This window comes from Arthrobacter sp. MDT2-16 (assembly GCF_054510925.1).
Map to the genome: position 1 here is coordinate 173,015 of NZ_JBTNDP010000007.1, position 55,966 is coordinate 228,980.

Genomic DNA, 55,966 nt, shown 5'->3' on the forward strand with positions numbered 1-55,966 from the left:
GCCACGACCTCCTGCACGAGATCGACGGCATCGTGGTGAAGGTGGACAGCTTCGCGCTGCAGCGCGCCCTCGGCCACACCTCCCGCGTGCCGCGGTGGTCCGTGGCCTACAAGTATCCGCCCGAGGAGGTGAACACGAGGCTGCTGGACATCATCGTCAGCGTCGGCAGGACCGGTCGCGTCACACCGTTCGGCCAGATGGAGCCGGTCAAGGTCGCCGGTTCGACGGTCGGCCTGGCCACGCTCCACAACCAGGAGGTCGTCAAGGCCAAGGGCGTGATGATCGGCGACATCGTGGTGCTGCGGAAGGCCGGCGACGTCATCCCCGAGATCGTGGGCCCGGTCATGGCACTGCGCGATCCGGAGAAGGTGCGCGCGTTCGTGATGCCCACCGAGTGCCCGTCCTGCGGGACGCCGCTGCAGCCGGCGAAGGAGGGCGACGTCGACATCCGTTGTCCCAACGCCCGCTCCTGCCCCTCGCAGCTGCGTGAGCGCGTGTTCCACCTCGCCGGTCGGGGCGCGTTCGACATCGAGGCCCTCGGGTACGAGGCGGCGATCGCCCTCACGCAGCCCGCCGAACCCTCCGTGCCGCCGATCACCACCGAGGCGGAGATCTTCGACCTGACCCCCGAGAAGCTGGCGGATGTCCGGATCGAGCGGGACAAGAAGGTCAAGGGCGTGGTGACCGGCCGGGAACTCGTGCCCTACTTCTACTCCAAGGGGACGGCGAAGAAGCCGTCCGAGCCGAGCGCCACCACCCGCAAGCTGTTCACCGAGCTGGAGAAGGCCAAGAAGCAGCCGCTGTGGCGCGTGCTCGTGGCGCTGTCCATCCGTCACGTGGGACCCACCGCGTCGCGCGCCCTGGCCACGGCCTTCGGGTCCATGGACCGCATCCGCGCCGCGAGCGAGAAGGAGCTCGCCGACGTGGACGGCGTGGGCCCCACCATCGCCGTGGCCCTCACGGAGTGGTTCGCGGAGGACTGGCACCGCGAGATCGTGGACCGGTGGGCCGCCGCGGGCGTGCGGATGCAGGACGAAGTGGACGCCAGCACGCCGCGCACGCTCGAGGGCCTGACCGTCGTCGTCACCGGATCACTGGAGCACTACAACCGGGACGAGGCGAAGGAGGCGATCATCACCCGGGGAGGAAAGGCGGCAGGGTCGGTGTCGAAGAACACCAGCTATGTGGTGGCGGGTGAGAACGCGGGCACCAAGCTCGAGAAGGCCGAGGCGCTCGGCATCCCCGTGCTGGACGAGGAGGGCTTCACCGCGCTGCTCGCCAACGGTCCGGCCCCCGCAGCGGAGGGCGAGGACGAGGTCGGCGAGGACGAGGAGCTCACCCGGGAGCCGGAGGCAGGAGCCGGCGCGGGACCGGAGGTCCTGCCGGACGTCGTGCCGGACGGCGGGGCCACCGTATGACGCACGCGGCGTCGCCCGCCGTGCTCCTGCATGTGGCGCGCCATGCAGCGGCTGCCGGCGCCGACGTCCTGGCCCGGCGCGATCCGGCCGCCCTCGATGCCACGAGCAAGAGCTCGGACAGCGACTGGGTGACGGCGTACGACGTCGCCGCCGAGCGGTCCGTGCGCAGCGTCATCACCGACTCGAGGCCGCACGACATCATCACGGGGGAGGAGTTCGGCACCACGGTGCCGACCGGCAGGCACGACGGCGCCCGCATCCGCTGGTCCGTCGACCCCCTCGACGGCACCACCAACTTCATGCGGGACATCGTCTACTACGCGACCTCGGTGGCGGCGGCCGACGAGGACGGCACCTGGCTCGCCGGCGTCGTGCACGCCCCCACGCTCGGGCGCGTCTACTGGGCCAGCCGCGGTGGGGGCGCCTGGCTGAGCGAGCAGGGCAGGGTACGGCGGCTGGCCGGGCCCGATGCCGGGCGGGGGCGGCTGCTGGCGACCGGTTTCTCCTACGATGCCGCCACGCGGTCGGCGCAGGTCGGTGAACTCGGGGCCCTGCTCGACGGATTCGGTGACCTGCGATCCCTCGGTTCCGCGGCGCTCGATCTCTGCATGGTCGCGGACGGCTCCTTCGACGCCTTCGTGGAGCGCGGGCTGCACGAGCACGACGTCGCGGCCGGGGCCCTGATCGCCGAGGAGGCTGGCGTCGTCGTCAGCAGGCCGCGGCTGCGCTCCGTGCTCGACGGCGGCCCCACGGAGGTCGAGCGCCTCCCAGCCATCACGGTGGCAGGTCCCGCCGACCTCGTCGGCTCCCTTACCGGCTCCCTCGCCGGGAGCGCGCCGGACGTGTCGATCGAGAGGCAGTCATGACGACGCCGTCCTGGCAGAAGATCCTGTCCACGCTGGCCGGCGAGCGCTCCCGCGAGCTGTACGCGCGGGCCGTCCTCGGGCAGCCGCTGGACGCGTCTCCGAAGGAGCTGCAGCGCCTGGTCGACGCCGGGCTGCTCACGGCGGACCGTCCCGTCGACGGTCAGCTGTTCAAGGACGTCCTCGCCGCGGCCGGGTCCGGCACGCCGAAGGGCGTGGACCGGTTCTTCCGGGAGGGGCGGATCGACGGATTGCCGCGGGCTGGGCAGGATCGCACCGACCTGCTGGCGCACCTCGCGGAGCGGCTGCTGCCCGCCGACGAGGAGCTCGGCGAGCCCGAGGTCAACCGCCTGCTCGCCACCGTCACCCGCGACATCCCGACCCTGCGCCGGGCACTCGTGGATGCCGGGTACCTGGAGCGCTACCCGGACGGGACGGGTTACCGGCGGGTCGTCGGGACGTCCTGAGCGACCGCCGGGGCCTCTGGCGCGAGGACCGTCGGCACGCATGCCGTGAGTGGAGCTGCCGCCGGTCGTGGTGCCCTGGGTCCGGCGCCGTCAGTCGAGGTGCCGGAACCGCGGCCAGAGCTCCGACCACGGCCGGGTGCGCTCGCACACGAGGACCGGTTGCCCCTGTTCCTCGTTGTCGACGTCGAGACCGTTGTCCAGGCGCGTCACCTCCTCGCAGGACGCGAACAGGCTCCTCGCCAGCTCGGCCTGCTCGCCCACCACGACCACGGTCCGTGCGTCCTCCGGCGGGGCGGAGAGGTGGTACAGCTCGTTGTGCCCGCTGTGCACCGCCGGCAGGCCGAGGTCCGGCCCGTACCGGTGCAGGGCGCCGGCCTCGCCGTAGTTGGTGGCGATCAGCGTGGCGTCGGAGGGGTCCGGGAGGTCCCGTACGACGTCGGCGACCTGGTCGGCGTAGGCAGGCCACCCCACCTGGTCGCGGGCCAGCTGGTTGATGCCGGGGATCGGGGTCTGCCCCAGGACGCCTACCGGGATGACGGGCAGCGTGATGACGGCGCAGGCAACGGCATTGACCGCTACCGTGGTCCGCGCCGCCCGGCGTCGTCCCGGGGAGTGCATGATGGCTGCGGCGGGTACGCATCCGACGGCGAAGAGCACGATGACGAGTCCCGCCGGATAGTAGATCTGCCCTCCGGCCGCGAAGGCGAGGACCAGGAGCACCACGAAGGCTGCGGCGATGCAGCGCGCAGGTCTCCAGTCGGTGCGGCGCAGCAGGTGCCACCAGCCGAGGCACCAGACGAGGGCCAGCGGCGGGCCGACGGTCAGGAACAGGAACCACCACATGTCCACCCGGGTGTCCGCCGCGTTGTTCTCGTTCAGGGCGGCCCCCATGGCCAGCTGCGGCCAGCCGTACGCGGCCTGGTACACCAGGTTGGGCGCCGCCACGATCAGGGTGAGGGCACCGCCGAGCCAGGGCCAGGGCGTGGACAGCACCCGGCGGGGGCCGGTGACGACCAGCCCGGCCAGCAGGGAGACCAGCAGCCCCGCGATCAGCAGCTTGTTGTAGGTGGCGAGGCCGGCGATGGTCCCGGCGGCCAGCCACCATCCCGGCGCGTCCCTCAGCAGCGCCCGGACCACGCACAGGACGACGGCGGGCCAGAACACGAGGTCCACCGACGCGGTCAGCATGACGTGGCCGAAGAGCAGGGGGACCACACCGAAGCCGAATCCCCACGCGCACAGGCCCTGCGCGTACGCTGCGCCGCCGAACTCCCTGGTGATCAGGACCACCACCACGAGTGCCAGGACGGTCGAGAGGGTGGCGGGGATCCGGACGGCCCATACCTCGTCCGCGACGAGACCGAAGGACCGCACCAGCCACGGGGTCAGGGGCGGCTGGTCGAGGTACCCCCAGGCGGGAGGGAGCATCCGGAAGTACAGCTCGTCCCGGTGGTAACCGTAGCTCCCCGACACGAGCGTGAGCAGCAGGCAGAGCACCACCGCGGGCACGGCCACCGTGCGGGTCGCGAAGGGCGGCAGGGGCCGCGGCGTCACCCGGGACGACGTTGTGCGCATCCTCCTGTCACCGATCATCGGTGCCGCTCACGTCCGGTCCGGCGGGTGAGTGGCACATGATCCCCTTCGTCGCGGTCCGGCCGGCGTCACGGCCGGGTCGGTGCCGGGTCCCTCCCGCGGCATGGGTGCGCGGAGGAGGACCAGGGCGGGCTCGGCAGGGCCGCTTGCAGTGTTGCATCCCGGGCAGCACGGCACCAGAGGCCGCGCACCGTGCTCGTGACCTGCCGCCTCCGGGGAAGGCCTGCCGCCCTGCGCCGATGCCGTACGCGGCCGAGGGAGCGGCCGAGGGAGCGGACGTGGGACCGCAGATCGCAGGGGGATGGCGGAGGCACCCTCCCCGCGCGAGAATCGTGGGAGCGGACGCCGACTCTCCGGCGCCGGCGGGCGGAGGTGGAGGAGGCACCGTGACGGCGGACAGGGATCGGGACACGGGCACCACGGGGCGCGGCCGGCTGCTTCCCCGGCCGGCGCGCCTGCTCGTGGGCGTCGCGGTCGCCGTCTTCGCCGCCTCGCTCGGCTTCGTCCTCCTCTATACGACGTCACTCCCACCGGCCCTGTGCATCCTGATCGCGTTCGTGCTCGGTGGAGCGCAGCTCTACGCCCTGCGCCGCAGCCTCTTCCGCGGCGGCCGGCGGGACCCCACCGGCCCGTGACCATCCCGTGACCGTGCCCGGCCGCTGCGTGACAAGATGGGCCGGTGACCACGAATGCCCTCTCCGACGCCCGCACCACCATCCGGCCCATCCAGCCGGGGGACTACGACGACGTCCGCCGCATCACGCGCGCGGCCTATCTGGAGGCCGGGTACTTCACCGACGAGGGGCACCCCTACATGGCGGTGCTGTCGGACATCGAGCACCGCGTCGAGCACGCCGAGGTCTGGGTGGCCGAGCGGAACGGCGCCGTGGTCGGGTCGGTCGCGCTGACCTTCGCCGGCCAGCGGTACACGGACATCGCCGTCGAGGGAGAGCTCGAGTTCCGGATGCTGGCGGTGGACCCGGCCGTGCAGCGCGGCGGGGTGGGCCGGGCCATGGTGGAGCGCATCGTCGAGCACGCCCGCACGCTCCCCGGCATCGAGGCGGTGAGCCTGACCAGCGGCTCGGACATGGTCCGCGCGCACCGCCTCTACGAGTCGATGGGTTTCGTGCGCGTCCCCGAGCGCGACTGGGAGGTCCCGAACGAGGACATCCTGCTCTGGGTCTTCCGCCTGGAGCTCTGACCGGCGGATCCGGCGGACGCGACCGCCGTCGTCGGGCCCGCCCGATGCCGGGTGCGCCCCTGGCCGCCACTAGACTGGAGGCCAGATACCCACCTCCGACTTCCAGGGGAGATCCATGGCTGAGATCAACCGGGACGACGTCGCGCACCTCGCGCGGCTCGCCCACATCGACATGACCGACGAGGAGCTCGACCGCATGGCCGGGGAGCTCGCCGTGATCGTCGACTCCATCAAGAGCGTGAGCGAGGTGGCGGGCGACGACGTCCCCGCGACTAGCCACCCCATTCCGCTGAGCAACGTGTTCCGCGAGGACGTGGTGGGGGAGACGCTCAGCAACGAGGAGGCGCTCCTCGGCGCACCCGACAACGCCGACGGCCGCTTCAAGGTCCCTGCAATCCTGGACGGGGAGTAACCCATGACAGACCTGATCCATCTCTCCGCCGACGCCCTGGCGCGGAAGCTCGCCTCGAAGGAGGTCTCCGCCGTCGAGGCCACGCAGGCCCACCTCGACCGCATCGACGCCGTCGACGGCGCCATCAACGCGTTCCTGCACGTCAATACCCGTGAGGCGCTGCTCGTCGCCGCCGGGGTCGACAAGGCCCGGGCCGACGGCGACACCCTCCACCCGCTGGCCGGCGTGCCCATCGCCGTCAAGGACCTCATCGTCACGAAGGGCCAGCCCACCACGGCCGGCTCGAAGATCCTCGAGGGCTGGCAGAGCCCGTACGACGCCACCGTGGTCCGCAGGCTCCGGGCCGCGCGGATGCCGATTCTCGGCAAGACCAACCTCGACGAGTTCGCCATGGGCTCCTCGACCGAGCACTCGGCGTTCGGTCCCACCCGCAACCCGTGGGACCTGGACCGGATCCCCGGCGGCTCCGGTGGCGGTTCCGCCGCCGCCGTCGCCGCCTTCGAGGCGCCCCTGGCCCTCGGCACCGACACGGGCGGCTCCATCCGCCAGCCGGGCGCCGTCACCGGGACCGTCGGCGTCAAGCCCACCTACGGCGGCGTCTCGCGCTACGGCGCGATCGCGATGGCGTCCTCGCTGGACCAGATCGGCCCCGTCTCCCGGACCGTGCTGGACAGCGCGCTCCTGCACGAGGTCATCGGCGGCCACGACCCGCACGACTCGACGTCGCTCACCGACCCCGTCGGCGCGCTCGTCGAGGCCGCGCGCCTGGGCCAGGTCGAGGGCATGCGCATCGGCGTCATCAAGGAACTGCAGGGCGAGGGCTACCAGGCCGGCGTCCTGACCCGCTTCTCCGAGTCCCTCGAGCTCCTGCGCTCGGCGGGCGCGGAGATCGTGGAGGTCTCCTGCCCCAACTTCCGGTACGCCCTCGGTGCGTACTACCTGATCATGCCGTCGGAGGCCTCCAGCAACCTCGCCAAGTACGACGGCGTCCGGTTCGGCCTGCGCGTGGTGCCCGACGGAGCCCCGACGATCGAGCGCGTCATGGGTGCCACCCGCGCCGCCGGCTTCGGCGACGAGGTCAAGCGCCGCATCATCCTCGGTACCTACGCGCTGAGCGCCGGCTACTACGACGCCTACTACGGCTCCGCGCAGAAGGTCCGCACGCTCATCCAGCGCGACTTCGCCGCGGCGTTCGAGCAGGCCGACGTGCTCATCTCTCCCACTGCGCCGACCACGGCGTTCAAGCTCGGGGAGAAGCTCGACGACCCCCTGGCGATGTACCTGAACGACGTCGCCACCATCCCGGCGAACCTGGCCGGCGTCCCCGGCCTGTCGCTGCCGGGTGGCCTCGCGGACGAGGACGGGCTGCCGGTCGGCATCCAGCTCCTCGCACCCGCCCGCCAGGACGCACGCCTCTACCGTGTCGGTGCCGTCCTCGAATCACTGCTCGAAGAGACGTGGGGCGGCCCTCTGCTGGCCAAGGCCCCGGAGATCACACAGATCGCAGGTGGGAAGTAATGACTGCTGTAACCGATGAGATCCTGACCTTCGACGAGGCCATGGAGAAGTACGATCCCGTGCTCGGGTTCGAGGTCCACTTGGAGCTCAACACGAGGACCAAGATGTTCTCCTCCGCGCCCAACGCGTTCGGCGACGTGCCGAACACGAACGTCACGCCGGTGGACCTCGGGCTGCCCGGTGTGCTGCCCGTGGTCAACGGTGTGGCCGTGGAGTCCGCGATCAAGATCGGCCTCGCGCTGAACTGCAGGATCGCCGAGAAGTGCTACTTCGCCCGGAAGAACTACTTCTACCCGGACACCCCGAAGAACTTCCAGACCTCGCAGTTCGAGGACCCGATCGCGTACGACGGCTCCATCGACATCGAGCTCGCCGACGGCACGGTCTTCACCGTCGAGATCGAGCGCGCCCACATGGAGGAGGACGCCGGCAAGCTCACCCACATGGGTGGGTCCACGGGCCGCATCCAGGGCGCCGAGTTCTCCCTCGTGGACTACAACCGCGCAGGCGTGCCCCTCATCGAGATCGTCACCAAGCCGATCGTCGGCGCCGGATCGCGTGCCCCCGAGCTCGCGAAGGCGTACGTCGCGGCGATCCGCGAGATCGTGAAGAACCTCGGCGTGTCCGACGCCCGCATGGAGCGCGGCAATGTGCGCTGCGACGCCAACGTCTCCCTCAAGCCCAAGGGCCAGGAGAAGTTCGGTACCCGGACCGAGACCAAGAACGTGAACTCGCTGCGCGCCGTCGAGCACGCGGTCCGGTACGAGATCCAGCGCCACGCCGCCGTTCTCGACTCCGGGACGCCGATCCTGCAGGAGACGCGCCACTGGCACGAGGACACGCGCTCGACGACGTCGGGGCGGCCCAAGTCCGACGCCGACGACTACCGCTACTTCCCGGAGCCGGACCTCGTGCCGGTCGTCACCAACGAGGCGTGGATCGAGAAGCTCCGCGCCGAGCTGCCCGAACCGCCCGCCGAGCGCCGCAAGCGCCTGCAGGCCGACTGGGGCTACTCCGACGCCGAGTTCCGCGACGTCGTCAACGCCGGTGTCATGTCCTCGATCGAGGACACCGTCGCCGCGGGCGTGAGCGCCGCCGTCGCCCGCAAGTGGTGGATGGGCGAGATCTCCCGCCGCGCCAAGCTGGCCGACGTCGAGCCCGCCGAACTCGGTGTCACGCCCGAGCTGATCGTGGAGCTCAACGCGCTCATCGAGTCCGGCAAGATCAACGACAAGCTCTCCCGCGACGTGCTCGACGGCGTCCTCGCCGGGGAGGGCACACCGGCCGAGGTCGTGGAGAAGCGCGGCCTCGCGGTCGTGTCCGACGACGGACCCCTGCTCGAGGCGATCGACGGCGCACTCGCGGCGCAGCCCGACGTCGCCGACAAGATCCGCGGCGGCAAGGTTCAGGCCGTCGGCGCCATCGTGGGCGGCGTCATGAAGGCCACGCGCGGACAGGCCGATGCCGGCCGCGTGCGCGAGCTGATCCTGCAGCGCCTGGGCGTCGAGGGGTAGCCTGCCGACATTCCGGTGCGTCGTCGGCGCCGGGGGAGCCGGTGGGGACATCCACCCCCCCCGTTCCCGCGGCGTCGGCGTCCGCAGTTCCAGGAGGTCCCATGGCGGTGACACCGCAGGCCGAGATCGACATCACGCCGTCGCTGGTCCGGTCCCTGCTCATCGCCCAGGCACCGGACCTGGCGCATCTTCCGCTGCGCCCCGCCGGCAGTGGATGGGACAACACCCTCTTCCGGCTGGGGGAGGAGCTCGTGGTGCGCCTGCCCCGGCGGGCGGTGGCCGACGAGCTGATGGCGGCGGAGCAGCACTGGCTCCCGGGGCTCACCGCGTCCCTGGGAGTTCCCACGTCGGCGCCCGTGCGCGCCGGCACACCCGGCCCGCACTACCCATGGCACTGGTCCGTCTGCCGATGGATCGACGGGGTCGGCGGCATCACCGTCCCGCGGGCCGGGCGTTGCTCCGCGGCCGTCCCGCTGGCGCGGTTCCTCGTGGACTTCCAGCGCCCCGCTCCGCCCGACGCCCCGGTCAGTCCCGTGGGCCGCGGCGGTCCGCTGGCAGCGCGCGACGACGTCGTCCGGACGCGGCTCGCGTCGCTCCCGGCGATACCCGGTGTCCCTGCCGCGCTGCTGCCGGAGGTCTGGGAGACGGCCCTCGCGGCACCGGTCTGGTCGGGGGCGCCGCTCTGGCTGCACGGGGACCTGCACCCGGCCAACGTGGTCCTCGGGCCGGACGGCGCGCTGGCCGGCGTCGTCGACTTCGGGGACCTGTGCTCCGGGGATCCTGCGACCGATCTCGCCGCGGCCTGGCTGCAGTTCGACGCCGCAGGCCGGTCCGTGTTCCGGGCCGGACTCGAGGCCCTCCGCGCCACCGACGCCGCGACGTGGGACCGGGCGCGCGGCTGGGCGCTGAGCATGGGCAGCGCCCTGGTGGCGGCGTCGGACGATTCCCCGGAGTTCCTCGCCCTCGGGGTGGAGATCCTGATCGAGGTCCTGACCGACTGAGGGGAGGTCCGCCCGCGGGGCCGCTGGTAGTGTTGCCCCGGGCAATATCCCGCCCGGCACTCGTACCGCCCAGGCCCGGCCCATCCCGCCGGTGTCGGCGGCATGGAAGGAACTGTCCAGTGAAGGCGCTGTACAAATCCGGGGCTCGTCCCGGTTTCGAACTCGTGGACCGGCCCGAACCCGACGCAGGGTGGGGCGAGGTCAAGATCCGGGTCATGACCACCGGCATCTGCGGCACGGACCTCCACATCGAGAGCTGGGACTCCTGGGCGCAGGGCATGATCAAGGCGCCCCTCATCCCCGGCCACGAGTTCTACGGCGAGGTCGTCGCCCTCGGGGACGGGGTCCGCGACGTGCGTGTCGGCGACCGCGTCTCCGGCGAGGGCCACATCGTCTGCGGTATCTGCCGCAACTGCCGCGCCGGCCGCCGCCAGATGTGTATCCACACCTCGAGCGTCGGGGTGCAGCGCGACGGGGCGTTCGCCGAGTTCGTCGTCGTCCCCGAGACCAACGTCTGGGTGCACGACGCCACCATCACGCCTGAACTGGGCGCCGTCTTCGACCCGTTCGGCAACGCCGTGCACACCGCCCTGAGCTTCCCGCTCGTCGGTGAGGACGTGCTGATCACGGGCGCGGGTCCCATCGGACTCATGGCCGTCGCGGTCGCCCGCCACGCCGGTGCCCGCAAGATCGCCATCACCGACGTCTCGGCGCCCCGTCTCGAGCTCGCCCGCGGCGTCGGCGCCGACATCGCCGTCGACGTCAGCCGCATGCGCATCGCCGACGCCCAGCACGAGCTCGGGATGAAGGAGGGCTTCGACATCGGGATGGAGATGTCCGGCCACGCCACCGCCCTGCCCGAGATGATCGACAACATGAACCACGGCGGGAAGATCGCCCTGCTCGGCCTGCCCTCCGGCCCCATCTCCATCGACTGGGGCAAGGTGGTCACGCACATGCTGACGCTCAAGGGCATCTACGGTCGTGAGATGTTCGAGACCTGGTACGCCATGAGCGCCATGCTGCAGTCCAACAGGACGCTGCGCGAGGCGGTCGCGTCCGTGGTCACCGACTGCCTGCCGGCGAGCCAGTGGCAGCAGGGCTTCACAACGGCGCGCGACGGCGCCAGCGGCAAAGTGGTCCTCGACTGGACCACCCTCTAGGAAGCAGGAACCCCATGTACTCAGCAGTCCGCGACCAGCTCGCCGGTGAGCTCGATGCCATCCGCAGCGCAGGCCTCTTCAAGCACGAGCGGCGCATCTCCTCGCCGCAGTCCAGCTCCATCACCGCCGGAGCCCTCGGTGCCGAGGATGCACGGGTGCTCAACTTCTGCGCCAACAACTACCTGGGCCTCGCCGACCACCCGGACATCATCGCCGCCGCCAAGACCGCGCTCGACGAGCGGGGGTTCGGCATGGCGTCGGTACGCTTCATCTGCGGCACCCAGGACCTGCACCTCGAGCTCGAGCGGCGTGTCTCGCGGTTCCTCGGCACGGAGGACACCATCCTGTTCTCCTCCTGCTTCGACGCGAACGGGGGCGTCTTCGAATCGCTCCTCGGCGCGGAGGACGCCGTGATCTCGGACGCCCTGAACCACGCGTCGATCATCGACGGCATCCGCCTCTCCAAGGCCCAGCGCTTCCGCTACGCCAACCGCGACATGGCCGACCTCGAGGCGAAGCTGCAGGAGGCCTCCGGTGCGCGGCGCCGCCTGATCGTCACCGACGGCGTCTTCTCCATGGACGGCTACCTCGCGCCGCTCGAGGCCATCTGTGATCTCGCCGAGCGGTACGACGCCATGGTCATGGTCGACGACTCCCACGCCGTCGGCTTCATGGGCGCCACCGGCGCCGGGACGCCCGAGCACGCCGGTGTCGCCGACCGCGTGGACATCTTCACGGGAACCTTCGGCAAGGCCCTCGGCGGGGCGTCCGGCGGGTACGTGGCCGCCCGGGCCGAGATCGTGGCCCTGCTGCGCCAGCGGGCACGGCCCTACCTGTTCTCGAACTCCCTCGCCCCCTCGATCGTCGCGGCGACCATGACCGCGCTGGACCTGGTCGAGAGCAGCGGTGAGCTCCGCGGGACCCTCACCCGAAACGCCGCACAGTTCCGCCGGCGCATGACGGAGGAGGGCTTCGAGCTCCTCGAGGGCGAGCACGCGATCATCCCGGTCATGTTCGGCGACGCCGTGCTCGCCGCGCGCACCGCCGACGCGATGCTCGCCCACGGTGTCTTCGTCACCGCGTTCAGCTACCCCGTGGTCCCGAAGGGCGCAGCGCGGATCCGCGTCCAACTCTCCGCCGCCCACACGGACGACGACGTCGAGGCCTGCGTGCAGGCGTTCGTCGCCGCCCGTGCCGAGGTGGACGCCGGCGCTCCGGGAGCGGACGGCGGGCAGGCGTCCGACGCCGGTTCGCCCGGTGCGCACGTGGGCGGCGCGTGATCCGGTACCGCCTCGCGGGTTCCTGCAGGTCCTAGGGGCGCACGTCCCCGTCGACATACATCCAGCGCCCTTCCACCCGGACGAATCGGCTGCGCTCCTGCAGCAGCCCCGAGCGCCCGGCTCTCCGGAACGACGCCCGGTACTCCACCACGCCGGCGTCGTCGGAGTCGCCGCCGAGGGCCGTGTCGACGATCTGCAGGCGCCGCCACTCGACGTCCCCGTCGAGATCGACGGTATCCGGACGTGTCAATGGGTCCCACGAGTCGAGCAGGTACCTCCAGCCCGAGAGCGAACGCCGAGAACCGTGAGCGCATCAGTGCCAGCGCCGTCGACGCTGCCCCTCCCCGGTGGAGCGGCCCGCAGCATTCCCCATACGGCAGGACGGTGCCGCAGGGGCAGTCGTCGGGCGTCATGCGATCGCCTTTCCTGACCGGGAGGGGTCGATCGCTCAGGAGACCTCGTCGGAGACGCGGATGACGACCTTGCCGGTCGCACCGTTCTCGACGGCGTCGTGAGCGGCGCCGGTCTCCTCGAGCGGGAACCAGGAGAGGGGGAGTCCGGCAGCCTCCCCGACAGGCAATGCCCCGCTGCCCAGCGCCGCCGTGATGTCCTCCGCCGCAGCGACGAGCGCATCCCGACCCACCGTGTAGAGCAGCAGGCCCTGCCAGCGGACGTTCTTCGCGAAACTCGCGACCACGGGGGCGGTGAAGTCGTCACCATTGTTGTTCGCGTAGTAGGCGATGGAGCCGTGGTTGGCGATCACCTCGACGTCGAGCGCCGCGTTCTGCCCGGGGGACACCTCCACGACATGGTCGACGCCGCCTGGAGCGACCTCGCGGATGTGCCGGGCGAGGGAATCGTCGGGGTAGCGGAGAACGTGGTGGGCCCCCGCGGCGAGACCGAGCTCGGCCTTCGCGTCGCTGCTGACCGTTGCGATGACGGTGGCGCCTGCCCAGGCGGCGAGTTGGATCGCCGCGTGGCCGACGGCTCCGGCGCCGCCCTGGACGAGAACGGTGCGTCCCTCGAGGGCGCCGGTAGCGAGTCGCGACGGCCCCTGCTCGTGGACGGTCAGGGCGCGGTGCGCCGTCATCGCCGGTACACCCAGGCTGGCTGCCACATCGAGATCGACGCCGTCCGGCAGGCGGACAGCCCGTCCGGCGGGAATCACGGTGAACTCCTGGGCGGTCCCCGTCGGGCGGCCGTGAGCAGCCAGGTAGATCCATACCCGGTCGCCCACCTGCGGCTCGGTGACGCCCTCGCCGACCGCGTCGACGACCCCGGCACCGTCCTGGTTGGGGACTACCTCGGGGAACGGGAGATCGCCGTCAGCGCGGGCCTTCCAATCCGTGGGATTCACGCCGGAGGTGACGATGCGGACTCGCACTTCGCCCGGACCGGGCGTCGCGACGTCGCGGTCGACGAGAGAGAGAACGGAGGAGGGACCGGTGGAGGAGTAGACGATTGCTTTCACGACTAGCCGGAACTGCCGATGCCCGGACGGTATTCCCCGGGCCCGGGATCCGCCCGATCGACGGGGAGAGCACACCGGACGCCCCCTGCATGGGGGAGGCCCACCCTAGGATGACGGGATGAGCTCCCTCGAGTGCGACGTCCTGATCATCGGCGGCGGGATCGCCGGCCTCTCGCTGGCGTCCGCGCTGGCCCCGTTCTCGAGCGTGGTCCTCGTCGAGGCGGAGCCCACGCTCGGGTACCACACCTCGTCGCGCTCGGCCCGCCAGCTCATCCCGAGCTACGGGCCCGAGCCGGTCCTGGACCTGACCCGGCGCACCCTCGACCTGCTCTCCGGCGTGGAATCCTCCACCGGGCTGCCGCTCACCGTGCCGCGGTCCTTCCTGCTCATCGGGTCGGAGGCCGACGTCGCGGGCAACACCAGTCCGGCGATGCGTCCCGTGTCCCACGCCGAGGCCCTCGAGCTGTGCCCGCAGCTGCGGCCCGGCTCGTTCGAGGCGGCCGCCATCGACACGGCCTGCGTGGGCACCGACACCGACCTCCTCCTCGAGTACCACCGCAGGAGCGCGAGCGACGACGGCGTCATCATCCTCACGGGCGCGCCCGTGACGGCCGCACGCTACGACGGCGCTGGCTGGAGCGTCCGCGCCGGGTACCGCAGCATCAGCGCCGAGGTGGTGGTGGACGGGGCCGGCGCCTGGGCCGACAGCGTCGCGGACCTGTGCGGGGTCGCCCCCCAGGGTCTGGTCCCGCTGCGGCGGACGGCGGCGATCGTCGCCGCCGAGAACGCGCCCCCGGTCGGCACGCCCATGGTGGCCGCCGCGGACGAGTCGTTCTACTACCGGCCCGACGCCCGGGGCGTGCTCATCTCGCCGAGCGAGGCCGAGCCCGACGAACCGGGCGACGCCCAGCCGCACCCGGGCGACGTCGAGCGGCTCATCGACCACCTGGCCACCGTCACCACCCTGGGCATCACGACCGTCCACCGATCCTGGACGGGCCTGCGGACCCAGCGGGCCTCCGGGCTGCCGGTGGTCGGATTCGACCCCGGCCACCCCGGCTTCTTCTGGCTCGCCGGACAGGGGGGATACGGCTTCCAGTCGTCGTCGGGCATCGCCGAACTGGCGACGGTCCTCCTGACCGGGGCCGACCCCGCCGATCTCGGCGCCGACCCCGAGAGCATCACCGCCGCCGCGACGGCGCTCCGGCCGGGCTGAGACCTGCCCATCCGACCGGCCGGCCCGCGACCGGCGATCCCGGGGGGATACCGCCGTCCGCCCGGCACCCGGTCGTGGAGCAGCGCAGCCGTCGAGGAGCCCCACCCGCGACGTCGGGAAGCCCGCTTCGACGCCCTCAGCGAACGGAAGCCCCACCAGCGCCCTGCCCCGCGATCCGCCGCCGGAGCAGGTCTAGGATGGGCGCATGAACGTCATCGAAACACGCCTTCCCGGCATCGGAGTGCGGCGCGAGATCGTCACCGGCTCCGGTCGCAGGGTAGGGATCGTCGCCCAGCGGGACGGCGATCTGGACCTCATCATCTCCAAGGCGACGGACCCGGACGCCTGCGTGGCCTCCATCCCGCTCACCCCCGACGAGGCGGCGACCATCGGCAACCTGCTGGGCTCGCGGCAGCTCGTCGCCCAGCTGACGGAGGAGCACCGCGACCTCCCCGGGGTGTCCACGCGACAGTTCCTGATCGAGCCCGGCTCGCCCTTCGACGGCCATCCCCTCGCGGCCACCCGGATGCGCTCGCGCTCCGGCGCGTCGCTGGTCGCCGTCCTGCGCTCGGGCCAGGTGCAGGCCTCGCCCACGCCCGACTTCACGCTCGTTGCCGGTGACCTGCTGGTGGTGGTGGGCACGTCCGAAGGCCTCGACGCCGCGGCGGACATCCTGCGCAACGGCTGAGCGGCCTGTGCACACGACCGCTCTGACCCTGATCGAACTCGGCGCCATCCTCCTGTTCCTCGGCATCCTCGGGCGGCTCGCCGGCCGGATCGGACTCTCGCCGATCCCGCTCTACCTCATCGGAGGACTGTTCTTCGGGCAGGGCGGCATCATCGAACTCGAGGGCGTCATCGAGTTCAGCGAGGTGGCCAGCGAGATCGGCATCGTCCTGCTGCTGCTCATGCTCGGTCTCGAGTACACGGCGAAGGAACTCGTCACCGGTCTGCGCCAGTCGTGGTCGGCGGGGATCGTCGACTTCGTCCTCAATTTCACACCCGGCGCGCTCGTCGCCGTCATCCTCGGCTGGGGTCCCGTCGCCGCGCTCGTCATGGGCGGGGTCACCTACATCTCCTCGTCGGGGATCGCCGCGAAGGTCATGGAGGACCTGGGGCGGCTCGGCAACCGCGAGACGCCCACGGTCCTCGCGATCCTCGTGTTCGAGGATCTCGCGATGGCCGTCTACCTGCCGGTGCTCACCGCGGTCCTGGCGGGGCTGAGCTTCGCCGGCGGGCTCGGCACCGTGGGGATCTCCCTGCTCGTGGTGACCCTCGTGCTGGTGGTCGCCCTGCGGTGGGGGAACGTCGTCTCCGCGGTGGTCGACAGCGCCGACCGCGAGGTCTTCCTCCTGACCCTCATCGGTGCGGCCCTCCTCGTCGCAGGACTCGCCTCGGCCCTGCAGGTCTCGGCGGCCGTGGGCGCGTTCCTGCTCGGGATCGCCATCTCGGGTGCTACGGCGGAGAACGCGGCGCGCGTCCTCGAACCCCTGCGGGACCTCTTCGCGGCCATCTTCTTCGTCGTCTTCGGGCTGAACACCGATCCGGCATCCATCCCTCCCGTGCTCGCTGTCGCCCTGCTCCTGGCGGTCGTCACCTCGGCCACCAAGATCGCGACCGGCTGGTGGGCCGCCCGGCGGCAGGGGATCGGGCCGAAGGGCCGGGCACGTGCCGGCACCGCGCTCGTGGCGCGTGGCGAGTTCTCGATCGTCATCGCCGGGCTCGCGGTGACCTCCGGCGCCGTGATCCCGGATCTCGCCGCACTGGCCACCACGTACGTGCTGCTCATGGCCGTCCTCGGGCCCGTCCTCGCGCGTGTCGCCGAGCCGGGCATGGAGCTGCTGGAGCGACTGCCGCGACGGCGTCGCAGCACGGCGCCCGTGGCCTGACCGGCCGACGGCGGATCGGCGGGGCAGCGACCCCCTGGCACGCGCCCCGGTACGGGGCGCGTGTCAGTCGTCGAGGATCTTGCCGATCGGCTCCCGCTTCTCCGCCTGGAACGTGTCCTCCTCGCGCCCGTACGCCCAGTAGCCCGAGAGCGAGACCTGCGAACGGGCGAGGCCCTTGTCCGTGAACAGGACGTCGCGCAGTGCCTTCATGGCGCCCCGCTCGCCGTGCACGAACGCGTCCACCCGGCCCTCGGGCCAGGGGCCGGCGGCGACGGCGTCGGCGAGGAGCGTCGTGGTGCCGGCCGGCTGCCCGTCGCGGAGCAGCCAGTGCAGCTCCACGCCGGCGGGTGCTGCCAGGTCGATGATCTCCGCGGCGCTGTCCACCTCGAGGTAGGCGTGCCCGACGGCGGCGGGGTGCAGCGCCTCGAGGCCGGCGGCGATCGCGGGCAGCGCGGAGTCGTCGCCCACGAAGAGGTGCCAGTCAGCGTCCTGGTCGGGGGACCACTTGCCGGAGGGTCCCATCAGCACCAGGGGCTCGCCCGGCACCGCCGCCGCCGCCCACGGGCCGGCGATACCGGCGTCGCCGTGCACCACGAAGTCGATCGCGAGCCGTTGCGACGCCGCATCGAGCCAGCGGATGGTGTAGGTGCGCTTCACCGGCCGGTCGTCCGCGGGGAGCTCCTCCTTCAGGGCCGCGAGGTCGTACGGCGGCACGAGCCCGAGTCCGGGCTTCGCGAACAGCAGCTTGGCGTACTTGTCCGTCGCGTCGCATTCCTGCAGGTCGGCGAACCCCGGTCCACCGGCGACCACCCGGACCAGGTGGGGGCTCAGCCGGTGCGTCTCCAGCACGGTGAGGACCGCCTGCGGACGGGGCGGCTTGCGGGAGGGCGCGGACGCGGGCGAGGACATGGAGGGTGCTTCCTTCTGCAGGGGATGAGGCAACCCTAACAAGCTTCACTGGAGGGGCGCTGGGAGCTCCCCATGCACCGCGGCGAGCAGGGAGCCGTCGTCGACCAGCAGTCGCGCGGCCTCGATCTCGGGCGCCAGGTAGCGGTCCGTCCCCGGGCCCTCGACGTCCTGCCGCAGGCGGCGCCGGACGGCGGTGATCGGGGCGGCGCTGCGGTACCCGGGGGCACCGCCGTCGCGCATGTCCAGTGCCCTCGCCGCGGTCAGGATCTCGATGGCGAGCACGCGCGTAAGACCGTCGACGGCCCTGCGCAGCTTGAGCCCGGCGGCCCAGCCCATGGACACGTGGTCCTCCTGCATCGCGGAGGAGGGGATGGAGTCCACGGACGCAGGGTACGCGAGCCGCTTGAGCTCGGAGACGATGCCCGCCTGCGTGTACTGCGCAATCATGTGCCCGGAGTCGACGCCGGGGTCGTCCGCGAGGAAGGCGTTGAGCCCATGGCTGCGGGCCTTGTCGAGGAAGCGGTCGGTCCGGCGCTCGCTCATGGAGGCGACGTCGGCGACGGCGATCGCGAGGAAGTCCAGGACGTAACCCACGGGGGCACCGTGGAAGTTGCCGTTGGACTCGATGCGGCCGTCGGGCGTGACCACCGGGTTGTCGATCGCGGACCCCAGTTCGACGGAGGCCACTGCGTCGGCATGGGCGAGCGTGGCGCGCGCGGCCCCGTGGACCTGGGGTGCGCAGCGCAGCGAGTAGGCGTCCTGGACCCGCGTGAACCGGTGGCGTCCGGTCCCGGAGGTCAGCTGCTCGGCGATGAGCGGCGAGTCGGAGAGCAACGCCCGGATGTTCGCGGCCGACGCCACCTGCCCGGGGTGCGGCCGCAGGGCGTGGAGGTCCTCGGCGAACACGGCGTCGGTGCCGAGCAGCCCCTCGACGCTCATCGCGGCCGCCAGGTCCGCCGTCGCGAGCAACCGGTGCAGGTCCGCCGAGGCGAGGATCAGCATGCCGAGCATGCCGTCCGTCCCGTTGATGAGCGCCAGACCCTCCTTCTCGCGGAGCTCCACGGGGGTGATCCCGGCGGCGGCGAGGGCGACATCGGCGGGCACGAGCGCCCCAGCGCCGTCGCGGACCGTTCCCTCGCCCATGAGCGCCAGGGCCACGTGCGAGAGCGGTGCGAGATCACCCGAGCAGCCCAGCGATCCGTACTCGCCGATCACCGGGGTGATGCCGGCGTCGAGCATCGCCACGTAGGTGGTGGCGACGACGGGACGGACCCCGGTGCGGCCCGTGGCGAGGGTCGAGAGCCGACCGAGCATCAGGCCCCGCACCACCTCGCGGTCCACCTCGGCGCCGGAGGACGCCGCGTGGCTGCGGATCAGGCTGCGCTGGAGCTGCGTGCGCTGGTCGAGCGGGATGTGCCGGGTGGCGAGGGCCCCGAAACCCGTCGAGACGCCGTAGTGGGGGGTGCCGTCGTCGACCAGTGCTTCGATGACCCCGCGGGACGCCTCCATCGCGGCCAGCGCGTCCGGCGCCAGGGTGACCCGTGCGCCGAGACGGGCCACGGCAACGACGTCGGCGGGGGACAGGGGGCCGGTGCCGACAGTGACGGGACCAGTGACGGGACCAGTGACGGGGGGCTGGGACACGGTCTGCCTCGGTTCCTGCGGTGCTCACCGCTATTGCCATTGGGTGGAAAGGACGTTTCAATAAGTGAAAACTACGGCAGGTCCAAACGCAAGGAGGCGAGCATGGCGGAATCCTCGACCCGCACCGTGGAGCGCGCCCTCGTGCTCCTCGGTGCCGTGTGCGACGCCGGGTCGCTCACCCTCGCCGACGCCGCGCGGGAGGCCGAGCTCTCGGCGTCGACGGCGCTCCGACTCCTGCGCACCCTCGAGGGCACGGGCTTCGTGCGGCGCGACGCGCTCGGCGCGTACCGGCCGGGCCTGCGCGTGGTGCAGCTCGGTGCGCAGGCGCTCGGTCACGAGTCGCTCGTCTCCCTCGCGGAACCCGCCCTCGACCGCCTCGTCGAGCAGACCGGCGAGTCGGCGTACCTGAGCGTGCCCTCGCACGACGGCGAGGGCGTGTACCTCGCGATGCGCGAGGGCACCCACTCGGTCCGGCATGCCAGCTGGGTGGGCCGCAGCATCCCGCTGGGCGGGACCGCCGTCGGCGCCGTCCTCACGGGGGGACCGCCGGCCGACGGCTTCGTCGTCGTGCGGGACGGCGTCGAGACCGACGTCACCGCGATCGCCGCACCCGTCTCACCCGGCGGCCGCGCCGTCGCGGCCCTCAGCGTGGTGGTCCCCAGCTACCGCATCACCGCGGCGGAGGCCCGGCGCTTCGGGATGCTCGTCGCGCACGAGGCGGCGTCCCTCCTCACCCCACCAGCCCCGGACGCGCGCGCCGTCGTCCTCGACCCCCAGGGAGAACCGGCATGACGAACACTCCGAACCCCAGACACGATCCCTCCCGCTCCGTCCGGGCGGCCCGCGGCACAAAGCTGACCGCGAAGAGCTGGCAGACGGAGGCGCCACTGCGCATGCTCATGAACAACCTCGACCCCGAGGTTGCCGAGCGGCCCGAGGACCTGGTGGTCTACGGCGGCACGGGCCGCGCGGCGCGCAGCTGGGACGCGTACGACGCCATCGTGCGCACGCTGGAGACCCTCGAGGACGACGAGACGCTCCTGGTGCAGTCGGGGAAACCCGTCGGCGTCTTCCGCACCAACCCGTGGGCGCCGCGCGTGCTGCTCGCCAACTCCAACCTCGTGGGCGACTGGGCCACCTGGCCCGAGTTCCGCCGCCTCGAGGCCGAGGGCCTCATGATGTACGGGCAGATGACGGCGGGCTCCTGGATCTACATCGGCACGCAGGGCATCCTCCAGGGCACCTTCGAGACCTTCGCGGCGATCGCCCGCAAGCGGTTCGGCGGCACCCTCGCCGGCACCCTGACCCTCACCGGGGGCTGCGGCGGCATGGGCGGCGCCCAGCCGCTCGCCGTCACCCTCAACGGCGGCGCCGTCCTGATCGTCGACGTCAGCGAGGCCCGCCTGCGCCGCCGGGTCGCCAAGCGCTACCTGGACACGGTCGCGGACACGCTCGACGACGCCGTCGCGCAGGTCCTCGCGGCGAAGTGCGACAGGCGCGCCCTGTCCGTGGGCGTCGTCGGCAACGCCGCGACCGTCTTCCCGGAGCTGCTGCGCCGGGGGCTGGACGTCGACATCGTCACCGACCAGACCTCGGCCCACGACCCGCTCAGCTACCTGCCCGAGGGCATCGCCCCCGACGAGTGGGAGCGCGAGGCGGCGGCCGACCCCGAGGGCTTCACCAAGAAGGCGCAGTCCTCCATGGCCCTCCACGTTGAGGCGATGGTCGGCTTCCTCGACGCCGGGGCGGAGGTCTTCGACTACGGCAACTCCATCCGCGACGAGGCCCGCACGGGCGGGTACGGGCGCGCGTTCGACATCCCCGGCTTCGTCCCCGCCTACATCCGCCCGCTGTTCTGCGAGGGGCTGGGCCCGTTCCGCTGGGTGGCGCTCTCGGGGGACCCGGCGGACATCGCCGTGACGGACGCCGCCCTCAAGGAGCTGTTCCCTGACAACGGGCACCTGCACCGCTGGCTCGATGCCGCCGCCGAGCACGTAGAGTTCGAGGGCCTGCCCGCGCGGATCTGCTGGCTCGGGTACGGGGACCGCGCGAAGGCCGGGCTGCTCTTCAACCGGCTCGTGGCCGAGGGCAGGGTGTCCGCGCCCATCGTCATCGGCCGCGACCACCTCGACTCCGGCTCCGTCGCCTCGCCCTACCGCGAGACCGAGGCCATGGCGGACGGTTCGGACGCCGTCGCCGACTGGCCGCTCCTGAACGCCCTGCTCAACACCTCCTCCGGGGCCACCTGGGTGTCCATCCACCACGGCGGCGGCGTGGGGATCGGCCGGTCCATCCACGCCGGACAGGTCTCGGTGGCCGACGGGACCGACCTCGCCGCGCAGAAGCTCGAACGCCTCCTGACCAACGATCCGGGCATGGGCGTGATCCGGCACGTCGACGCCGGCTACGGACGCGCCCGCGAGGTGGCCGCCGAGCGGGGCGTGCGCATCCCCATGGACTCCTGAGCACCCGATCCGAAGGAAGATAGCACCATGCAGACCGTCTCCTCAGTCCTCGACTCCATCAGCGGCGTGGGCCGCGACCCCGCCCGGGGCGGGTACTCGCGCGGCGTGTTCACCAGCCCCGAGCAGTCGCTGCGCGAATGGTTCTCCGCGGAGGCCGCCGGGCGCGGACTGTCGGTGGAGACCGACCGGAACGGCATCCTCTGGGCGTGGTGGGACGCGACGGACAGCCGTGACGGAGCCCTCGTCACGGGCAGCCACCTCGACTCCGTGCCCGGCGGCGGAGCGTTCGACGGTCCGCTCGGCGTCGCCTCCGCGCTCGTGGCAGTCGACCTGCTGCGGGAGCGCGGCGTGCAGCCCAACCGCTCGCTCGCCGTCACCGTCTTCCCCGAGGAGGAGGGCTCCCGCTTCGGCGTCTCGTGCCTCGGCTCCCGCCTGCTCACCGGAACCCTCGACCCCGACCACGTGCGGTCCCTGACCGATGCCGACGGCACCACCTTCGCCGAGGCGTCCCGCGCCGCAGGCCTCGACCCGGCGCACCTCGGCCGGGACGAGGAGGCGATCCGGCGCATCGGCGACTTCGTGGAACTGCACGTGGAGCAGGGCCGCGGGCTGATCGACCTGGACTCCGCCGTCGCCATCGGGTCCACCATGCTCGGCCATGGGCGCTGGCGCCTGTCCATCACCGGGCAGGGCAACCACGCCGGCACCACGCTCATGGCGGACCGCGAAGACCCGATGATCGCTGCCGCCCAGGTGGTCCTCGCGGTGCGGAGGATCGCCGCGGAGCAGGACGGCGCCCGCGCCACCGTCGGGCGCCTGCAGCCCGTGCCCGGGGGCACGAACGTCATCGCCTCGCGCGTGGACCTCTGGCTCGACGTCCGCCACGAGGAGGACGCCGTCACGGCATCGCTCATCGAGAAGATCCACGGACAGGCCCAGAAGATCTGCGCCTTCGAGGGGTGCCGCGCCACCCTGACGGAGGAGTCACGCAGCGGCACCGTCCACTTCGACGGCGCACTGCAGCGCACGCTCGGCCTCGCGCTCGGCCGCTCCTTCCCCGGGGCGCCGACACTGTCCAGCGGCGCCGGACACGACGCCGGCATCCTCGGCGCCGTCGCGCCGACCGCGATGCTGTTCGTGCGCAACCCGACGGGCGTCAGCCACTCGCCCGAGGAGTTCGTGGAGCGCGAGGACGCCGACGCCGGTGCCGTCGCGCTCGCGGACGTCCTCGAAGACCTGCTGTGACGCGGGGACCCGGGGAGCACGGCGCAGGACCGACGGCCGGCAGCACCACGTCCGCGACGACCGGCCGGGCCGATGCGGGCCCGCTCTCCGGCGACGTGCCCGCGCAGCAGACCGGACCGGCCGTGCGCGCGGTCTGGTGCGAGTCCGCCTGGCTCGGAGCCGGGGACGTCGTGGACGCCGTGCGGGTCGAGGTGGACGCCGACGGCCTGGTGGTCGGTGTGCTCCCGGGGGTGCCTGCGCACGAGGGCGACGCCGTCCTGCGCGGGGTCGTGTTCCCCGCGGCGGCGAACGCGCACTCCCACGCCTTCCACCGCGCCCTGCGCGGGCGGACCCACGACGGCGGGGGGACGTTCTGGACGTGGCGGAAGGCGATGTACCGCGCGGCGGACGCCCTCACGCCGGAGCTGTACGAGGAGCTCGCGACGGCCGTCTACGCCGAGATGGTCGTGGCGGGCTGGACGAGCGTCGCGGAGTTCCACTACGTGCACCACCGACCGGACGGTACGCCGTACGGGCAGGACGACGCCGGCGAGCCCCACGCCATGGAGCTCGCCCTCGCCCGGGCCGCCGTCCGGGCCGGGATCCGGCTCACCCTGCTGGACACCTGCTACCTCGCCGGCGGGTTCGGCGCGCCGCTGCAGGAGGGGCAGCGACGGTTCTCCGACGGCACCGCCGGGCGCTGGTTCGAGCGCCTGGCCCGGCTGCGGGAGGTGGTCGCCTCGGACCACCCCGCGCACCACGTCACCGTCGGCGCGGCCATCCACTCCGTCCGCGCGGTGCCCGAGGAGGACCTCGCGGTGATCGGGCGGCTCCTCCCGCCCGACCTGCCCCTGCACGTGCACCTGTCCGAACAGCCGGCGGAGAACGAGGACTGCCTGCGGGCCACCGGCTGCACCCCCACGGCGCTGCTCCACCGGCACGGCCTGGTCGGTGACCGGCTGTCCGCCGTGCACGCGACCCACGTCACCGCCGGCGACATCGCCGTGCTCGCGGACGCCGGAGCCACCGTCGTCCTGTGCCCCACCACCGAGGCGGACCTCGCGGACGGCCTCGGGCCGGCCGGGGAGTTCCGCGACGCCGGGGTCCGCCTGGCGCTGGGCACCGACCAGCACGTCGTCGTCGACCCGTGGCGGGAGATGCGGGCACTCGAGGACGGGGAGCGCCTGCGCACCGGACGGCGGGGACACTTCGACCCCGGGACCCTCCACCGGATCGCGGCGCTGTACGGGACGGCATCGCAGGGACGGCACGCCGCCGGCTTCGGGCGGGGCCGGGTCGCGGACTTCATGGCGGTGGACCCCCGCACCACGCGCACGGCCGGCTCCTCCCGCGACCAGCTGGCGTACACGGCGACGGCGCAGGACGTGACGGATGTCGTCGTCGGCGGGATCCTCACGGCGCAGGACGGGCTGCATGCCACCCTCGGCAACCCGGCAGCCCTGCTCGTCGCCGCGATCGCGCGCCTCGACGCCGCGGCGGCTGCGACGCAGGTCCGGGAGGAGCGCTGATGTCCCTGCTCATCACGAACATCGGCGAGCTCACCACGCAGGACGCCGACGGTGCGGTGCTGCGCGACGCCGCCGTGGTCCTCGAGGGGGAGCGCGTCAGCTGGATCGGGGCGTCCGCGGACGCCCCGGCAGCGGACGAGGCCCACGACGCCGGCGGCCGCGCCGGCCTGCCCGGCTGGGTGGACAGCCACACGCACCTCGTCTTCGCCGGCGACCGCACCGCCGAGTTCGAGGCGCGCATGGCCGGGGAGCAGTACACCGCGGGCGGGATCGCGGTCACCGTCGGGGCCACCCGCGCCGCCGGGGACTACGAGCTCACGCGGCTCCTGCTCGCGCGCGTCGCCGAGGCCGCCGTGGGCGGGACCACCTACCTCGAGACCAAGACCGGCTACGGGCTCGACGTCGCCCACGAGGCGCGCAGTGCCCGCATCGCGGCCGCCGTCACGGACGAGGTCACCTTCCTCGGCGCGCACCTCGTCCCGGCGGGGGAGGACGCCGACGCCTACACGGACCTCGTCGTCGGGCCCATGCTCGACGCCGTCCGCCCGTACGTGCGCTGGGCGGACGTCTTCTGCGAGCGCGGAGCATTCACCACCGACCAGTCGCGCCGCGTGCTGGCCGCCTGCGCCGCCGCCGGGCTGGGCCTGCGCGTGCACGGGAACCAGCTGGGTCCGGGCGACGGCGTCGCGCTCGCGGTCGAGTTCGGCGCCGCCAGCGTGGACCACGTCAACCACCTGTCCGACGGCGACATCGAGGCGCTCGCCGGCACGTGGTCGGGCGCCGCGCAGGGCGTCCCCGGCACGGTCGCGACGTGCCTGCCCGCCTGCGACCTCTCCACGCGCCAGCCCTTCCCGCCCGCACGGCGGCTGCTCGACGCCGGTGTGCCGATCGCCCTGGCCAGCAACTGCAATCCCGGGACGTCCTTCACGAGTTCGATGGCCTTCTGCGTCGCGACCGCGGTGCTGCAGATGGGATTGGGCGTGCAGGAGGCGGTCCGGGCCGCGACGTACGGCGGAGCCCTCGCCCTGCGCCGCCACGAGGGCGACGACGCCGCGGGCCGCCGCGCGGTCGGCTCGCTCGCCGTCGGGCACCGGGCGGATCTGCAGCTGCTGGACGCGCCGTCGGTGACGCACCTGGCCTATCGGCCGGGCATGCCGCTCGTGCACGCCGTGTGGCGGGCCGGGGAGCGGGTGCGGTAGCGGTCGGGCCCGACGACGCACCTGGCCTTCCGGGATGCCTGGGCGCCCGGTCGGGGCGGGCGGCCGCGTCCGGCTGGGAATCCCCGGCGGGCGCTGGGAGGATAGCGCCATGCCTGCCGAGCCCGCCTCCTCCGCCGTCCCTGCCGAGCGCGGGCCCGCACCGTCGTCCGCCGGCCCTGTGCCGGCGGACGCCCCCTCGAGGCGCTGCATCACTACGGAGCTGCTCATCGTCTTCGGGCTCTCGCTCGGCCAGTCCGGCGTGTACTCGATCGTGAGCCTCACCGAGAAGCTCACGCGCGGGCCGCTCGGGGCGCAGACCACCACGCTGAACCCCGTGCTCGACGAGCGGGAGTACTTCGACCTCACCTACCAGCTGCTGGACATCCTCTTCGCCCTGGTGCCGGTGGCACTCGTCGTGTTCCTGCTCAGCGGCCACGGCGTGTCCGCGTTCCGCCGCCTCGGGTTCACCTTCGACAGGCCACTGCGCACCGTGGGCTTCGGCGTGGGCCTCGCCGCGGTCATCGGCGTGGGCACCCTGGGCGTGTACGCTGCCGGGCGTGCGCTGGGGATCACGACGGCGCTGGTGCCCGCCGCGCTGGAGTCCTACTGGTGGACCGTCCCCGTGCTCGTCCTCTCGGCGGTGCGGCATGCGGTGCTGGAGGAAGTGATCGTGGTGGGCTACCTGTTCCTCCGCCTGCGCCAGTTGGGCTGGTCCACCCCGGCCATCGTCCTCACGAGCGCACTGGTGCGGGGCAGCTACCACCTCTACCAGGGCTTCGGTCCGTTCATCGGGAACGTGCTGATGGGTCTGCTGTTCGCATGGTTCTACACACGCACCCGCCGGGTCATGCCGCTCGTGATCGCCCACGCGCTGATCGACACCGCGGGGTTCGTGGGCTTCGCGCTCCTCGGGCCGGCCATCGGGATCGGCACCTGAATGGCCGGGACAAGCCTCGCTCTCCTTCTTTGCGCACGGAAATCATGACTAAATTCCCCGCCATGCACGGTGTTACGGTGGGGGCGTTCAGCGGTAAGCGGCGGCTCCATCCGGGCCGCTACGGGACCAGCCAGGAGGAATCATGAGCGTCGTCACGAGTGTCTCGGAGTGCAGCGTCCACAACTGCTCGTTCAACCACGACGGCTGCACCGCCGTCGCCATCACGGTGTCCGGGTCCGAGGAACATGCGTCCTGCGCCACCTTCATCGACACGTCGATCAGCGGCGGCCTGCCCAAGGTGCTCGCCCATGTGGGGGCGTGCCAGCGCTCCGAATGCAGCTTCAACCACGACCTGCTGTGCAGTGCACCGGCGGTCAAGGTGGGCCCGGGCGCCGAGGCCGCCGACTGCCTCACCTACACCCACGCCTGATCCCCCTCGTGGACCGGGGAGACGGGAGGGACCCGTTCCCGGGTCCCTCCCGTCGTGCGGAGCGGGGCGTCAGATCTCGATGGGCCCGTCGGAGGTCTCGAAGGTCACCGACATGATGCCCGGCGTGCCGTTCGGGGCGATCCACTGGACCCGGACGCCGTCGAGGGTCTCCTCGACCTCGGTGCCCAGCCACTCGGTCACCCGCTCGGAGGAACCGGCGATCGTGAGGCAGTCCAGCTTGACGGACGCCGGACGGGCCTTCGAGGGGTGCAGTTCCTCGGTACCCTCGTCCCAGCGCAGCAGGTAGGGGACCTGCGGGTCGGCGATGAGCCCCTTGATGCCGATCTGCTGCCAGGTCAGCTCCTGGCCGTCGGGGAACTTGCGGTTGCCGGGGACCGCGCTGCGGCCGAGGCGTTCCTCGAAGGGCGCGAGGTCGTCGACGGCGACGCACCAGCCCATCCAGCCTCCGCCGGCTTCGGAGCGGGCGCGTACGGCCTGGCCGAACGGCGCCTTGTCCGACGCGGGGTGGTTGAGGACCTCGACGACCTCGAGGTACTGGCCATTGGCCAGCGGGAAGATCATGTTCCGGGTGCCGAAGCGGGGGTGCACACCGCCCTTCACAGGCTCCATGCCGAGCCGGCCCGAGATGCGGTCGGCGGTCGCGGCAAGTCCATCGGGTTCACAGGCGTACGAGACGTGATCCAGGCGCATGCCGACAGTGTTGCACTAAGTGATGGGGGTCTCAGCTAAGGCTTGCCTTACTCCTGATGCTGCGCCTCGTGCGGTCACCGACGGTCCCCTCGGTGTCCCGTTCCCGACCGCCCGGGCTGCCGCTTCACGCATCGTCACACGTATTGCCGGATCAGCTCCGATGGGCTTTCATGAATGCAGGTCATGAGTGCCAGCACGAAGCCCCGGCTTGCTGGCCGGCAACCCTCCAACCGCGGTGGGGTGCCCCGGGTGAAGACCAGGTTCGGCGCCGTACCGGCGCCGCGCAAGCGCGGGCTCCTGCGGGGCCGATGTCCGGGACGGCTTCGTCGGCAGGGCATCGGACGAGGAGGAGCCCCTTGACCAGGGAGCACCATGTCCAACGATTGGTCCTTTGAGACACGCCAGATCCACGCCGGCCAGGTGCCGGATGCTGCCACGGGGGCGCGTGCGCTTCCCATCTACCAGACGACGTCCTTCGTCTTCCCGAGCGCGGAGAGCGCGGCCAACCGGTTCGCCCTGACGGAGCTCGCCCCCATCTACACGCGCATCGGGAACCCGACGCAGGAGGCGGTGGAGACGCGGATCGCGAGCCTCGAGGGCGGTGTCGGCGCCCTGCTGCTCGCCTCCGGGCAGGCCGCCGAGACCTTCGCGGTCCTGAACATCGCCGAGGCCGGGGACCACATCGTGGCCAGCCCCAGCCTCTACGGCGGCACCTACAACCTCTTCAAGCACACGCTGAGGAAGTTCGGCATCGAGACCACGTTCGTGGAGGACCCGGACGACCTCGAGCAGTGGCGCGCCGCCGTCCGGCCGAACACCAAGCTGTTCTTCGGCGAGGTGGTGTCCAACCCCCGGCAGGACGTGCTGGACCTCGAGGGCGTCAGCGCCGTCGCGCACGAGCACGGGGTGCCCCTGATCGTGGACAACACCCTGTCCACGCCGTACCTGATCCGGCCCATCGAGTGGGGAGCCGACATCGTGGTGCATTCCGCCACGAAGTACCTCGGCGGGCACGGCAACGCCATCGCGGGCGTCATCGTCGACTCCGGGAACTTCGACTTCGCGCAGTACCCCGAGCGGTTCCCGGGCCTCAACACCCCCGACGAGAGCTACCACGGGCTGGTCTACGCGCGGGACCTCGGCGTGGACGGCGCGCTCGGCGCCAACCTCGCGTACATCCTGAAGGCGCGGGTCCAGCTGCTGCGGGACTTCGGCTCCGCCGTGTCGCCCTTCAACGCCTTCCTCATCGCGCAGGGCCTGGAGACGCTCAGCCTGCGCCTGGAGCGCCATGTCCAGAACGCGCAGGCCGTCGCCGAGTGGCTCGAGGGGCACGACGACGTCGAGGGCGTCGCCTACGCCGGGCTCGCCTCGAGTCCCTGGTACGAGCGCGGGAGGAAGTACGGGCCCGGCGGTACGGGTGCGATCGTCAGCTTCGACATCGCCGGCGGACTGGAGGCGGGCAAGCGCTTCGTGGACGCCCTCGAGCTGCACTCCCACGTGGCGAACGTGGGCGACGTCCGCTCGCTCGTCATCCACCCGGCATCGACCACGCACAGCCAGCTGGGGGCGGAGGCGCAGCTCACCGCGGGAGTGCGGCCCGGCCTGGTCCGGCTGGCCGTGGGCCTGGAGAACATCAACGACATCCTCGCCGACCTCGACGCGGGGTTGCGCGCCGCCAAAGGAGCCTAGCCCTTCGTGACCACCTACCCTGCCGCACCGCTGCACCCCGGGGTCGACGGCCCCCCGTCGGGAGACGGACTCCTGCGCATCGCCTCCATCGGGCCCCTGGCCCTGGAGACCGGGGGCGAGCTGCCCGACGTCCAGCTCGCCTTCGAGACCTGGGGCAGGCTCGACGCGGACCGTTCCAACGCGGTGCTCGTGCAGCATGCCCTGACAGGCAGCTCCCATGTGGCACGCGGTGCCTCGGAGGAGGAGGGCTGGTGGGACTCGCTCGTGGGCCCCGGCCGCACGGTGGACACCGACCGCTACTTCGTGGTGTCCGTCAACATGCTGGGAGGCTGCTACGGCTCGACGGGGCCGGCCAGCCTCGCACCTGACGGCACACCCTGGGGGTCGAGGTTCCCGTTCGTCACCATCCGCGACTCCGTGCGGGCCGAGGGCCTGCTCGCCGACCACCTCGGCATCGACCGGTGGCATTCGGTGCTCGGCGGGTCGATGGGCGGGGCGCGCGCCCTCGAATGGGCACTGATGTATCCGCAGCGCGTGGAGCGGTGCGCCGTCATCGCCTGCACCGCCGCCAGCTCGGCCGAACAGATAGCGTTCGCCCAGGCGCAGGTGCAGGCCATCCGGCTCGATCCGGCGTACCGCGGCGGCGACTACTACGACGGCCCGCATCCGGATGCGGGCCTCGGCATCGCCCGCCGCATCGCGCACATCACCTACCGTTCCGAGCGCGAGCTCCAGGCGCGCTTCGGTCGTGCGGAGCAGGACGCCGAGCAGCCGTTCGGGTCCGTCCTGCCCGCCGACCGGGGCCGCTACCAGGTGGAGAGCTACCTCGACCACCAGGCGGACAAGCTCGTGGACAGGTTCGACGCCAACAGCTACGTCATCCTGACCGAGGCCCTCATGAGCCATGACGCGGCGAGGGACCGCGGCAGCCTGGAGGACGCGCTGGCCACGGCGGCGTCGGAGTTCTTCATCGCGGCCGTCGACACCGACCGGCTCTACCTCCCGGAGCAGTCCGTGCGGCTCGCCTCCGGCCTGCCCGGGGAGGTCCCGGTGCACCGGATCTCCTCGCCGGTGGGCCACGACGCCTTCCTCACCCAGATCCACCAGCTCGACGACCAGCTCCGGGGAGCCTTCTATCCCACGGCGCAGGTACCGGTTGGGTTTCCTCCCGCGGACACCTAGGCTTGGAGCTAAGCCTGCTTATTACTCGGCGGCAGGCCCGTCCGAGGTACACGGCCCCGGATCCATCGAGGGCGAAGAGGAGCTGTTCATGGAACTGAGCACCATCGGCTGGAACCAGGAAGCACGCGACAAGATCCTGCTGGACTCCGACCGCGCGCTGCAGGGCGCGGTCCGCGAGGCCGTGGAGACGATGGACGGCAAGTCTCGCGACGAGGTGTACGAGTTCCTCTTCCAGAAACTGCAGCCGCAGTTCGTGGACTTCAAGCCCGGGCCCGATCTCAGTGCCTGCGCGGACGCGGTGGCCAACGGGGACGTCCAGCTCGACGCCTGAGCGTCCTGCGGCACCGACGTCGCCGCCAGAAAGGACAGGAGTGACCGCCCGGATATCCTCGGGTCGGCCGTTCCTGTCCTTTCGTCGTGCCGCCAGGGACCCGGTGCGGCGAGGACGGTGTCGATCGAGGACCTAGTCGGCGGCACCCGGCGGCATGCCCGGTCCGAAGATCGGCACCGGCTCGGGACGCTTGGCGATGATGCCGTCGCCCGAGGACTGGTGCCGCAGGCGGCGCAGCACCCAGGGCACGAAGTACTCCCGGGCCCAGACGAGGTCTTCCGCACGGGCGGCACGCCAGGTCCGTGTCGGGAGTTCCTTGGGCCGCAGGGGTTCCAGGGTGTGCCGCACCGCGAGGGTGTCGAGGACCATCGCAGCGATGGTGTGATGGCCCAGGGGTGAGAAGTGCAGCCGGTCGGAGGCCCACATCTGCGGATCCGTGAGCTGGCGCAGCGCCCACATGTCGGCGATCAGCGCCTCGTGGCGTGCCGCGACGACGCGGAGGTTCTCGTTGTAGATGGCGGTCTTCGAGCGGATGCTGCCGAGGACGGTCTCGCGGACGTCAGGGCCCGTGAACAGGACCACGGTGGCACCGGAGGTCGCCAGGGTCCCCACGACGCCGTCGAGCTTCTCGGCGAGCACGTCCGGGTCCCCGCCGGGCCGGAGCAGGTCGTTGCCGCCGGCCGAGATGCTCACCAGGTCGGGGCGCAGGGCCAGGGCGGCGTCCACCTGCTGGTCGATGATCTGCTGCAGCAGGCGTCCCCGGACCGCCAGGTTCGCGTACGCGAAGTCGCTCTGCCCGCGCGAGAGTTCCTCCGCGACCCGGTCCGCCCAGCCGCGGTTGCCGCCGATGCTCTCGGGGTTCGGGTCACCGATGCCCTCCGTGAAGGAGTCGCCCAGGGCGGCGTAGCGGTGCCACGGATGCGGCTCGGAGACCAGGCTCGGGTCGATCATCGGCCCGTTCGGGATCGGGTCGCTCGCAGTCGGCAGGGGAGTCTCGGCGCTCGGTGGGGTCACCGGGTCATTGTCGCAACTGCCGCCCCGCGTCCGCCACCGACCCCGGGACGCCCCCACCGCCGGTTCGGCGCCGAACGGGCCGTGCCAGAATGGGGACATGACTGATTCTGCCGCCGGCACCGCTGCGCCCTCCGTCGGTTCCTGGGATCCGGTGGTCCTGTGGTCGAAGCCCGAGGCCGAGCGCGCGGGCACACCCCTGCTCGTCCTGTTCCACGGGTACATGGCCGACGAGGCGGACCTGATGGGTCTCACCGACCACCTGCCGCAGGAGTTCACGGTGGCGTCGGTCCGGGCACCCGCGCCGGCCGACTCCGGGTTCTCGTGGTTCCCACTGGCACGCGAGGACGGTTACGCCGTGGAGCGTGTGGTGGAGACCGTCACCGCCGTCGCCGCGTGGCTCGACACCGTCCGCGGCGTCCACTCCAGCGTCAGCCTCCTCGGCTTCTCGCAGGGGATGGGGGTGGCGACGTCGCTCCTGCGCCACCGGCCCGCCGACTTCGCGTGCGTCGTCGGGCTGTCGGGGTTCACCGTCCCGTCCGAGGGCCACGCCTTCTTCCGCGACGACGAGGCCGCCGCCTCACCGGCGCCGTTCTTCTGGGGCCGGGACCAGGAGGATCAGGTCATCACGCCGGAGATGGTGGAGCTCACCCACGCCTGGCTGGTGAAGCACACCGCGCTGACCAAGATCCTCTACTCCAACATGTTCCACAGCATCAACGAGCGCGAACTCGGGCATGTCCGGGAGTTCCTGGGCATGACGGTCCTCGGGCGCCGCTGACGGAAGGGCTCAGCCGCGCGTGACGCGGACCGCGGCGCCGTTGACGCTCACGGTGTCGCCGGGATGCAGCTGGCGTCCGCGGCGTTCCTCGATCTCGCCGTTGACCTGCACCAGCCCGTTGTCGATCAGCGCCTTCGCCTCGACGCCGTCCTCGGCGAGGGACGCCAGCTTGAGGAGCTGCCCGAGGCGGATCATGTCGTCCCGGATCGGGAGTTCTGCGGTGGTTGCGTCGTCGGTCATGCTGTCCATCATGCCGGATGCCGCAGGTCTAGGCTGGACGGGTGTCTGATGCGCCTGCCCTTCCTCCCGCTGTCGGTTTTCCCCTCGCCCTCGCGGCAGGGCTCGCCATCCCCCTGCAGGGGAGGATCAACGGGGCACTCGGCACGGTGCTCGACGACGGCATCGCTGCGGCGCTCATCAGTTTCGGCACCGGCCTGGTCGTGATGGTCGCGCTCACACTGGTGCTGCCGAGCGCGCGTGCCGGTGCCCGCCAGATCGTCCCGTCGGTGCGCGAGCGCCGCTTCCCGCCCTACTACTTGGCGGCCGGTGCCATCGGGGCCTTCTTCGTGTTCTCGCAGTCGCTGACCATCGGCATCCTCGGCGTCGCGCTGTTCACGGTGGCGGCCGTCATGGGCCAGTCGCTCAGCGGCCTCCTCGTCGACAAGGCGGGCATCGGCCCCGGCGGGAAGCGGGCCGCGACGCCCATGCGCGTGATCGGCGTCATCCTGACCGTCCTGTCCGTGATCTGGGCCGTGTCGCCGCGCTTCGGGGCGGCGGGGGAGGTCTCGGGCTGGCTGGTCCCGGTCCTGCTGCCCGTCGCCGCCGGCGTGCTGATGAGCTTCCAGCAGGCCATGAACGGCACGGCGGCCCTGCACTACGGCACGCCGCTCGCGGCGACCCTCATGAACTTCATCGCCGGCACCGCGGTGCTGCTCACGGCGTGGCTGGTCAAGCTCGCGGTGGCGGGTCCGGGCAACCCGCTGCCGTCCGAATGGTGGTACTACCTCGGCGGACCGATGGGGTGCATCTTCATCGCGCTCGGCGCTCTCCTGGTCCGCAGCCTCGGGGTCCTGCTGACGGGCCTGTGCATGATCGGCGGGCAGCTCGTCGGCTCGCTCGCCCTCGACCTCGTGTTCCCCGCTCCCGGGACGATCGTGGTGTTCGCGACGGTCGCCGGGACCCTCCTGACGCTCGGCGCGATCATCCTCACCACCCTGCCCTGGCCCCGTCGCACACCGCGGACCGGTTCCTGACGACACCGCACGGCCCCCGAGCGTCCCGAGCCGGACGCGGGCGTCCGCCGCGGGTCGGACACGGGCAGGGGCTGCCCCCGGCACCGGGAGCAGCCCCTGCCCGAACGGGACCCGGGACCTAGCGGTCCGCGGCCTCGTGGTCGTGCTCCGGATGGAGCCCGCCGCCGCTCTCCGTGCCGCCCCCGAGGGGGTTGCCCTCGAAGCGGTCCTTCTTGCCCTTGCCCTTCGCGGGAGCACCCGCGCCGTTGACGCCGAACGTGCTCTCCGCATAGGTCACGGTCAGGTGGGCGACGGCGTCGCTCATCTGGTCGAGCGCCTCGAGGCTGAGGTTGTTCGTGTCGTCGCAGGCCGCGTGGTAGCACGCGTCGTAGGGAGCGCCCGCGACCCCGCCGAACAGGGTGGCCTGCTCCGCGGTCTTGATGCCCTCGGCGCCGGTGAAGAGGCCGCCCGCGGGGATGCCCTGCGCGATGAAGGGCCCGTAGTCGCTCCTGCCACTGAACGCGGTCTCGCCGGAGGCGAGACCCTGGGACGCGAAGTAGTCGTGGAAGTCCTGCTCGATCTGCCCGGAGCCCTCGGGTCCGGCAGCGGCATCGGGGCCCACCGGGAAGGCGGAGTTGTCGCCGTCGTACACGAAGCGGCCGAAGTTCGGCGACCCGATCATGTCGAAGTTCAGGTACAGACCGACGGCGTCGAGCCCGCCCTTCTCCGCGAGGTCCGCGACGTAGAACTCGGACCCGAGCAGGCCCTCCTCCTCGGCGCCCCACCAGGCGAAGCGCACCTTGTTCGCGGTCTTGACCTTGCTCATGCCCTCGGCCACCGCGAGGATCCCCGCGCTGCCCGTCCCGTTGTCGTTGATGCCGGGACCGGCGAGGACGCTGTCGAGGTGGGCGCCGACCATGACGACGTTGTCAGGATTCCCCGTGGAGGTCTCGGCGACGACATTGTAGGTCTCGCGGTTCTCGGAGACGGTATCCGCGGCCACCCTGCCAGCGACGTCCTCGCCGATCAGGTCGACGCCCGCCGCGAAGCTCGCTCCGACCACGGGGATGTCGACGATGCCGGGTTCTCCGAGGGTGCCGGCGACGGCGCCCGTGTTGGCTCCGACGCCGGTGTTGAAGACGACGACGGCCGCTGCGCCTGCCGCCGCGGCATGGGTGGCCTTGACCGCGAAGGTGCAGCTGCCGCGCTGCACCAGGGCGATGGATCCGGGCGTGAAGCCGGCGAAGTCGGAGGCCTCGCAGCCGCTGGTGCCGGTGGCGCTCGCCGTGCCGTTCGTGTCCACGGCCTCGATGGCTCCCGAGACGTCCCCGGCGCCGGAGAACGTCATGGTGGCGACGTCGTCGGCGCCGTAGGTCGTGCCCGGGGGCTCGGTCCGCTCCAGGACGGCGGGGCTCAGTTCCGCGAAGTAGGGGAAGAGGAAGGGCTGGACGGTGGGCGAGTAGCCCGCCGCGCGCAGCTTCGCGACGATGTAGTCGACCGAGTCCGCGTAGCCCTCGGTGCCCGAGGCGCGGGTGTTGCCGTTGGCCTCCGCGATCGCGTCGAGTGCGGTGAGGTGGCCGACGACCTTGTCGACCGTCACCGCGGCCCGCAGCTTCTTGGAGGAGTTGTTGTTGCTGGTGTCGAAGGTGGGAGCGGCGTTGGCCGCGAAACCTGTGCCCGCCACGAGGGCGAGACCACTGGCGAGTGCCAGCGCCGAGCGCCCGAGACGGGCGCGCGGACGACAGAGAGGACGAGTCATGGGAGTCCTTCGGATGCAGGCGGGCCGGACGATCCGGACCGCGGACGTGACGTGGGTCACACGTCGGGGTGACCTCAACCTAGGGAGCATCCAACGCGCCGTCAAGGGTGCGGTCTGCCGCAGTCCGGACCCCGACGGGCGCGGCCCCTGGCGTGAGGAGGCGACCCGGTAGGCTTGATCCGGGAGCTTTCGATGCCCCGCACGGCGGGGCGGACAGCCCTGCGACACGCGCCCCCCACCTGCGGACCGCACCCAGCGGCCTGCACAGAACTGGAGAAGAATCCCATGGCAGCAGCCAAGTCAGCACTCGACCCCATCATCTCGCTCGCCAAGCGGCGCGGCTTCGTGTTCCAGTCGGGGGAGATCTACGGCGGCTCCCGCTCCGCCTGGGACTACGGACCCCTGGGCGCCGAGCTCAAGGAGAACATCAAGCGGCAGTGGTGGCAGACCATGGTGCGCGGGCGCGAGGACGTCGTCGGGCTCGATTCCGCCGTCATCCTGCCCCGCCAGGTCTGGGAGGCCTCGGGCCATGTCGAGGTGTTCAGCGACCCGCTGGTGGAGTGCCTCTCCTGCCACAAGCGGTACCGCGCGGACCACCTCGAGGAGGAGTTCGAGGAGAAGAAGGGCCGCGCGCCCGAGAACGGACTGCGGGACATCACCTGCGCCAACTGCGGCACCAAGGGCCAGTGGACCGAGCCGCAGGAGTTCTCCGGGCTCCTCAAGACCTTCCTCGGCCCCGTGGCCTCGGAGGAGGGCATGCACTACCTGCGCCCCGAGACCGCGCAGGGCATCTTCGTGAACTTCAACAACGTGCTCACCACCGCCCGCAAGAAGCCGCCGTTCGGTATCGGCCAGATCGGCAAGAGCTTCCGCAACGAGATCACGCCGGGCAACTTCATCTTCCGCACGCGCGAGTTCGAGCAGATGGAGATGGAGTTCTTCGTCGAGCCCGGCACGGACGAGGAGTGGCACCGGTACTGGATCGACCAGCGCTTCGCCTGGTACACCGACCTCGGTATCGACCCGGACAACCTGCGCCTCTTCGAGCACCCGCTCGAGAAGCTGAGCCACTACTCCAAGGGCACCACGGACATCGAGTACCGCTTCGGCTTCACCGGCTCCGAGTGGGGAGAGCTCGAGGGCATCGCGAACCGCACGGACTTCGACCTCTCCACGCACTCGAAGCACTCCGGCACCGACCTCGGCTACTTCAACCAGGCCACCAACGAGCGCTACACGCCGTACGTGATCGAACCCGCGGCCGGCCTCACGCGCTCCTTCATGGCGTTCCTGGTGGACTCCTACACGGAGGACGAAGCGCCGAACGCCAAGGGCGGGGTGGACAAGCGCACCGTGCTCAGGCTCGATCCGCGCCTCGCCCCGGTCAAGGCCGCCGTGCTGCCGCTCAGCCGCAACGAGGACCTCTCCCCGAAGGCGAAGGACCTCGCGGCGCAGCTGCGCCGGGGCTGGAACATCGACTTCGACGACGCCGGCGCCATCGGCCGCCGCTACCGCCGCCAGGACGAGATCGGTACGCCGTTCTGCATCACCGTGGACTTCGACACGCTCGAGGACCAGGCCGTGACCATCCGTGAACGCGACACCATGGCGCAGGAGCGGGTCTCCCTCGACCAGGTCCAGGGCTACCTCGCCGCACGCCTGGTCGGAGCCTGATGGCCCTCGAGTACCGCGCCTGGCAGGAGGGGGACGACCTCCAGCTGCTCCAGCTGTGGGGCGGCCCCGAATCGGCGGCGGCCGAGCAGTTCCGTGGCTCGTTCCGCCCGCCGTCGGACAGCCCCTGGAACCGCTGCATCACCGCGGTGGACCAGGGGATCCCCGTCGCCGCCGGCTGTGTCTACGGTGCGGCCCTCCACCCGGACCGGCTCTGGTGCTACATCGAGGTCGCCGAGGACCACCGGCGCGCGGGCGTCGGCTCGACGCTGCTCACGATGCTCCAGCACGAGGCCGCGGCCTCACCGTCCGGCATCACGGCCCTGCGATCCAAGGTGACGCCTGGGACCACCGGTGCCGCGTTCGCCGATGCCACCGGCTTCGCGACCCTGCAGCGCTCGCGGCTCGTCGTCGTCGGACCCGGTGCCCTCGCGGCGCCCGCGTTCGACGACGCCGCCGGGCCGCAGCTCGAGGAAGCGGCCACCGGCTCGGTGGAGCTCACCCGCGCGCTGGCGTCCTTCTACGAGTCGGTGCACGTCTGGGACCGGGCGGAGCTCGGCCTCGGGCGCGCCCAGCAGCTGTTCCTCGGGGACACGAGCGGCGCCGGCGGGGCGATCGTGCTGCGGGACCGGCCGAAGGCCGACGGCGGGGCGATCGCCGCCTTCGCGGTCAGCTACACCCAGGCCCGTACCGACGACCCCGCGGACGTGCTGCTCGGGTACGACACCACGCTCGCACCGGCGGAGCAGCAGGCCGCCGTCGCCACGATGATCGCGATGCTCGTGCACCAGTACCCCATCCAGCTCGAGGTGGACGACGCGATGGAAGCCCTCGTCGCCGTCGTCGAGCCCCTGCTCGCCACCGGCGCGGCACGGCTCGGGGGACCGGAGACCCTGGTGGTCGCGACGTCCTGAGACGCCGCACCTGAGCGGCCTCGTGCCCGTGGTTCCGCCGGGATCCCGCCGATCGGCGTGTCGCGGCCCGACACGCACTCCGGACCAGGGAACGCGTGCACGACGCCGCGAGGGACGCCGCCCGCACCGTCAGCCCCGGCTGTGCCGCCCGGCCTTTTTGTCCGCGACGTCCGCCGCCTCGCGTTCCGCGTCCGTCATGGCCCCGCCGCCGAGGTGGGCCGGCATCCACCAGGCGCCCGGTTCCGGGGTCACGGGGAAGTCGGCCATGCACGTCTCGATGCCGTCCTGCAGCTCCCGGCGCAGCCGCTCCGTCTCCTCGGCGACGTCAAGTCCGGGTTCGTGGCGGATGGCAGGGCTGATGTGCACGCGGACGGGCGACTTCCAGGCCCGCCGGAGGGAGAACCCGTGCCCGCGGGTCAGCAGCCGGTGCGCGCCCCACACGGAGACGGGGATGACGGGTACCCCGGCCTCGGCGGCGAGCCGCACGGCCCCGGTCTTGAGGTCCCGCACCGTGTAGCTGCGGGATACCCCGGCCTCGGGGAGGATCGCCACGTACTCACCGGCGCGCAGCTTGGCGAGGGCGTCGTCGTAGGCCTCGGCGCCGGCCATGCGGTCCGTGATCACGTGGCCCAGCCCGAACACGAAGGGGCTGACGAACCAGTGCTCGGCGGCCCGCTTCGAGATCATGTAGCGCGCCTGGATGCGGGCATGGTTCCACAGCACCAGTTCGGCGAAGGCGAAGTCGAGATAGCCGAAGTGGGTGATGGCGACGACGGCGCCGTGGCCCGGCACGGCACGGCGCGACCGGCCGCGCAGCGGGTCCGAGGCCGGCAGGTTCTCCGTCCCGCTGACCGTGATCGGCAGGCGCAGGGCCCCGAAGACGGCCTTGCCCGCGTACACCACCCCCCGGTACATGCGGTCGCTCTGCCGCGGCTTCCATCCCATGCTCAGATCCTTCTTCCGGCCCTCGGCGGCAGCGGGAGGTACCCGCTCGTGCCCTCTACGTACTCTTTGTACCCCGGTCGGCCGGACATACGCTGCTGGGTCGGAGGGTTTTCCGGTCGTGGCCGCCGCCGAGCCGGGCTGGAAGGCGGGGCAGGACGGTCAGGCGGTGATGCCCAGCGGGTCCGGGGCACGGTAGAGCGGGGCGGAGGGCTCGAGGACCCGGGCGTCGAGGGCTGCGTCCGTGTCCTCCGCGAAGTGGCGGAGGAGGAAGGAGGTGCTCATGCCGTGCCAGACGGGCAGGGTGCGGACCATAAAGTGGCCGGCTCCGAGCATGCGCACGTAGTGGACGTCCCGAGCCACGCCCTGGGCGCGGCGGGCGAAGGAGAGCGACGCCGTCGGGCTCGTCCAGCGGTCCACATCACCGTGCATCACCAGGACGCTGCGGCCCCGGACGGGCTCCACCGGGCTGGAGGACTCGAGCCACGGAGCGAGCGCGGCCACGGCGCGGACCTGCGGGTGGCCTGCGGCATACAGCGCCGTCAGCCCGCCCATGGAATGGCCCAGGAGGTAGACGGGCACCGCGGGATGCGCGGCGGCGATCCGGCCCAGGGCCCAGCGGGCGTCCTGCAGCGCCGACTGCTCGGCGCCGTTCCACCCGCGGACCCGGTTGCGCAGCGCCCAGACGGCGAGGCCGTGCTGCGCGCCCTGCCCCGCGAGGCGCGCGGCGAAGGGGCGCATGCGGAGCGGACTGAGGTGCCGGCGCCGGACGGCGTCGACGCTCTGCGCCCGCCCGCCATGCAGTACGAGCGCAACGCCGCGCACTCCTGCACGCGCACCGCCGACGCGGACCACGGGCTCCCCGTCCCGAGGCGGACCTGCGATTCCTGCCATGGATCGTCCTTTCCCGCCCCCGAGGGCTCCGTCGTCCTGGTCCTGCCGTGCACCGCGGCCGGAGCGTGCCTGCGGGCCACTCCTGCGTAGAATCGCAAGCGGTGCCCGGTGCCCGCCGGTGTCCGACCCGGCGGCGCCGACAGCACCCACCAGCATTGTCCAGCACTCAACCGACCATGTAGGGACGTCCGTGGGCTCCAGCCACCTCCACGCCGCTCGCACCGACACGAGCCCGGAGCCGTCGGCCTCCGTGCTGGCCGCGCGCAGGAGGGCCACGCTCCTGCTCTCGGTGCTCCTCGTCCCGCTCGGGGTCCTCACCCTCATCGCGATGGTGCTGCTCTGGCCGACCGGCGACCGCGGATCGCTGACCGTCGCCAGCCCCTACGCGACGGCCGACGGCGTTAGCTTCGACGTCGGGACCGTCCGCGAGGTCGCCCAGGGCGACTGCCCCTCCTCCCAGCCGACCGTCGACGCCGGGGGCACGGCCCAGACCTGCACGCTGGCCTACACGCAGCCCGCGCTCGGGGGAGAGGTCATCGCCGTCGAGGTGACGCCGGAGCTCGCCAGGACCGACGCCGTCGAGCCCGGCGACCAGATCCGCTACCTCAACCTCGCGAACGTGCTCCAGGGCGGCGCGGCTCCCTACGTCTTCGTGGACTTCGTCCGGTCCGTGCCCATCGTCGGCCTCGCGATCGGCTACGCCGTCGTCGTCATCGCGGTCGCACGCTGGCGCGGACTGCGCGCCATCATCGGGCTCGTGGGCGCACTCGTGATCCTGGCGCAGTTCGTCCTGCCGGGGCTCGTGGAGGGCAGGCCGCCCCTGCTGCTCGGCCTCGTGGGCTCCGTGGTGATCATGTACGGGGTCCTCTACTTCGCGCACGGCGTCTCCGCGCGGACCTCCACGGCGCTGCTCGGGACGGTGTTCGGCCTCGGCGTCACCGCCCTCCTGGCCGCCTGGGCCACGGACGCCGCGCACCTGACCGGCGTCGGGGATGAGAACGCGTACACGCTGGTGAACGCGTCGGACGGGCTCTCGATCTCCTCGATCATCCTGTGCGGGCTCATCATCTCCGGGCTCGGCGTCCTCAACGACGTGACCATCACGCAGTCCTCCTCCGTCTGGGAGCTGTACGAGCTGGCGCCGGCCACGTCCGGCCGCCGGCTCTTCACGTCCGCCATGAGGATCGGCCGCGACCACATCGCGTCCACCGTCTACACCATCGCCTTCGCCTACGCGGGGGCGGCGCTGCCCGTGCTGATCCTCGTCTCCCTCTACGACCGCGCCCTGCTCGACACCCTCACCAGCGGCGAACTCGCCGAGGAGGTGGTGCGGACCCTGGTGGGTTCCATCGGCCTGGTCCTGGCGATCCCGCTCACCACGCTCACCGCGGTCCTCGTGGTGAAGGCCGTCGGACCAGGGGCCCCGGGCGGCGGGCACGACGACGGCCGGGACGACGGTGCGACGCCGGAGGTCCCCGCGGGTCCGCGAACCCTCGCCCCCGGCCAGCGCCTCGTGGCGCTCGGGGAGCGGCGCGCACGGCGTCCGGCCGAGGGGGACGCATGACGAACGCCTGGCGGAAGGCGGGCAGGGCGGAGCGTGCGCGCAGGCGCACAGCGAACAGCGTCCCCGGATTTGCGGCCCCTTGCGACAATGGAGGGGTGACCGCAGTATCGACCCTCCCCGCTCCGCCGAGCGATCCCGCCGCCCCCGAAGCCCCCGGCGCGGCCGACGCCGCCCTCCGGCTCGACCTCCCGCCGCTCACCCTCGGGAACATCACCGTGGACACCCCGGTGATCCTCGCGCCCATGGCCGGGATCACCAACAAGGCGTTCCGCCGGCTGTGCCGCGAGTACGGCGGTGGCCTCTACGTCTCCGAGATGGTGACCTCCCGTGCGCTCGTGGAACGCAGCCCTGAGTCGATGCGCATCATCTCGCACGACGACGACGAAAAGGTGCGCTCCGTGCAGCTGTACGGTGTGGACCCGAAGACGGTGGGCGCCGCCGTGCGCCTGCTCGTCGAGGAGGACCGCGCGGACCACATCGACCTCAACTTCGGCTGCCCCGTGCCGAAGGTCACCCGCAAGGGCGGGGGAGCGGCCCTGCCGTGGAAGCTCGACCTGTTCACGGGCATCGTGCAGACCGCCGTGCGTGAGGCGTCGAAGGGCGACGTCCCGCTGACCATCAAGATGCGCAAGGGCATCGACGAGGACCACCTGACCTTCCGCGAGGCGGGGAAGATCGCCCGTGACAGCGGTGTCGCCGCCGTCGCCCTCCATGGACGCACCGCCTCCCAGTTCTACTCGGGCAAGGCCGACTGGAATGCCATCGCCGAGCTGCGCGAGGCCCTGCCGGACATCCCCGTGCTCGGCAACGGCGACATCTGGAGCGCCGAGGACGCCGTGCGCATGGTGCGGCAGACCGGCGTCGACGGAGTGGTCATCGGCCGCGGCTGCCAGGGAAGGCCCTGGCTCTTCGGGGACCTCATGAACGCCTTCGAGGGCAGCGCCTCCCGGCACCGGCCCGGTTTGGGGCAGGTAGCCGACACCGTCTACCGGCACGCCGAGCTGCTCGTCGAGACGTTCGGCAGCGAGATGATGGGCCTGCGCGACATCCGCAAGCACATGGCCTGGTACTTCAAGGGCTACGTCGTCGGCGGTGACCTGAGGGCGAAGCTCGCCACCGTGCCCACCCTCGAGGTACTGCGCGGGCTGCTGGAGGAGCTCGACAAGGACTCGCCCTACCCCGGCTCCGACGCCGAGGGCCCGCGCGGCCGCGCAGGGTCCCCGAAGAGGACGGCCCTGCCCGAGCACTGGCTCGACGGCCGCGTCCTCAACGACGCGCAGCAGGCGGACATCGCCGCTGCCGAGGTGGACGTATCCGGGGGCTGATGCCGGCCTCCCCCGGCGCCGGTGACCCGTCGGCCCACATCGGCGGGTACCGGCGGGCCGCCCCGCGATCCTTGCGCTAGAAAGGCACCATGAGCTTCCCCGAACCGTCCGCCGCTTCCGGCTACAGCGCCTCGGACACCGCGCGCTGGGTGGAGGAACCGCCCAAGAGCTCGCACCGCACCGACTTCGAACGCGACCGCGCCCGCGTGCTGCACTCCTCCGCGCTGCGCCGCCTCGGCGCCAAGACGCAGGTCGTCGCGCCGGACACCGACGACTTCGTGCGCACACGCCTCACGCACTCGCTGGAGGTGGCGCAGGTGGGACGCGAGCTGGGGCGGACGCTCGGCTGCGACCCGGACATCGTGGACACCGCGTGCCTCGCGCACGACCTCGGGCACCCGCCCTTCGGCCACAACGGCGAATCGGCGCTCAACGACATCGCCCACGGCATCGGCGGCTTCGAGGGCAACGCCCAGACCCTGCGCCTGCTCACCCGGCTCGAACCCAAGGTCCTCGCGCCCGACGGCGGCCCCGCCGGGCTGAACCTCACCCGCGCGAGCCTCGACGCCTCCTGCAAGTACCCGTGGACGGCGGCGTCCGCCCCCGTGATCAGCGGCCAGCGCACCACGAAGTTCGGCGCGTACGACGACGACCTTCCCGTGTTCGACTGGCTCCGCCAGGGCGCCCCGGAGGGCCGGTCCTGCCTCGAGGCGCAGGTCATGGACCTCGCCGACGACATCTCCTACTCCGTGCACGACGTCGAGGACGCGATCGTCGCCGGTCACCTGCAGCTGAAGTGGATGGACAATGCCGACGCCCGCGCGCGCGTGGTCGGCTACACCCAGCAGTGGTACCTCCCCGGCAGCGATCCCGCCGCCGTCGACGCCGCGCTGGCCCGTCTGGAGCGGACGCCGGTCTGGGTCCGCGAGGCGGACGGCACGCGCCGGTCCATGGCGGCGCTGAAGAACATGACGAGCCAGCTGATCGGCCGCTTCTGCCTCAGCGCCATGCAGTCGACGCGCTCCATCTACGGTCCCGACTCCCTGACGCGCTACAACGCCGAGATGGTGGTGCCCGAGGAGACCATCCTGGAGATCGCCGTGATGAAGGGCCTCGCCACCACGTACGTCATGACCACCGATCACCGCCAGCCGCTCTACGAGCGGCAGCGGGAGATCCTCGCGGCCCTCGTCGCGCAGGTGCACGCCGACGGCGACCGCTACCTCGAGCCGATGTTCGCCGCCGACTGGCGCGAGGCACCGGACGACGACGCCCGCCTGCGCGTGGTCATCGACCAGGTGGCGTCCCTGACGGATGCCTCGGCGCTCGGCCTCCACGAGCGGATCGTCGGTCCCGTCCCGGCGCTCTGGTAGGCCGGGGCCCTCCCCTCCGGGCGGGGGCCCGTCCGCCGTCGTCCCGGCGAGGCCCTGCACACGCGACGTCCGGGTCGGGGTGTCGGTGGGGCGGGCCTAAACTGGGACCCATGGCCGGACTCATCAAGCGTGAAGACATCGATGAGGTACGCCAGCGCACCGACATCAAGGAGGTCGTCGAGGCGTACGTGACCCTGAAGTCGGCCGGTATCGGCTCGTGGAAGGGCCTGTGCCCCTTCCACGACGAGCGCTCGCCGTCGTTCCACGTCCGCCCGCAGATGGGCTCGTACCACTGCTTCGGGTGCGGTGAGGGAGGCGATGTCATCTCCTTCGTGCAGAAACTGGACCACACCTCCTTCAGCGAGACCGTGGAGAAGCTCGCCGCACGCATCGGCTTCGAACTGCACTACGAGGACGGCGGCACCGGACCGCGCCGCGAGGACGTGGGCAAGCGGCAGCGGCTGCTCGACGCCCACAAGATCGCGGCCGAGTTCTTCCGCGACCAGCTGCTCACCCAGGGCGCGGCCACCGCCCGCCAGTTCCTGCAGGAGCGCGGCTTCGACCGCGAGGCAGCGGAGCAGTTCGGCGTCGGGTATGCGCCGCAGGGCTGGGACACGCTGCTGAACCACCTCACCGGCCGCGGGTTCACGCTCGACGAGCTGAAGCTCACGGGCATGTTCAGTGCGTCGTCCAGCAACGCCGGCCGGTTCTACGACCGCTTCCGCGGACGCCTCATCTGGCCCATCCGCGACATCACCGGAGACACCGTGGGCTTCGGCGCCCGCAAGCTGTACGAGGACGACCAGGGGCCGAAGTACCTGAACACCCCCGAGACCTCCCTCTACCGGAAGTCGCAGGTGCTCTACGGGATCGACCTCGCCAAGCGCGAGATCGCCAGGAACCGTCAGCTCGTGGTGGTCGAGGGGTACACCGACGTCATGGCCTGCCACCTGGCAGGCGTGGGCACCGCCGTCGCGACCTGCGGGACCGCGTTCGGTACCGACCACATCAAGATCGCGCGCCGCCTCCTGTCCGACGACGGCACCGGGGGTGAGGTGATCTTCACGTTCGACGGCGACGCCGCGGGCCAGAAGGCCGCCCTGCGGGCCTTCGAGGAGGACCAGCGCTTCAACTCGCAGACCTACGTGGCCGTCGAGGCGTCGGGTGCCGACCCGTGCGAGCTGCGGCAGACGCGGGGCGACGACGCCGTCCGGGAGCTGATCGCCGACCGCCGCCCGCTCTTCGAGTTCGCGATCAAGGCGTCCTTCGCGAACTTCGACCTGTCCTCCGGTGAGGGTCAGGTCAAGGCGCTCCGGCACGCAGCGCCCATCGTGGCGCAGATCCGCGACGTGTCGCTGCGTTCCACCTACACGCGGGAGCTCTCGCGCTGGCTGGGCATGCAGTACGTGGGGGAGGACCAGGTGGCGCGCGCGGTCACGGCGGCAGCGCGTCGGGACGCGGGCGCGTCGTCGCCCGGCGGCCGGCAGCGGGGCCAGCAGGGGTCGCAGGGCCGCCAGGACCAGGCAGGCCAGGCGGCGGGTGCACCCGCCGGCCAGGGGGAGGCCGCGGAGGGCTCCTCCGGCGAGCCGTTCTTCGAGCGGCCGGACGCCCGCGATCCGATCGCCCGGATGGAACGCGAGGCCCTCGAGGTGGTGCTGCAGCAGCCCACGCTCCTCACCGCCCCGCAGTGGGAGAGCTTCTCCACGTCCCGCTTCACCGTCCCGGTGTACGAGGCGCTGCACAACGCCGTCCTCGCGGCGGGAGCGGCGGGCACCGAGTTGTCACGGTGGGTGGAATCGGTGCGCGAGGGCGTCCCCGACGTCCTGCGCCCCCTGGTCAGCGAGCTGGCGGTCCGGCCCCTGCCGGCGAAGGACGCTGACGCCATGGTGCTGTACTGCCGTGACATCCTCAACCGGCTGACCGAGCTCCGGATCACCCAGCAGAAGGCCGAGAAGCTCGGGCAGCTCCAGCGCATGGACCCGGCCGCCGACCCGGTGCTCTACAACCAGCTGCAGCGCGACCTGATGGAGCTCGAGATGCAGCGGCGGCAGCTCCGCGAGGACTGAGCCGGAGGCGATTTCGCATAGCCCCGCGAGGTATGTAGAGTAGGACGTGCGCTTTCCTCCGTAGCTCAATTGGCAGAGCATTCGACTGTTAATCGAAGGGTTACTGGTTCAAGTCCAGTCGGAGGAGCAAACAGGCCCCTGACCAGTGGAAACACCGGTCAGGGGCCTTTCCTTCGTGCCGGGCGGCCGCGGCCGCCCGCCGCAGGGTCACCGGGTGCGGGGTCCTGCCTCCGCAGGTCGCCGGTGTCCGTGATGTCCACGCGCATGGACGGCGGCACCGCGTCCTCGGCCTGCCCTGGCGCGTCGGCCTTCGCCTCGCGGTACGAGGCCTCGATGCTGTGCCATATCCCCGTGCCGCGACTGCAGCGGGTGCACTGTCCACGCGAGGCCGCGGGGTCCGGATCCCCGGGAGTCTTCCGCTTGCCGGGCCCGGGCCCGGTCGGAGGAGTACGAGGGCCCGTGGCAGCGGGCCCTCCTGCCGCAGGGAGGAACCGGAACCGTGTCAGGGGCCCGGCGTAGGCTGTGCCCATGGACACTGGCAGCACTGAGGGAAAGCTCATCCTGGTCACCGGCGCCACGGGGTACATCGGCGGCCGGCTCGTCACGAAGCTCGTCGCCGAGGGCCGCAGGGTCCGCGTCGTCGTCCGCTCGCCGCAGAAGCTGAAGGACGTGCCCTGGGCCTCGTCGGTGGAGATCGTGCCGGGAGACCTGCAGGACGCCGACACCATGCGCGAGGTGAGCCGGGGCGTCGACACCCTCTACTACCTCGTCCACTCGATGGGCTCCGGCAGGAACTTCGACACCCGCGAGGCCGAGATCGCCGCGACGGTCTCCGACGCGGCCACCCGCGCCGGCGTGCGCCGCATCGTCTACCTCGGGGGTCTGCATCCCGAGGGCGTGGAGCTGTCCACCCACATGCGCTCGCGCACCCAGGTGGGCAGGATCCTCCTCGACTGCGGCACACCGACGATCGCCTTCCAGGCCGGCGTCGTCATCGGATCGGGGTCCGCATCGTTCGAGATGATCCGGCACCTCTCCGACGTCCTCCCCGTGATGCCCGCGCCCAAGTGGGTCCTGAACCACATCGAGCCCATCGCCGTCCGCGATGTCATCCACTACCTCGTCGGCGCGCTCGACCTCCCGGAGGACCTGAACCGGACATTCGACATCGGCTCGCGGGAGGTGCTGACGTACGCCGAGATGATGAACCAGTACGCCGAGGCCGCGGGCCTCCCGCGCCGGCGGATCCTCGCGCTGCCGGTCCTCACGCCGCGCCTCGCCGGCCACTGGGTCAACCTGGTGACGCCCATCCCGCGGGCCATGGCGATGCCCCTCATCGAGTCCCTGCAGCACGACGCCGTGACGTCCGAGCACGACATCGACCACCACATCCCCGTGCCCGAGGGCGGGCTGACGGGGTACCGCAGGTCCGTCGACCTCGCGCTGGGCAAGATGCGCGGGGGAGAGGTGGAGACGAGCTGGGCCGGAGCATCCCAGGTCGACGCCGAGGCCGACCCGCTGCCCTCGGACCCCCAGTGGGCAGGACACACCGTCTACACCGACGTCCAGACCTACAGCTCGACGGCGTCCCCGCAGAAGCTGTGGAGCGTGGTCGAGGGGATCGGCGGCGAGAACGGCTGGTACTCCTGGCCCGTGGGATGGGCCGCCCGCGGCTGGATGGACAAGCTGGCCGGAGGCGTGGGGCTGCGCCGCGGACGGCGGGATGCGAAGGAGCTCCTGACGGGGGAGGCACTCGATTTCTGGCGCGTCGAGGAACTCGTGCGCGGTGAACGCCTGCGGCTCCGCGCGGAGATGAAGGTGCCCGGTCGTGCCTGGCTGGAGTTCAGGGTGGAACCCGACGGCTCGGGCAGCTCCTTCTACCAGCGGGCCGTCTTCTTCCCGCACGGGCTGTCAGGGCGGCTGTACTGGCTCGCGGTCCTGCCCTTCCACGGCTTCATCTTCTCGGCCATGGCGCGGAACATCGCGAAGACGGCGGAGTCGCTGCCGGCGGAGCCCGGGACAGCTCCGGCCTGACGGCGCCGCGCTCCCGGAATCCCTCCGGCACACCAGCCGACCCCGACCCGGGCAGGGTTCCGTCAGGGCCCCGCTACTGCAGGGCCGGCACGGTGCGGGGCCGGACCACCGTCCACAGGAACACCACGCCCAGGGCGATGCAGCCGGCCATGACCAGCGCCATGGGTGTCGCCGACTCGATCCCGTCGCCCAGGAGGCCGACGAGCGGGGAGACGAGCCCTGCCGTCCCGAAGGTCACAGCGCCGAGCAGCGACGCGGCGGTGCCGGCCTGCGCCCCGTTGTTGATGAGCGCCAGCACCTGCACGCACGGGAAGATGAAGCCCGTCGCCATGATGTAGAACCAGAGCGGGACCGCGGTGCCCCAGACGCCGAGCCCCAACTGGTCGAACGCGATGATGAGCATCGCCATGACGAGCTGCACGAGCGTCGCGACCGCGATGACCCACTGCGGGCCCACACGCCGCAGGACCCGCGAACTGATCTGCACGCCCGCGACCACGCCGAGGGAGTTGATGGCGAACAGCAGCCCGTACTGCTGCTCGTTCAGTCCATACGGCCCCTGGAAGAGGAACGGTGACGCGGAGAGGTAGGAGAAGATCCCGGAGAAGTTCATGCCGCCCACGAGCAGGATGCCGATGAAGATGCGGTCGCTGAGCACCGCCCGGTAGCGCTGGGCGACGGTGAGCCCGGACCGGCGGCGGTTCTCCCGGGGCAGGGTCTCGATGATGAACAGCGACACGGCGAGGATCACCAGCACGCCGTAGCAGGCGAGGAACCAGAAGATGCCGGGCCAGGGGAAGAGCAGCAGCAGCTGCGAGCCGATCACGGGCGCGAAGATGGGTGCCATACCGTTGACGAGCGCCATATAGGACAGCATCCGCACGAGCGTGTAGCCACCGAACAGATCGCGCACCATGGCCATCGCCACCACGCCGCCGCCGGCCGCGCCGACGCCCTGCAGGACGCGGAAGACCAGCAGCGCATTGATGTCCTCCGACGACGCAGCGCCGATGGAGGCGCCGACGTGCAGTGTGGTCGCCAGGATGAGCGGCAGCCGACGGCCGATCTTGTCGCTCAGGGGGCCCACGAGCAGCTGTCCGCACGCGAAACCGATGATCGTCCCGGTGAGCGTCAGCTGCACCGCGGCCTCGGAGACGGCGAGGTCGTCCTGCAGGGCAGGGAAGGCCGGGAGGTAGAGGTCGATCGTGAACGGCCCGAGGGCCGTGAGGGTGCCGAGGATGAAGACGTAGATGATCTTCTCGCGGCGGGAGAGGGTGTCACCGGGGTGGGAGAGGGTGCTCACAATGCTGCCTTACGGAACGGTACTGCTGCCGATGGAGGAGGAGGTACGGGGAGGCATCGATCGCGGCAGCCCGGCGACGACGGCGGAGCGGCTGGGATTGCACAACCGGCCGTCCCCACGGGAGCGATTTGGTTGCTGGGGCGAATCAACGTCCCTCCCATCCTAGGGCCGTCGTCAACCGTGCGACACATCCGAAGCAGGGGAGCATGCCGTGGAATCCAAGGCTAAGCACGCTTGGGGTTGACGTAGGGTGATGAGAGACGGAACGAGCAGGGAGAGCGGCATATGAGCGGGAACGGCACCGAGGTCGAGGCCGAGCAGTCACCGAAGCACTTCGCGAGGGTGATCGCCATCACGGTCGCAGCCGCCGTCGGAGGCCTCCTGTTCGGTTTCGACACCGCCGTCATCAACGGAGCCGTGGATTCCATCCAGGCCGATTTCGACCTGAGCCCGAGCGTCCTCGGCTTCACCGTCGCCATCACCCTGCTGGGCTGTGCAGCGGGCGCTTGGTTCGCCGGCGGCCTCGCCGACCGGTGGGGTCGCAAGAAGGTCATGGTCGCGGCGGCCATGCTGTTCGCCGTGAACTCCGCCGGATCGGCGTATGCCTTCTCCGAGTGGGACCTCATGGCCTGGCGGCTCGTCGGCGGCCTCGCCATCGGCATCGCGTCCGTGATCGTCCCCGGCTACATCGCCGAGATCGCACCGTCCAAGTGGCGCGGGGGGCTGGCGTCCGTCCAGCAACTCGCCATCACGGTCGGCATCTTCGCCGCCCTGCTCTCGGACGCCTCGCTCGCGAACGCCGCGGGCGGTGCGGGCAACGAGTTCTGGTGGGGCCTGTCCGCGTGGCGCTGGATGCTCCTCGTCGGTGTGGTTCCCGCCGTCGTCTACGGAGTCCTGGCGCTCATCATCCCGGAGTCCCCGCAGTTCCTCATCCGGGCGGGCCGCGACAAGGAGGCCGCCCACGTGCTCTCGCGTGTCTCGGGCGTGACCGACACCTCGGGCAAGATCAGCCAGATCCGCGAGAGCTTCGCACGGGAGGACCGGGCGAGCTACCGCGACCTGCGCGGCCCCGCGCTCGGGCTGCAGCCCATCCTGTGGGTCGGCATGGCCATCGCCGCACTGCAGCAGCTGGTGGGCATCAACGCGATCTTCTACTACTCCACCACGCTCTGGAAGTCCGTCGGTTTCAGCGAGAGCGATTCGTTCACGACGTCGGTGATCACCTCGATCATCAACGTGGGCATGACCTTCGTCGCCATCTTCTTCGTGGACCGCGTGGGACGCCGCCGGCTGCTCCTCATCGGCTCCGTCGGCATGACCGTCGGCCTCCTGGCCGCGACGCTCGCCTTTCTGCAGGCCGAGGGGACGGGCGAGGACCTCACGCTGCCCGGCGCGTGGGGGCCGATCGCCCTCGTCGGCGCGAACCTCTTCGTCGTCTTCTTCGCCGCGACCTGGGGGCCCGTCATGTGGGTGACCCTCGGCGAGATGTTCCCCAACCGCATCCGCTCGATCGCCCTCGGCGTGGCGACGATGGTGAACTGGGTGTTCAACTTCATCGTCACCCTGACCTTCCCGTGGGTCAGCGAGAACCTGGGCCTCTGGATCATGTACGCGGCGTTCACCGTCTTCGCCGTCCTGTCCTTCATCTTCGTCCGGACCCGACTTCCCGAGTTCACCGGCAAGGACCTCGAGGACAACGCGGAACTCACCACCGCGTGAGGACGGACCGCCGCGTGACCTGTGCCGTCGCGGGTCCGCGCAGCCCGTACCGGCGTCCCGGGTGCCCGGCGAAAACCCGCCGCCCCGCCGGTGGTAATTTTGGTTCAGGATTGTCCAGCAACACACTTACGAATGGAGGCAGGGCCTATGAACAGCTCGGCTAGTACGCGCGGCAAGCGGTCCACGGGCTCGCTCTCGCTGTTTGGACTCATCAGGCTCCTCGCGCGCCTGACGCCGCGCCAGGTCAGCGACGAGTTCTCGATCGCCGTCCAGCAGATGAAGCAGAAGGGGATCAAGGCCGGGATCGCCGCCGCCTTCCTCGTCGTCGCGCTCGTCTTCGTGCTGTTCTTCGCCGTGGCCCTCATCGTCGCGGCCATCATGGGCCTGGCCGAGATCATGGCACCGTGGCTGGCAGCGCTGCTGGTCGCCCTGCTCTTCCTCGTGATAGCCGGTGTCCTCGCGCTCATCGGCGTCACGCGTCTCAAGAAGCAGCTTCCGCTGGTACCCGAGGACGCGATCCACGGCATCCGCTACGACCTCGGTGTGCTGAAGGAGGGCCGCAGCTTCGATCCAGCGACGCTCGACGTGAAGAAGCCGAAGCAGGACAAGGATGCCAAGGACGACGACGTCAAGGACTCCAAGCCCAAGGAGCCCACGCCGTCGTACGAGGAACTGCGGGGACGTTCCGGGGAGCGCCGGACGCACATCGCCGAGGCGAGGGACTCGCTCGGCGCCCGCGCGGACGTCAAGGCGCGCCTCGACAAGGCCCGGCACCGCTCCGGCAAGGGCGGATCGCAGGGGAGCTCGCAGAGCGGGTCGACGTCCGACGGCCAGCGGGTCGCGGCCGTCGCGGTCCGGCGCGAGGTCCCGCACAACACCACGCTCGCCGACCGGTGGAAGCCCCTGAGCGTGCTGGCCGCCTCCGTCGCCGCGATGCTCGTGATGCTGCGCAGGCTGCTCAGCAAGTAGGACTCGGCAGGGCCCCGGCGGCCGCTCGCCCGATCCCTCCGTCGCTGGCGCGACGGGAGGCACGGGGGAGCGGCCGCCGGCCTGCATAATGGGGTGGGGAGGCGCGGGTGATGAGACTGATCGGGGCGGGAGCACGGGCCGGCAGTGAGGGCGTGGAGCTCGCGACGCCATGGACCCTGCCGAACCTCATCACGATCATCCGGTTCCTCGGCGTCCCCCTCTTCGTCTGGTTCATCGCCCAGCAGCGGTACGGCGCGGCTGTGCTCACCCTCGTGGTGGTCGGGTCCACCGACTGGGTGGACGGCTACGTGGCACGGCGACTCCAGCAGGTGTCCGCCGTCGGGAAGTGGCTCGATCCCGTCGCCGACCGCACGGCGCTGATCGTCATCGCCATCACCTTCGTGGTGGACGGGATCGCCCCCGCCTGGCTCCTCTGGGCCATCGTCATCCCGGACATCATCCTCATCGTGAATGCGCTCGTCCTGTTCCGCGGGCCCCTCCACCTGCCCGTCATCACCGTCGGCAAGGTGCGCACCGCGCTGCTGCTCGTGGGAGCGCCACTGCTCCTGCTGAACCGCGTGGAGGGTTTCGGCCAGGACTGGATCCTCGTCGTCGCACAGGGACTGCTCGCCGCCGGTTGCGTGCTGCACCTCGTCGCGTTCGTCGCCTACTTCAGGGCCGCGCACCGCAAGTACCGGCTGGAGCGGGTCGAGCAGCAGTCGTGCCCCTCCTAGCAATTGCGCTGGCGCTGCTGGGCGCAGTCTTCCTCGCGTTCGGAGCGCAGCGCCAGGGCAGCGCCGTACGGGCGAACACGGGTGGTCTGTCCCTCTCGTCGTCCGGGTTCTCGCGCCTCCTCACGAATCCGCGCTGGCTGTTCGGGCTGTTCCTCCTCGGGACGGGGATGGCCCTGAACGTGGTGGCGCTGTCGCTGGCGAGCCTGACGGTGGTCCAGCCCATCGGCGCGATCGCGCTGGTGATCACCACGGTCGTCAACTCCCGGGACCAGGGCATCCGGATCAACCGCCCCACCGTCGCCGCGATCACCGCCTGCGTGACCGGCAGCGCCCTCTTCGTGCTGCTCGCCGTGAACGTCACGCGGGAGAACCACGCAGTCGACCCCGCACAGGAGCTCTCCGTGGTGCTCCTCCTCGGCGCCGCCGTCGTGCTCTTCGGGTCCATGGCGGTGATGGGCCGGCACCGCCTGAACGCCTTCGCCTACATCCTGGGAGCGGGGGTCCTCTTCGGGTTCGTGGCCGTCCTGACGAAGGTCGTCGCGGGCCACCTGCTGGACCCGAACGGGCGCTTCCTGCTCAATGTCCCGGTCCTGACCCTCGTGGCCCTCGCCGCGGCCGCCGCCCTCGGATCCTGGTTCGTCCAGAGCGCCTACGCCACCGGTCCGCCCGACCTCGTCATCGCCGGACTGACGGTGATCGACCCGATCGTCGGCATCGCGGTGGGCATCGTCATCCTCGACGAACTGCAGCCCGATGTACGGACCGTGACGGCGCTGGGGATGGGCGCGGCGGCGCTCGTTGCTATTGTGGGGGTCGTAGCCCTGTCGCGCCATCACCCTGATGTCGTGAAGCGGCAGCGCTGAAGCGACCCACCGCCGTTCCGTCCAGCACACCTACGTAGGGGATCCACGCGTGAGTTACCCGGCTGCTTTCAAGCCCCTGACCATCCTGATCGCCGCGGACACCTATCCGCCCAACGTGAACGGAGCGGCCCAGTTCGGGTACCGGCTGGCGAAGGGCATGAGCGGACGCGGCCACGACGTGCACGTCCTCGCCCCGCGCTCCTCCAACGGACGGAGCTTCACGGAAGAGGGCGGCGACTGGACGGTCCACCGACTCCGCTCCCACAGCGTCCCGACGCACGACTACTGGCGTATCTGCTACCCGTGGGAGATACGCCGCGACATCAGCATGCTCTTCGACCGGGTCCAGCCCGACGTCGTACACATCCAGTGCCACTACATGGTGGGGGAGTACGCGCTGTACGAAGCCCTCCGCCGCGGCATCCGCGTGGTGGCCACCAATCACTTCATGCCCGAGAACATCAACCCGTTCCTGCCCTTCCCGGAATGGTTCAAGCGCATCGTCGCGAGGAATTCGTGGAAGGACATGGGCAAGGTGATGGGCAAGGCCGCCGCCGTCACCACCCCCACGCCGCTCGCGGCGAAGGCCATGCACGACCACGCCTTCCTCACCGATGTGCTTCCCGTGTCGAACGGGATCGACTCGGCGGCCTACGAGGTGCAGCCGGGCGAGGACATCGAGCCCCATGAGCACCCCACGGTCCTGTTCGTGGGTCGCCTGGCCGAGGAGAAGCACGTCGACGTGCTCATCGACGCCGTGGCGAAGACGCCCGAACACCTGCGCGTCCACCTCGAGATCGTGGGAGGCGGGGAGGTCAAGCCAGCGCTGCAGGCTCAGGCGGCGCGGCTCGGCATCAGCGACCGTGTCACCTTCCGTGGGCTGATCGACGACGAGGAGCTGCGCAGGAGCTACATCCGCGCCTCCCTGTTCTGCCAGCCCGGAACGGCCGAGCTGCAGTCGCTCGTCACCCTCGAAGCGATGTCCGCCTCGACACCGGTGCTGCTGGCCGACGCCATGGCGCTTCCGCACCTCGTGTCCCACGGCGAGAACGGCTACCTGTTCACGCCGGGCGACTCCGACGAACTCGGCACCCGCATCACCGAGATCCTCGAGCTGTCGCCGGAGGACCGGCGGGCGATGGGTGCTGCCAGCCGGGAGATGGTCGGCGGGCACGACATCGGGGCGACCCTGGAGACCTTCGAGGGTCTCTACTACGGGACACTGTCCACCGCTGCCCTCATCGCAGAAGCCGACGCCGCCGCTCTCCACCCCGCGGGCGCCCCGGCCGTCCGCATACACTAGGACTCGCGCCTCGTGGCCCGGCGGCACCGTCCGGGCCCGGCGCGTGGGGGGCCTCTCCGCTCCTCGGGGCTGTAGCTCAGCTGGTTAGAGCAGCGGACTCATAATCCGTTTGTCCTGGGTTCAAGCCCCAGCAGCCCTACTCCCGGTCGATCGTCCTGGCGACACCGCCATGACGACCGACCGCAGCACCGGGGGAACCAGAGAGGGGGGGGGCGGGGGTGTGTCGGGCCCGTCGCCTTCCCGCCCCCCCAGA

50 protein-coding genes, 2 tRNA genes and 1 riboswitch (1 of these 53 only partly in view) are annotated in these 55,966 nt (G+C 71.5%); of the genes, 40 read left to right on the forward strand and 12 right to left on the reverse strand.

Annotated elements, in window-relative coordinates; translation table 11 throughout:
- The 3 genes in view from ligA to ACX80N_RS13530 are tightly spaced (each overlapping or abutting the next) and all read left to right on the forward strand, a layout consistent with a single transcriptional unit that may run on beyond the window.
- Window positions 1-1,418, forward strand: the 3' portion of a protein-coding gene (ligA, locus tag ACX80N_RS13520; protein WP_459339819.1) for an NAD-dependent DNA ligase LigA. 895 nt of this gene lie to the left of the window's left edge; the window shows 1,418 of its 2,313 coding nt (coding positions 896-2,313); its start codon lies off the left edge, out of view; its stop codon occupies window positions 1,416-1,418.
- Window positions 1,415-2,284, forward strand: coding sequence for an inositol monophosphatase family protein (locus ACX80N_RS13525; protein ID WP_459339820.1), 870 nt, complete (start codon window positions 1,415-1,417; stop codon window positions 2,282-2,284). Before ligA ends, ACX80N_RS13525 begins: the two co-directional genes overlap by 4 nt.
- The gene (locus ACX80N_RS13530; RefSeq protein WP_459339821.1) at window positions 2,281-2,748 is read left to right on the forward strand and encodes a DUF2087 domain-containing protein; all 468 of its coding nucleotides are present in this window, start codon (window positions 2,281-2,283) and stop codon (window positions 2,746-2,748) included. The genes ACX80N_RS13525 and ACX80N_RS13530 overlap by 4 nt, the downstream gene beginning before the upstream one ends.
- A gap of 90 nt (window positions 2,749-2,838) precedes the next feature.
- Here the strand turns inward: ACX80N_RS13530 and ACX80N_RS13535 are convergent, their stop codons facing one another.
- Window positions 2,839-4,323, reverse strand: a complete 1,485-nt coding sequence (locus tag ACX80N_RS13535) for a glycosyltransferase family 39 protein (protein ID WP_459339822.1) — start codon at window positions 4,321-4,323, stop codon at window positions 2,839-2,841.
- A 404-nt stretch (window positions 4,324-4,727) separates the two neighbouring features.
- On the opposite strand from ACX80N_RS13535, the gene ACX80N_RS13540 reads away from it, so the two are divergent.
- From ACX80N_RS13540 to ACX80N_RS13575, 8 genes are all read left to right on the forward strand, one after another.
- Window positions 4,728-4,976: a hypothetical protein gene (locus ACX80N_RS13540; protein ID WP_105031475.1), complete on the forward strand. Its 249-nt coding sequence runs from the start codon at window positions 4,728-4,730 to the stop codon at window positions 4,974-4,976.
- 44 nt (window positions 4,977-5,020) lie between these two features.
- Window positions 5,021-5,542 carry a GNAT family N-acetyltransferase gene (locus ACX80N_RS13545; RefSeq protein ID WP_105031476.1) on the forward strand — a complete coding sequence of 174 codons (522 nt, stop codon included), beginning with the start codon at window positions 5,021-5,023 and terminating at the stop codon, window positions 5,540-5,542.
- Window positions 5,543-5,657: 115 nt separating this feature from the next.
- The gene (gene gatC / locus ACX80N_RS13550; protein WP_105031477.1) at window positions 5,658-5,954 is read left to right on the forward strand and encodes an Asp-tRNA(Asn)/Glu-tRNA(Gln) amidotransferase subunit GatC; all 297 of its coding nucleotides are present in this window, start codon (window positions 5,658-5,660) and stop codon (window positions 5,952-5,954) included.
- A 3-nt stretch (window positions 5,955-5,957) separates the two neighbouring features.
- A complete protein-coding gene (gene gatA / locus ACX80N_RS13555; RefSeq protein ID WP_459339823.1) occupies window positions 5,958-7,472 on the forward strand; it encodes an Asp-tRNA(Asn)/Glu-tRNA(Gln) amidotransferase subunit GatA in 1,515 nt (504 codons plus the stop codon).
- Window positions 7,472-8,986 carry an Asp-tRNA(Asn)/Glu-tRNA(Gln) amidotransferase subunit GatB gene (gene gatB / locus ACX80N_RS13560; protein WP_459339824.1) on the forward strand — a complete coding sequence of 505 codons (1,515 nt, stop codon included), beginning with the start codon at window positions 7,472-7,474 and terminating at the stop codon, window positions 8,984-8,986. The genes gatA and gatB overlap by 1 nt, the downstream gene beginning before the upstream one ends.
- Before the next feature lie 101 nt (window positions 8,987-9,087).
- The gene (locus ACX80N_RS13565) at window positions 9,088-9,987 is read left to right on the forward strand and encodes an aminoglycoside phosphotransferase family protein (protein ID WP_459339825.1); all 900 of its coding nucleotides are present in this window, start codon (window positions 9,088-9,090) and stop codon (window positions 9,985-9,987) included.
- Between the two features lie 119 nt (window positions 9,988-10,106).
- Window positions 10,107-11,150 (forward strand): L-threonine 3-dehydrogenase, encoded by a 1,044-nt coding sequence (tdh, locus tag ACX80N_RS13570; protein WP_459339826.1) that lies wholly within the window; start codon window positions 10,107-10,109, stop codon window positions 11,148-11,150.
- Between the two features lie 14 nt (window positions 11,151-11,164).
- Window positions 11,165-12,430 carry a glycine C-acetyltransferase gene (locus ACX80N_RS13575; protein ID WP_459339827.1) on the forward strand — a complete coding sequence of 422 codons (1,266 nt, stop codon included), beginning with the start codon at window positions 11,165-11,167 and terminating at the stop codon, window positions 12,428-12,430.
- 31 nt (window positions 12,431-12,461) lie between these two features.
- Here ACX80N_RS13575 and ACX80N_RS13580 read toward each other — a convergent pair whose 3' ends face one another.
- Together ACX80N_RS13580 and ACX80N_RS13585 are read right to left on the reverse strand one after the other, a co-directional pair.
- Window positions 12,462-12,680 carry a YchJ family metal-binding protein gene (locus ACX80N_RS13580; protein WP_459339828.1) on the reverse strand — a complete coding sequence of 73 codons (219 nt, stop codon included), beginning with the start codon at window positions 12,678-12,680 and terminating at the stop codon, window positions 12,462-12,464.
- Between the two features lie 198 nt (window positions 12,681-12,878).
- Entirely contained in the window at window positions 12,879-13,901 is a 1,023-nt protein-coding gene (locus tag ACX80N_RS13585) for an NADPH:quinone reductase (protein ID WP_459339829.1), read from the reverse strand.
- A 118-nt stretch (window positions 13,902-14,019) separates the two neighbouring features.
- On the opposite strand from ACX80N_RS13585, the gene ACX80N_RS13590 reads away from it, so the two are divergent.
- From ACX80N_RS13590 to ACX80N_RS13600, 3 genes are all read left to right on the forward strand, one after another.
- Window positions 14,020-15,117 carry an NAD(P)/FAD-dependent oxidoreductase gene (locus tag ACX80N_RS13590; RefSeq protein WP_459339830.1) on the forward strand — a complete coding sequence of 366 codons (1,098 nt, stop codon included), beginning with the start codon at window positions 14,020-14,022 and terminating at the stop codon, window positions 15,115-15,117.
- A 205-nt stretch (window positions 15,118-15,322) separates the two neighbouring features.
- Complete coding sequence (locus ACX80N_RS13595; protein WP_105031486.1) at window positions 15,323-15,805, forward strand: cation:proton antiporter regulatory subunit; 483 nt, start codon at window positions 15,323-15,325, stop codon at window positions 15,803-15,805.
- A gap of 7 nt (window positions 15,806-15,812) precedes the next feature.
- Window positions 15,813-17,006 carry a cation:proton antiporter gene (locus tag ACX80N_RS13600; protein WP_105031487.1) on the forward strand — a complete coding sequence of 398 codons (1,194 nt, stop codon included), beginning with the start codon at window positions 15,813-15,815 and terminating at the stop codon, window positions 17,004-17,006.
- Between the two features lie 63 nt (window positions 17,007-17,069).
- Here the strand turns inward: ACX80N_RS13600 and ACX80N_RS13605 are convergent, their stop codons facing one another.
- A complete protein-coding gene (locus tag ACX80N_RS13605; RefSeq protein WP_105031488.1) occupies window positions 17,070-17,915 on the reverse strand; it encodes a siderophore-interacting protein in 846 nt (281 codons plus the stop codon).
- A 45-nt stretch (window positions 17,916-17,960) separates the two neighbouring features.
- Window positions 17,961-19,559: a histidine ammonia-lyase gene (gene hutH / locus ACX80N_RS13610; protein ID WP_459339831.1), complete on the reverse strand. Its 1,599-nt coding sequence runs from the start codon at window positions 19,557-19,559 to the stop codon at window positions 17,961-17,963.
- 102 nt (window positions 19,560-19,661) lie between these two features.
- Between hutH and ACX80N_RS13615 the strand changes: the two genes are divergently transcribed.
- From ACX80N_RS13615 to ACX80N_RS13645, 7 genes are all read left to right on the forward strand, one after another.
- On the forward strand, window positions 19,662-20,351 hold the full coding sequence (locus tag ACX80N_RS13615) for an IclR family transcriptional regulator (RefSeq protein ID WP_459339832.1): 690 nt from the start codon (window positions 19,662-19,664) through the stop codon (window positions 20,349-20,351).
- A complete protein-coding gene (gene hutU, locus ACX80N_RS13620) occupies window positions 20,348-22,024 on the forward strand; it encodes a urocanate hydratase (protein WP_459339833.1) in 1,677 nt (558 codons plus the stop codon). Before ACX80N_RS13615 ends, hutU begins: the two co-directional genes overlap by 4 nt.
- 27 nt (window positions 22,025-22,051) lie before the next feature.
- On the forward strand, window positions 22,052-23,269 hold the full coding sequence (locus tag ACX80N_RS13625; protein ID WP_459339834.1) for an allantoate amidohydrolase: 1,218 nt from the start codon (window positions 22,052-22,054) through the stop codon (window positions 23,267-23,269).
- Window positions 23,266-24,777: a formimidoylglutamate deiminase gene (locus tag ACX80N_RS13630; protein ID WP_459339835.1), complete on the forward strand. Its 1,512-nt coding sequence runs from the start codon at window positions 23,266-23,268 to the stop codon at window positions 24,775-24,777. Before ACX80N_RS13625 ends, ACX80N_RS13630 begins: the two co-directional genes overlap by 4 nt.
- A complete protein-coding gene (gene hutI / locus ACX80N_RS13635; RefSeq protein WP_459339836.1) occupies window positions 24,777-25,976 on the forward strand; it encodes an imidazolonepropionase in 1,200 nt (399 codons plus the stop codon). Before ACX80N_RS13630 ends, hutI begins: the two co-directional genes overlap by 1 nt.
- A gap of 109 nt (window positions 25,977-26,085) precedes the next feature.
- Window positions 26,086-26,913 carry a CPBP family intramembrane glutamic endopeptidase gene (locus tag ACX80N_RS13640; protein ID WP_459339837.1) on the forward strand — a complete coding sequence of 276 codons (828 nt, stop codon included), beginning with the start codon at window positions 26,086-26,088 and terminating at the stop codon, window positions 26,911-26,913.
- Between the two features lie 142 nt (window positions 26,914-27,055).
- Entirely contained in the window at window positions 27,056-27,343 is a 288-nt protein-coding gene (locus ACX80N_RS13645) for a DUF1540 domain-containing protein (protein ID WP_105031495.1), read from the forward strand.
- 69 nt (window positions 27,344-27,412) lie between these two features.
- Here the strand turns inward: ACX80N_RS13645 and ACX80N_RS13650 are convergent, their stop codons facing one another.
- Window positions 27,413-28,054 carry a VOC family protein gene (locus ACX80N_RS13650; protein ID WP_105031496.1) on the reverse strand — a complete coding sequence of 214 codons (642 nt, stop codon included), beginning with the start codon at window positions 28,052-28,054 and terminating at the stop codon, window positions 27,413-27,415.
- 179 nt (window positions 28,055-28,233) lie between these two features.
- Window positions 28,234-28,350, forward strand: a riboswitch (SAM riboswitch).
- Between the two features lie 76 nt (window positions 28,351-28,426).
- Here ACX80N_RS13650 and ACX80N_RS13655 point away from each other — a divergent pair.
- From ACX80N_RS13655 to ACX80N_RS13665, 3 genes are all read left to right on the forward strand, one after another.
- Entirely contained in the window at window positions 28,427-29,743 is a 1,317-nt protein-coding gene (locus ACX80N_RS13655) for a bifunctional o-acetylhomoserine/o-acetylserine sulfhydrylase (protein ID WP_459339838.1), read from the forward strand.
- A 6-nt stretch (window positions 29,744-29,749) separates the two neighbouring features.
- On the forward strand, window positions 29,750-30,925 hold the full coding sequence (gene metX / locus ACX80N_RS13660; protein ID WP_459339839.1) for a homoserine O-acetyltransferase MetX: 1,176 nt from the start codon (window positions 29,750-29,752) through the stop codon (window positions 30,923-30,925).
- Between the two features lie 88 nt (window positions 30,926-31,013).
- Entirely contained in the window at window positions 31,014-31,256 is a 243-nt protein-coding gene (locus tag ACX80N_RS13665) for a hypothetical protein (RefSeq protein ID WP_105031498.1), read from the forward strand.
- 132 nt (window positions 31,257-31,388) lie between these two features.
- Here the strand turns inward: ACX80N_RS13665 and ACX80N_RS13670 are convergent, their stop codons facing one another.
- Window positions 31,389-32,207, reverse strand: a complete 819-nt coding sequence (locus ACX80N_RS13670) for an SGNH/GDSL hydrolase family protein (RefSeq protein ID WP_459339863.1) — start codon at window positions 32,205-32,207, stop codon at window positions 31,389-31,391.
- A gap of 160 nt (window positions 32,208-32,367) precedes the next feature.
- On the opposite strand from ACX80N_RS13670, the gene ACX80N_RS13675 reads away from it, so the two are divergent.
- A complete protein-coding gene (locus ACX80N_RS13675) occupies window positions 32,368-33,048 on the forward strand; it encodes an alpha/beta hydrolase (RefSeq protein WP_459339840.1) in 681 nt (226 codons plus the stop codon).
- 9 nt (window positions 33,049-33,057) lie between these two features.
- Here the strand turns inward: ACX80N_RS13675 and ACX80N_RS13680 are convergent, their stop codons facing one another.
- Complete coding sequence (locus ACX80N_RS13680) at window positions 33,058-33,288, reverse strand: RNA-binding S4 domain-containing protein (RefSeq protein WP_105031501.1); 231 nt, start codon at window positions 33,286-33,288, stop codon at window positions 33,058-33,060.
- A gap of 41 nt (window positions 33,289-33,329) precedes the next feature.
- On the opposite strand from ACX80N_RS13680, the gene ACX80N_RS13685 reads away from it, so the two are divergent.
- Window positions 33,330-34,301, forward strand: coding sequence for a DMT family transporter (locus ACX80N_RS13685; RefSeq protein WP_459339841.1), 972 nt, complete (start codon window positions 33,330-33,332; stop codon window positions 34,299-34,301).
- Window positions 34,302-34,419: 118 nt separating this feature from the next.
- Here ACX80N_RS13685 and ACX80N_RS13690 read toward each other — a convergent pair whose 3' ends face one another.
- Window positions 34,420-36,039: a M28 family peptidase gene (locus tag ACX80N_RS13690; RefSeq protein ID WP_459339842.1), complete on the reverse strand. Its 1,620-nt coding sequence runs from the start codon at window positions 36,037-36,039 to the stop codon at window positions 34,420-34,422.
- A gap of 285 nt (window positions 36,040-36,324) precedes the next feature.
- On the opposite strand from ACX80N_RS13690, the gene ACX80N_RS13695 reads away from it, so the two are divergent.
- Together ACX80N_RS13695 and ACX80N_RS13700 are read left to right on the forward strand one after the other, a co-directional pair.
- On the forward strand, window positions 36,325-37,713 hold the full coding sequence (locus tag ACX80N_RS13695) for a glycine--tRNA ligase (RefSeq protein ID WP_459339843.1): 1,389 nt from the start codon (window positions 36,325-36,327) through the stop codon (window positions 37,711-37,713).
- Window positions 37,713-38,624: a GNAT family N-acetyltransferase gene (locus tag ACX80N_RS13700; RefSeq protein ID WP_459339844.1), complete on the forward strand. Its 912-nt coding sequence runs from the start codon at window positions 37,713-37,715 to the stop codon at window positions 38,622-38,624. The genes ACX80N_RS13695 and ACX80N_RS13700 overlap by 1 nt, the downstream gene beginning before the upstream one ends.
- Before the next feature lie 129 nt (window positions 38,625-38,753).
- On the opposite strand, the gene ACX80N_RS13705 is transcribed toward ACX80N_RS13700, so the two are convergent.
- Together ACX80N_RS13705 and ACX80N_RS13710 are read right to left on the reverse strand one after the other, a co-directional pair.
- Window positions 38,754-39,569, reverse strand: a complete 816-nt coding sequence (locus ACX80N_RS13705) for a lysophospholipid acyltransferase family protein (RefSeq protein WP_459339845.1) — start codon at window positions 39,567-39,569, stop codon at window positions 38,754-38,756.
- A 159-nt stretch (window positions 39,570-39,728) separates the two neighbouring features.
- The gene (locus ACX80N_RS13710; protein WP_105031507.1) at window positions 39,729-40,460 is read right to left on the reverse strand and encodes an alpha/beta hydrolase; all 732 of its coding nucleotides are present in this window, start codon (window positions 40,458-40,460) and stop codon (window positions 39,729-39,731) included.
- A 190-nt stretch (window positions 40,461-40,650) separates the two neighbouring features.
- On the opposite strand from ACX80N_RS13710, the gene ACX80N_RS13715 reads away from it, so the two are divergent.
- The 6 genes from ACX80N_RS13715 to ACX80N_RS13740 all read left to right on the forward strand — a co-directional run bounded on the left by ACX80N_RS13715 (window position 40,651) and on the right by ACX80N_RS13740 (window position 48,822).
- Window positions 40,651-42,024, forward strand: a complete 1,374-nt coding sequence (locus ACX80N_RS13715) for a YibE/F family protein (RefSeq protein ID WP_459339846.1) — start codon at window positions 40,651-40,653, stop codon at window positions 42,022-42,024.
- A 95-nt stretch (window positions 42,025-42,119) separates the two neighbouring features.
- A complete protein-coding gene (gene dusB, locus ACX80N_RS13720; RefSeq protein WP_105031509.1) occupies window positions 42,120-43,349 on the forward strand; it encodes a tRNA dihydrouridine synthase DusB in 1,230 nt (409 codons plus the stop codon).
- Between the two features lie 89 nt (window positions 43,350-43,438).
- Complete coding sequence (locus tag ACX80N_RS13725; protein WP_459339847.1) at window positions 43,439-44,722, forward strand: deoxyguanosinetriphosphate triphosphohydrolase; 1,284 nt, start codon at window positions 43,439-43,441, stop codon at window positions 44,720-44,722.
- 110 nt (window positions 44,723-44,832) lie between these two features.
- Complete coding sequence (gene dnaG, locus ACX80N_RS13730) at window positions 44,833-46,788, forward strand: DNA primase (RefSeq protein ID WP_459339848.1); 1,956 nt, start codon at window positions 44,833-44,835, stop codon at window positions 46,786-46,788.
- 54 nt (window positions 46,789-46,842) lie between these two features.
- Window positions 46,843-46,915 (forward strand) — tRNA-Asn (locus tag ACX80N_RS13735).
- Window positions 46,916-47,316: 401 nt separating this feature from the next.
- The gene (locus ACX80N_RS13740; protein WP_459339849.1) at window positions 47,317-48,822 is read left to right on the forward strand and encodes an SDR family oxidoreductase; all 1,506 of its coding nucleotides are present in this window, start codon (window positions 47,317-47,319) and stop codon (window positions 48,820-48,822) included.
- Between the two features lie 73 nt (window positions 48,823-48,895).
- On the opposite strand, the gene ACX80N_RS13745 is transcribed toward ACX80N_RS13740, so the two are convergent.
- Window positions 48,896-50,125 carry a multidrug effflux MFS transporter gene (locus ACX80N_RS13745; protein ID WP_105031512.1) on the reverse strand — a complete coding sequence of 410 codons (1,230 nt, stop codon included), beginning with the start codon at window positions 50,123-50,125 and terminating at the stop codon, window positions 48,896-48,898.
- Between the two features lie 285 nt (window positions 50,126-50,410).
- Between ACX80N_RS13745 and ACX80N_RS13750 the strand changes: the two genes are divergently transcribed.
- The 6 genes from ACX80N_RS13750 (at window position 50,411) to ACX80N_RS13775 (ending at window position 55,852) form a co-directional block, all read left to right on the forward strand.
- Complete coding sequence (locus ACX80N_RS13750; RefSeq protein WP_105031513.1) at window positions 50,411-51,844, forward strand: sugar porter family MFS transporter; 1,434 nt, start codon at window positions 50,411-50,413, stop codon at window positions 51,842-51,844.
- Between the two features lie 147 nt (window positions 51,845-51,991).
- Window positions 51,992-52,813 carry a phage holin family protein gene (locus ACX80N_RS13755; protein ID WP_459339850.1) on the forward strand — a complete coding sequence of 274 codons (822 nt, stop codon included), beginning with the start codon at window positions 51,992-51,994 and terminating at the stop codon, window positions 52,811-52,813.
- Window positions 52,814-52,923: 110 nt separating this feature from the next.
- Complete coding sequence (locus ACX80N_RS13760; RefSeq protein WP_105031515.1) at window positions 52,924-53,547, forward strand: CDP-alcohol phosphatidyltransferase family protein; 624 nt, start codon at window positions 52,924-52,926, stop codon at window positions 53,545-53,547.
- Entirely contained in the window at window positions 53,535-54,410 is an 876-nt protein-coding gene (locus ACX80N_RS13765; RefSeq protein ID WP_105031516.1) for a DMT family transporter, read from the forward strand. Before ACX80N_RS13760 ends, ACX80N_RS13765 begins: the two co-directional genes overlap by 13 nt.
- 49 nt (window positions 54,411-54,459) lie before the next feature.
- Complete coding sequence (locus ACX80N_RS13770) at window positions 54,460-55,713, forward strand: glycosyltransferase (RefSeq protein ID WP_459339851.1); 1,254 nt, start codon at window positions 54,460-54,462, stop codon at window positions 55,711-55,713.
- Between the two features lie 65 nt (window positions 55,714-55,778).
- Window positions 55,779-55,852, forward strand: a tRNA-Ile gene (locus ACX80N_RS13775).
- Window positions 55,853-55,966 lie beyond the last annotated feature (114 nt).

What these genes read in the sequence shown, in the direction of transcription:
- ACX80N_RS13525 (WP_459339820.1), top strand. Translation starts at nt 1,415, where the DNA reads ATGACGCACGCGGCGTCGCCCGCCGTGCTCCTGCATGTGGCGCGCCAT.
- ACX80N_RS13530 (WP_459339821.1), top strand. Translation starts at nt 2,281, where the DNA reads ATGACGACGCCGTCCTGGCAGAAGATCCTGTCCACGCTGGCCGGCGAG.
- ACX80N_RS13535 (WP_459339822.1), bottom strand. Translation starts at nt 4,323, where the DNA reads ATGCGCACAACGTCGTCCCGGGTGACGCCGCGGCCCCTGCCGCCCTTC.
- gatC (WP_105031477.1), top strand. Translation starts at nt 5,658, where the DNA reads ATGGCTGAGATCAACCGGGACGACGTCGCGCACCTCGCGCGGCTCGCC.
- gatA (WP_459339823.1), top strand. Translation starts at nt 5,958, where the DNA reads ATGACAGACCTGATCCATCTCTCCGCCGACGCCCTGGCGCGGAAGCTC.
- gatB (WP_459339824.1), top strand. Translation starts at nt 7,472, where the DNA reads ATGACTGCTGTAACCGATGAGATCCTGACCTTCGACGAGGCCATGGAG.
- ACX80N_RS13565 (WP_459339825.1), top strand. Translation starts at nt 9,088, where the DNA reads ATGGCGGTGACACCGCAGGCCGAGATCGACATCACGCCGTCGCTGGTC.
- ACX80N_RS13575 (WP_459339827.1), top strand. Translation starts at nt 11,165, where the DNA reads ATGTACTCAGCAGTCCGCGACCAGCTCGCCGGTGAGCTCGATGCCATC.
- ACX80N_RS13590 (WP_459339830.1), top strand. Translation starts at nt 14,020, where the DNA reads ATGAGCTCCCTCGAGTGCGACGTCCTGATCATCGGCGGCGGGATCGCC.
- ACX80N_RS13595 (WP_105031486.1), top strand. Translation starts at nt 15,323, where the DNA reads ATGAACGTCATCGAAACACGCCTTCCCGGCATCGGAGTGCGGCGCGAG.
- ACX80N_RS13605 (WP_105031488.1), bottom strand. Translation starts at nt 17,915, where the DNA reads ATGTCCTCGCCCGCGTCCGCGCCCTCCCGCAAGCCGCCCCGTCCGCAG.
- ACX80N_RS13615 (WP_459339832.1), top strand. Translation starts at nt 19,662, where the DNA reads ATGGCGGAATCCTCGACCCGCACCGTGGAGCGCGCCCTCGTGCTCCTC.
- hutU (WP_459339833.1), top strand. Translation starts at nt 20,348, where the DNA reads ATGACGAACACTCCGAACCCCAGACACGATCCCTCCCGCTCCGTCCGG.
- ACX80N_RS13625 (WP_459339834.1), top strand. Translation starts at nt 22,052, where the DNA reads ATGCAGACCGTCTCCTCAGTCCTCGACTCCATCAGCGGCGTGGGCCGC.
- hutI (WP_459339836.1), top strand. Translation starts at nt 24,777, where the DNA reads ATGTCCCTGCTCATCACGAACATCGGCGAGCTCACCACGCAGGACGCC.
- ACX80N_RS13640 (WP_459339837.1), top strand. Translation starts at nt 26,086, where the DNA reads ATGCCTGCCGAGCCCGCCTCCTCCGCCGTCCCTGCCGAGCGCGGGCCC.
- ACX80N_RS13645 (WP_105031495.1), top strand. Translation starts at nt 27,056, where the DNA reads ATGAGCGTCGTCACGAGTGTCTCGGAGTGCAGCGTCCACAACTGCTCG.
- ACX80N_RS13650 (WP_105031496.1), bottom strand. Translation starts at nt 28,054, where the DNA reads ATGCGCCTGGATCACGTCTCGTACGCCTGTGAACCCGATGGACTTGCC.
- ACX80N_RS13655 (WP_459339838.1), top strand. Translation starts at nt 28,427, where the DNA reads ATGTCCAACGATTGGTCCTTTGAGACACGCCAGATCCACGCCGGCCAG.
- ACX80N_RS13665 (WP_105031498.1), top strand. Translation starts at nt 31,014, where the DNA reads ATGGAACTGAGCACCATCGGCTGGAACCAGGAAGCACGCGACAAGATC.
- ACX80N_RS13670 (WP_459339863.1), bottom strand. Translation starts at nt 32,207, where the DNA reads ATGATCGACCCGAGCCTGGTCTCCGAGCCGCATCCGTGGCACCGCTAC.
- ACX80N_RS13675 (WP_459339840.1), top strand. Translation starts at nt 32,368, where the DNA reads ATGACTGATTCTGCCGCCGGCACCGCTGCGCCCTCCGTCGGTTCCTGG.
- ACX80N_RS13680 (WP_105031501.1), bottom strand. Translation starts at nt 33,288, where the DNA reads ATGACCGACGACGCAACCACCGCAGAACTCCCGATCCGGGACGACATG.
- ACX80N_RS13690 (WP_459339842.1), bottom strand. Translation starts at nt 36,039, where the DNA reads ATGACTCGTCCTCTCTGTCGTCCGCGCGCCCGTCTCGGGCGCTCGGCG.
- ACX80N_RS13695 (WP_459339843.1), top strand. Translation starts at nt 36,325, where the DNA reads ATGGCAGCAGCCAAGTCAGCACTCGACCCCATCATCTCGCTCGCCAAG.
- ACX80N_RS13700 (WP_459339844.1), top strand. Translation starts at nt 37,713, where the DNA reads ATGGCCCTCGAGTACCGCGCCTGGCAGGAGGGGGACGACCTCCAGCTG.
- ACX80N_RS13705 (WP_459339845.1), bottom strand. Translation starts at nt 39,569, where the DNA reads ATGGGATGGAAGCCGCGGCAGAGCGACCGCATGTACCGGGGGGTGGTG.
- ACX80N_RS13710 (WP_105031507.1), bottom strand. Translation starts at nt 40,460, where the DNA reads ATGGCAGGAATCGCAGGTCCGCCTCGGGACGGGGAGCCCGTGGTCCGC.
- ACX80N_RS13725 (WP_459339847.1), top strand. Translation starts at nt 43,439, where the DNA reads ATGAGCTTCCCCGAACCGTCCGCCGCTTCCGGCTACAGCGCCTCGGAC.
- dnaG (WP_459339848.1), top strand. Translation starts at nt 44,833, where the DNA reads ATGGCCGGACTCATCAAGCGTGAAGACATCGATGAGGTACGCCAGCGC.
- ACX80N_RS13740 (WP_459339849.1), top strand. Translation starts at nt 47,317, where the DNA reads ATGGACACTGGCAGCACTGAGGGAAAGCTCATCCTGGTCACCGGCGCC.
- ACX80N_RS13750 (WP_105031513.1), top strand. Translation starts at nt 50,411, where the DNA reads ATGAGCGGGAACGGCACCGAGGTCGAGGCCGAGCAGTCACCGAAGCAC.
- ACX80N_RS13755 (WP_459339850.1), top strand. Translation starts at nt 51,992, where the DNA reads ATGAACAGCTCGGCTAGTACGCGCGGCAAGCGGTCCACGGGCTCGCTC.
- ACX80N_RS13760 (WP_105031515.1), top strand. Translation starts at nt 52,924, where the DNA reads ATGAGACTGATCGGGGCGGGAGCACGGGCCGGCAGTGAGGGCGTGGAG.